At 52.9% G+C, this 57,671-nt stretch carries 42 protein-coding genes (1 of these 42 cut by a window edge); 25 read left to right on the forward strand and 17 right to left on the reverse strand.

What is annotated here, in order from left to right:
- From HFP08_RS01000 to HFP08_RS01010, 3 genes are all read left to right on the forward strand, one after another.
- The coding region (locus tag HFP08_RS01000) for a PKD domain-containing protein (RefSeq protein ID WP_168118647.1) at nucleotides 1–4,773 on the forward strand (4,773 nt) is incomplete at its 5' end.
- Between the two features lie 99 nt (nucleotides 4,774–4,872).
- A complete protein-coding gene (locus HFP08_RS01005; protein ID WP_168118648.1) occupies nucleotides 4,873–5,985 on the forward strand; it encodes an S-layer homology domain-containing protein in 1,113 nt (370 codons plus the stop codon).
- A 47-nt stretch (nucleotides 5,986–6,032) separates the two neighbouring features.
- Nucleotides 6,033–8,750, forward strand: a complete 2,718-nt coding sequence (locus tag HFP08_RS01010; protein ID WP_168118649.1) for a heparin lyase I family protein — start codon at nucleotides 6,033–6,035, stop codon at nucleotides 8,748–8,750.
- A 41-nt stretch (nucleotides 8,751–8,791) separates the two neighbouring features.
- Here HFP08_RS01010 and HFP08_RS01015 read toward each other — a convergent pair whose 3' ends face one another.
- Complete coding sequence (locus tag HFP08_RS01015; protein ID WP_168118650.1) at nucleotides 8,792–9,628, reverse strand: FUSC family protein; 837 nt, start codon at nucleotides 9,626–9,628, stop codon at nucleotides 8,792–8,794.
- A 223-nt stretch (nucleotides 9,629–9,851) separates the two neighbouring features.
- Between HFP08_RS01015 and HFP08_RS01020 the strand changes: the two genes are divergently transcribed.
- Entirely contained in the window at nucleotides 9,852–10,685 is an 834-nt protein-coding gene (locus HFP08_RS01020) for a helix-turn-helix domain-containing protein (RefSeq protein ID WP_168118651.1), read from the forward strand.
- Between the two features lie 34 nt (nucleotides 10,686–10,719).
- On the forward strand, nucleotides 10,720–11,613 hold the full coding sequence (locus tag HFP08_RS01025) for an aldo/keto reductase (protein WP_168118652.1): 894 nt from the start codon (nucleotides 10,720–10,722) through the stop codon (nucleotides 11,611–11,613).
- Between the two features lie 417 nt (nucleotides 11,614–12,030).
- Here the strand turns inward: HFP08_RS01025 and HFP08_RS01030 are convergent, their stop codons facing one another.
- Nucleotides 12,031–12,477, reverse strand: coding sequence for a hypothetical protein (locus HFP08_RS01030; protein WP_168118653.1), 447 nt, complete (start codon nucleotides 12,475–12,477; stop codon nucleotides 12,031–12,033).
- A 95-nt stretch (nucleotides 12,478–12,572) separates the two neighbouring features.
- Complete coding sequence (gene hflX / locus HFP08_RS01035; protein WP_168118654.1) at nucleotides 12,573–13,859, reverse strand: GTPase HflX; 1,287 nt, start codon at nucleotides 13,857–13,859, stop codon at nucleotides 12,573–12,575.
- 251 nt (nucleotides 13,860–14,110) lie between these two features.
- Between hflX and HFP08_RS01040 the strand changes: the two genes are divergently transcribed.
- Nucleotides 14,111–14,506: a hypothetical protein gene (locus tag HFP08_RS01040; protein ID WP_168118655.1), complete on the forward strand. Its 396-nt coding sequence runs from the start codon at nucleotides 14,111–14,113 to the stop codon at nucleotides 14,504–14,506.
- A gap of 97 nt (nucleotides 14,507–14,603) precedes the next feature.
- Here the strand turns inward: HFP08_RS01040 and HFP08_RS01045 are convergent, their stop codons facing one another.
- Nucleotides 14,604–14,915, reverse strand: coding sequence for a hypothetical protein (locus HFP08_RS01045; protein WP_168118656.1), 312 nt, complete (start codon nucleotides 14,913–14,915; stop codon nucleotides 14,604–14,606).
- Nucleotides 14,916–14,933: 18 nt separating this feature from the next.
- Nucleotides 14,934–15,167 carry a hypothetical protein gene (locus HFP08_RS01050; RefSeq protein ID WP_168118657.1) on the reverse strand — a complete coding sequence of 78 codons (234 nt, stop codon included), beginning with the start codon at nucleotides 15,165–15,167 and terminating at the stop codon, nucleotides 14,934–14,936.
- A 201-nt stretch (nucleotides 15,168–15,368) separates the two neighbouring features.
- Between HFP08_RS01050 and HFP08_RS01055 the strand changes: the two genes are divergently transcribed.
- Both HFP08_RS01055 and HFP08_RS01060 read left to right on the forward strand, forming a co-directional pair.
- On the forward strand, nucleotides 15,369–16,172 hold the full coding sequence (locus HFP08_RS01055) for a Cof-type HAD-IIB family hydrolase (RefSeq protein WP_168118658.1): 804 nt from the start codon (nucleotides 15,369–15,371) through the stop codon (nucleotides 16,170–16,172).
- Nucleotides 16,173–16,314: 142 nt separating this feature from the next.
- Nucleotides 16,315–17,076, forward strand: coding sequence for a protein-glutamine gamma-glutamyltransferase (locus HFP08_RS01060; RefSeq protein ID WP_168118659.1), 762 nt, complete (start codon nucleotides 16,315–16,317; stop codon nucleotides 17,074–17,076).
- Between the two features lie 1,652 nt (nucleotides 17,077–18,728).
- On the opposite strand, the gene HFP08_RS01065 is transcribed toward HFP08_RS01060, so the two are convergent.
- The 5 genes from HFP08_RS01065 to HFP08_RS01085 form a co-directional block, all read right to left on the reverse strand.
- Complete coding sequence (locus HFP08_RS01065; protein ID WP_168118660.1) at nucleotides 18,729–19,493, reverse strand: peptidylprolyl isomerase; 765 nt, start codon at nucleotides 19,491–19,493, stop codon at nucleotides 18,729–18,731.
- 87 nt (nucleotides 19,494–19,580) lie between these two features.
- Entirely contained in the window at nucleotides 19,581–20,039 is a 459-nt protein-coding gene (locus HFP08_RS01070; RefSeq protein ID WP_168118661.1) for a MarR family winged helix-turn-helix transcriptional regulator, read from the reverse strand.
- A gap of 132 nt (nucleotides 20,040–20,171) precedes the next feature.
- Nucleotides 20,172–21,134 carry a 2,3-diaminopropionate biosynthesis protein SbnB gene (locus tag HFP08_RS01075; protein ID WP_168118662.1) on the reverse strand — a complete coding sequence of 321 codons (963 nt, stop codon included), beginning with the start codon at nucleotides 21,132–21,134 and terminating at the stop codon, nucleotides 20,172–20,174.
- Nucleotides 21,135–21,150: 16 nt separating this feature from the next.
- A complete protein-coding gene (gene sbnA / locus HFP08_RS01080; RefSeq protein WP_168118663.1) occupies nucleotides 21,151–22,113 on the reverse strand; it encodes a 2,3-diaminopropionate biosynthesis protein SbnA in 963 nt (320 codons plus the stop codon).
- Nucleotides 22,114–22,129: 16 nt separating this feature from the next.
- Entirely contained in the window at nucleotides 22,130–23,362 is a 1,233-nt protein-coding gene (locus HFP08_RS01085; RefSeq protein WP_168118664.1) for a phenylacetate--CoA ligase family protein, read from the reverse strand.
- A gap of 248 nt (nucleotides 23,363–23,610) precedes the next feature.
- Between HFP08_RS01085 and HFP08_RS01090 the strand changes: the two genes are divergently transcribed.
- On the forward strand, nucleotides 23,611–24,447 hold the full coding sequence (locus HFP08_RS01090) for a YheC/YheD family protein (protein ID WP_168118665.1): 837 nt from the start codon (nucleotides 23,611–23,613) through the stop codon (nucleotides 24,445–24,447).
- A 209-nt stretch (nucleotides 24,448–24,656) separates the two neighbouring features.
- On the opposite strand, the gene HFP08_RS01095 is transcribed toward HFP08_RS01090, so the two are convergent.
- Nucleotides 24,657–25,916: an S-layer homology domain-containing protein gene (locus HFP08_RS01095; protein ID WP_168118666.1), complete on the reverse strand. Its 1,260-nt coding sequence runs from the start codon at nucleotides 25,914–25,916 to the stop codon at nucleotides 24,657–24,659.
- 330 nt (nucleotides 25,917–26,246) lie between these two features.
- On the opposite strand from HFP08_RS01095, the gene HFP08_RS01100 reads away from it, so the two are divergent.
- The 8 genes from HFP08_RS01100 (at nucleotide 26,247) to HFP08_RS01135 (ending at nucleotide 38,792) form a co-directional block, all read left to right on the forward strand.
- On the forward strand, nucleotides 26,247–26,825 hold the full coding sequence (locus HFP08_RS01100; RefSeq protein ID WP_168118667.1) for a TetR/AcrR family transcriptional regulator: 579 nt from the start codon (nucleotides 26,247–26,249) through the stop codon (nucleotides 26,823–26,825).
- A gap of 184 nt (nucleotides 26,826–27,009) precedes the next feature.
- Nucleotides 27,010–29,037 carry a YhgE/Pip domain-containing protein gene (locus HFP08_RS01105; RefSeq protein ID WP_168118668.1) on the forward strand — a complete coding sequence of 676 codons (2,028 nt, stop codon included), beginning with the start codon at nucleotides 27,010–27,012 and terminating at the stop codon, nucleotides 29,035–29,037.
- A gap of 1,837 nt (nucleotides 29,038–30,874) precedes the next feature.
- A complete protein-coding gene (locus HFP08_RS01110) occupies nucleotides 30,875–31,537 on the forward strand; it encodes an HAD family hydrolase (protein WP_168118669.1) in 663 nt (220 codons plus the stop codon).
- Between the two features lie 162 nt (nucleotides 31,538–31,699).
- Nucleotides 31,700–32,878, forward strand: a complete 1,179-nt coding sequence (locus HFP08_RS01115) for a mannitol-1-phosphate 5-dehydrogenase (protein WP_168118670.1) — start codon at nucleotides 31,700–31,702, stop codon at nucleotides 32,876–32,878.
- Nucleotides 32,879–33,163: 285 nt separating this feature from the next.
- Nucleotides 33,164–35,728 carry a nitrite reductase large subunit NirB gene (gene nirB / locus HFP08_RS01120; protein WP_168118671.1) on the forward strand — a complete coding sequence of 855 codons (2,565 nt, stop codon included), beginning with the start codon at nucleotides 33,164–33,166 and terminating at the stop codon, nucleotides 35,726–35,728.
- Complete coding sequence (gene nasC, locus HFP08_RS01125; protein ID WP_240940991.1) at nucleotides 35,725–37,845, forward strand: assimilatory nitrate reductase catalytic subunit NasC; 2,121 nt, start codon at nucleotides 35,725–35,727, stop codon at nucleotides 37,843–37,845. The genes nirB and nasC overlap by 4 nt, the downstream gene beginning before the upstream one ends.
- A 22-nt stretch (nucleotides 37,846–37,867) precedes the next feature.
- Entirely contained in the window at nucleotides 37,868–38,422 is a 555-nt protein-coding gene (locus HFP08_RS01130) for a hypothetical protein (RefSeq protein WP_168118672.1), read from the forward strand.
- 19 nt (nucleotides 38,423–38,441) lie between these two features.
- Complete coding sequence (locus HFP08_RS01135; RefSeq protein WP_168118673.1) at nucleotides 38,442–38,792, forward strand: hypothetical protein; 351 nt, start codon at nucleotides 38,442–38,444, stop codon at nucleotides 38,790–38,792.
- Nucleotides 38,793–38,900: 108 nt separating this feature from the next.
- Here the strand turns inward: HFP08_RS01135 and HFP08_RS01140 are convergent, their stop codons facing one another.
- Nucleotides 38,901–39,788, reverse strand: coding sequence for an AraC family transcriptional regulator (locus tag HFP08_RS01140; RefSeq protein WP_168118674.1), 888 nt, complete (start codon nucleotides 39,786–39,788; stop codon nucleotides 38,901–38,903).
- 227 nt (nucleotides 39,789–40,015) lie between these two features.
- Here HFP08_RS01140 and HFP08_RS01145 point away from each other — a divergent pair, with 227 nt between their 5' ends.
- The 3 genes from HFP08_RS01145 (at nucleotide 40,016) to HFP08_RS01155 (ending at nucleotide 43,887) form a co-directional block, all read left to right on the forward strand.
- Nucleotides 40,016–41,491 carry an MATE family efflux transporter gene (locus HFP08_RS01145; RefSeq protein WP_168118896.1) on the forward strand — a complete coding sequence of 492 codons (1,476 nt, stop codon included), beginning with the start codon at nucleotides 40,016–40,018 and terminating at the stop codon, nucleotides 41,489–41,491.
- Nucleotides 41,492–41,536: 45 nt separating this feature from the next.
- The gene (gene infC / locus HFP08_RS01150; RefSeq protein WP_168118675.1) at nucleotides 41,537–42,037 is read left to right on the forward strand and encodes a translation initiation factor IF-3; all 501 of its coding nucleotides are present in this window, start codon (nucleotides 41,537–41,539) and stop codon (nucleotides 42,035–42,037) included.
- Between the two features lie 131 nt (nucleotides 42,038–42,168).
- Nucleotides 42,169–43,887 (forward strand): ABC transporter ATP-binding protein, encoded by a 1,719-nt coding sequence (locus HFP08_RS01155; protein ID WP_168118676.1) that lies wholly within the window; start codon nucleotides 42,169–42,171, stop codon nucleotides 43,885–43,887.
- Between the two features lies 1 nt (nucleotide 43,888).
- Here the strand turns inward: HFP08_RS01155 and HFP08_RS01160 are convergent, their stop codons facing one another.
- Nucleotides 43,889–45,460 (reverse strand): HD domain-containing phosphohydrolase, encoded by a 1,572-nt coding sequence (locus HFP08_RS01160; RefSeq protein WP_168118677.1) that lies wholly within the window; start codon nucleotides 45,458–45,460, stop codon nucleotides 43,889–43,891.
- A gap of 185 nt (nucleotides 45,461–45,645) precedes the next feature.
- On the opposite strand from HFP08_RS01160, the gene deoC reads away from it, so the two are divergent.
- Entirely contained in the window at nucleotides 45,646–46,335 is a 690-nt protein-coding gene (gene deoC, locus HFP08_RS01165) for a deoxyribose-phosphate aldolase (protein ID WP_168118678.1), read from the forward strand.
- A 35-nt stretch (nucleotides 46,336–46,370) separates the two neighbouring features.
- On the opposite strand, the gene HFP08_RS01170 is transcribed toward deoC, so the two are convergent.
- A complete protein-coding gene (locus tag HFP08_RS01170) occupies nucleotides 46,371–47,246 on the reverse strand; it encodes an aldose epimerase family protein (RefSeq protein WP_168118679.1) in 876 nt (291 codons plus the stop codon).
- An 88-nt stretch (nucleotides 47,247–47,334) separates the two neighbouring features.
- Nucleotides 47,335–48,561 (reverse strand): foldase protein PrsA, encoded by a 1,227-nt coding sequence (locus HFP08_RS01175; protein ID WP_168118680.1) that lies wholly within the window; start codon nucleotides 48,559–48,561, stop codon nucleotides 47,335–47,337.
- Between the two features lie 226 nt (nucleotides 48,562–48,787).
- Here HFP08_RS01175 and HFP08_RS01180 point away from each other — a divergent pair, with 226 nt between their 5' ends.
- The 4 genes from HFP08_RS01180 to HFP08_RS01195 all read left to right on the forward strand — a co-directional run bounded on the left by HFP08_RS01180 (nucleotide 48,788) and on the right by HFP08_RS01195 (nucleotide 56,561).
- Nucleotides 48,788–50,218, forward strand: a complete 1,431-nt coding sequence (locus tag HFP08_RS01180) for an HD-GYP domain-containing protein (RefSeq protein ID WP_168118681.1) — start codon at nucleotides 48,788–48,790, stop codon at nucleotides 50,216–50,218.
- Nucleotides 50,219–50,272: 54 nt separating this feature from the next.
- Entirely contained in the window at nucleotides 50,273–54,172 is a 3,900-nt protein-coding gene (locus HFP08_RS01185) for a response regulator (protein WP_240941020.1), read from the forward strand.
- A gap of 98 nt (nucleotides 54,173–54,270) precedes the next feature.
- Nucleotides 54,271–54,975 carry a response regulator transcription factor gene (locus HFP08_RS01190; RefSeq protein ID WP_168118683.1) on the forward strand — a complete coding sequence of 235 codons (705 nt, stop codon included), beginning with the start codon at nucleotides 54,271–54,273 and terminating at the stop codon, nucleotides 54,973–54,975.
- A 266-nt stretch (nucleotides 54,976–55,241) separates the two neighbouring features.
- Nucleotides 55,242–56,561, forward strand: coding sequence for a putative bifunctional diguanylate cyclase/phosphodiesterase (locus HFP08_RS01195; RefSeq protein ID WP_168118684.1), 1,320 nt, complete (start codon nucleotides 55,242–55,244; stop codon nucleotides 56,559–56,561).
- A gap of 94 nt (nucleotides 56,562–56,655) precedes the next feature.
- Here HFP08_RS01195 and HFP08_RS01200 read toward each other — a convergent pair whose 3' ends face one another.
- The gene (locus HFP08_RS01200) at nucleotides 56,656–56,874 is read right to left on the reverse strand and encodes a hypothetical protein (protein WP_168118685.1); all 219 of its coding nucleotides are present in this window, start codon (nucleotides 56,872–56,874) and stop codon (nucleotides 56,656–56,658) included.
- 151 nt (nucleotides 56,875–57,025) lie between these two features.
- Nucleotides 57,026–57,671 carry the 3' portion of a manganese catalase family protein gene (locus tag HFP08_RS01205; protein WP_168118686.1) on the reverse strand. It continues 251 nt past the right edge of the window, so only the last 646 of its 897 coding nucleotides appear in the window; the start codon falls outside the window, past its right edge; its stop codon occupies nucleotides 57,026–57,028.

Consider the following 57,671-nt stretch of genomic DNA (forward strand, 5'->3'; position numbering starts at 1 on the left):
GATTATGCGCTGAAGTTCAGCTTTGCCGGAGACCCGGCCGTCAATCCGGGCGCCGTACAGCGCTTTGCCTTCACGGAGGGGCAAACAGAGCTGTGGGCCGAATATTGGGTATACTTCCCCGACGGCACGGAAGGGCTGGGGGCCGAATATCTGCATCGCTATCCGGGCACAACGCAGCATCAGCAGCAGCTGTTCGAGCTGTACGGTCCCGCGACGAATCAGATGACGCTGGGCATTCGCTCGGAGACGAGCAGCCTGCTTGACGGCGACAACAAGTATTATCCGCTCTGGTCGCGCAGAGACAACGGCGTCACGATGTCGGGGCAGGGCGCGGATCAGCTCAATCCGGCTTTGAATGATGATTGGCGCGGACGCTGGGTGCAGTTCCGCATGCATTACGATCTATCCGAGAATGACAATGATAGCTCGGTCCAAATGTGGATCGACGGCGTGCTCTCGATGGACAACACGACGCTGAACGCGGGCTATCCGAACGCGGCGCAGGAGACGCTGACGAGGGGCATGCTGTTCGGCAACGCCAAGGCGGGCTTCGCCGCGGATACGAATGTGTATGTCGATGATTTCAAAATGTACACGGAGGATCCGCAGTGGAGAGATGACGGGCTTTATGACCCGGAGGCTTCGTTCACGGTTAGTCCAACGACAGATGTAGACACAGCGACGGAAGTAAGCTTCACAGACACTTCTACGGATTTTGACGGCAGCATTGCTTCCTGGAGCTGGAGCTTTGGCGATGGTGAGAGCAGCACATTGCAGCATCCGACGCATACGTACGCGACAGCCGGAACCTACACGGCTTCGCTGACCGTCACGGACAACGACGGCTTGGTCAGCGAGGCCGAGGAGAAGTCGATTGTCGTAAGCGAGGCGGCTTCGGCAATGGAATTTTTCGCTGACGGCTTCGAGAGCGGCGATATGACGCACACCAACGCCAACTTCGCCTGGACAACCTCGGCGAGCGCGGTTGTCAGCACCGAGAAGGTGCATAGCGGCAATTATGCGCTGAAGTTCAGCTTTGCCGGAGACCCGGCCGTCAATCCGGGCGCCGTACAGCGCTTTGCCTTCACGGAGGGGCAAACAGAGCTGTGGACCGAATATTGGGTATACTTCCCCGACGGCACGGAAGGGCTGGGGGCCGAATATCTGCATCGCTATCCGGGCACAACGCAGCATCAGCAGCAGCTGTTCGAGCTGTATGGTCCCGCGACGAATCAGATGACGCTGGGCATTCGATCAGAGACGAGCAGCCTGCTTGACGGCGACAATAAGTATTATCCGCTCTGGTCGCGCAGAGACAACGGCGTTACGATGTCGGGACAAGGCGCGGATCAGCTCAACCCGGCTTTGAACGACGACTGGCGCGGACGCTGGGTGCAGTTCCGCATGCATTACGATCTGTCCGAGAACGACAATGACAGCTCGGTCCAAATGTGGATCGACGGCGTGCTCTCGATGGACAACACGACGCTGAACGCGGGCTATCCGAACGCGGCGCAGGAAACGCTGACGAGGGGCATGCTGTTCGGCAGCGCCAAGGCGGGCTTCGCCGCGGATACGAATGTGTATGTCGATGATTTCAAGATGTATACGGAGGATCCGCAGTGGGAGGAGGACCCTGAGGAGGTTACGACTTCCTCTTATGTCGATCCCGACCTGATCATTAACGAGTGCAATGTGATGCAGGGGGACTGGATCTACTGCGATGACTTTGAGGATCGCAATATGAACGAGTATTATGATTATTTCAACCGGTTCGGGAGATATCAAATCCGCAGCGGCGTGTTCGGACGGGGGATGGAGGATTCCAGAGGTCTTCTCTCGTGGTTCGGCTATTATGACAGCGATACGGAAGGTCCGCACGGCACATGGGCAAAGCTCGCGTTCGGAAACACGCCGGACAATAGCTTCTATAAGCCTGTCGGCGATACGACCAAGACGAATCGCGACCTCTACTGGCGCTTTTATGTGAAGAGCAACACCGGCGTTGATCCCGATACGGGAGAGCCGCTGCTGAATCTGAGCGGAACGGGGCCGCTGGCCCGAATCTACGGCATGGGACCTGACGACACGCCGTTCATGGAGGCGGAGATCGCGTATCCGGATCAGACGGGGAAGCTGACCTCAACGCTGTATGGCGGCATGTTCGACAGCGACGGCAATCCGATCGGTCTGACCAGCGCTCCGCTAGCGGAGCTGCAAGGCGATACGCCGGTCATGCAACCGCTGCCGATGGCGACCGGGCCATGGTATGAGATTCAAGTTCACGTGAAGCTTAATGAACCCGGCGCCTCGAATGGCGTGTATGAGCTGTGGGTAGACGGAGAGCTGGAATCCAGCGCTTCGAACCTGGACTGGATCGGCGATTACACCGCCTACGGCTTGAATGTGGTGGAGCTGTACAACAATAATCAGCAGGCAGGCGTAACCGGCGGCGATACGGAGAACAGAGTGATCGACAATATGGTGCTGAGCATGGCTCCGATCGGCGAAGCGGGCGTACCGCAGCTGAACAATGCGAACCTCACGATGATGCATAATTCCATTGGCAAAATGACGCCAGGCTTCGAAGCAGCCGTGACGGATTACACCGTTCGCCTGGAGAGCGGCGTGAGTGATGCGGTCGTGCTTACGCCGACGCTCTCGGATCCGCTGGCAAGTCTGACGGTAGACGGCGCGCCGCATGCAAGCGGCGAGCCCGCGACCATCAGCGGAGACACAATAGTGATGGAGGTGCTGGCGCAAGACGGCACGACGACGAAAACCTACACGATCCATGTCGCCCATGAACAAGCCTTCCTGACGAATGAATGCGCGCAAGCGAAGACGGCATGGCTGTTCTGCGACGACTTCGAGAGCGATCGGTTCGATCAGTACTTCGAGAGAACTCGCGAGAACCAATTCGCGCAGACAGAGGGAGTCGGCATCGGCGGTTCCACGGGCATGAAGGCCGAATACAGGGTAGAGGACGGCGAGATGCATGATACCGGCGCCCTCAAGCTTGCAGTCGGCCGAACGCCTTCGGACTACCTGAAGCCGGTGGCGGCGGAGGGCGAGGATTTGACCGAGATCTATTCTCGCTTCTACGTGAAGTTCGAGGAGGATTGGATCGGCGGAGGCGCGGCCAAGATGTCCCGCATCTCCTCCTTCCAGAACGAGGAGTGGGCGCAGTCGATGGCGGCGCTGATCTGGAGCGGCGCGAATCCGGAGGATCCGTACCTGTATGCGGCGCCGGAGAGCGGCACCGATGAGGCCGGCGTGCTGATGAAGCGCTTCTGGAATGACTTCGAATACGGGCGCTATATGGCTGGCGGACATACGGAGACGCCCCTCTTCGATGAAGATCATGTCGGCTCCTGGTATGCGGTAGAGGCGCATGTGAAGCTGAACGATCCCGGCTTGAGCAATGGCATATTCGAGCTATGGATCGACGATGTGCTGGAGGTCGGCGTCTATAACGTCAACTGGATTGGCGCCTACGAAATTGGACCGGATGCGGGCTACGCGCTGAATTTTGTCTCGATGGAAAACTACTGGAACGCAGGAACGCCGGTCGATCAGGAGCGTTACTTCGACAACTGGGTCGTCAGCCGCGAGAAGATCGGCTTAGCCACAGCGGCTTCCGAAGAGGAGCCGGCGGCCCCGATTGCGGAGATTCGAGCGAACAAGACTGAGCTTCAGCAGGGAGAAGATACGGAATTGCTGCTTGGCGCGGCGAGCTTGACAGAGCCGGCTTCGATTCTGGATATGACGCTTCATTATGATCCGGCCGTGCTCAGCTTCGATACGGAGACAAGCGGCGGTTCCGTCATGCTGGCCGATTCTGCCATCGAGACGCTGCTGCCCAATCTGACGGTGGCAAGCGCCGTGAAGGAAGCGGAAGGGAACATTCGTCTGATCGTGATGAGCTCAGGGGAACCGATTAGCGGGACTCATAATGTGGTTAAGCTCATCGCTCATGCGAAGTCGGACGCGGCAACAGAGGGGACAATCGTCAGTCTATCCGATGCGAGCGGCTCCTTCGATGGAGGCGAGCTGCAGGTGCTGGACACGGCGAGCGCTTTACTTGAGCTCGAAGTGACAACCGCCGTCGATCTCAGCGCGCTGGAATCGGCGATTTCGGTGGCGCAACAACTGTACAATGCTGCCGAAACGGGAACGGAGCCGGGGCAGTACCCAGCTGCCGATAAAGCGAATCTGTTAAATGCGATTAACGCGGCGATTGCCGTTCGCGATAATGTGAATGTGTCGTTCGAAGAAGCGGAAGCGGCGGCCGCTGCTTTGAATGCGGCGGTCTCACAATTCCAAAGCAGCGTAATTGCGGGAGAACCAGCAGATTTGACCACACTGCAAGCAGCTATAAGCACAGCGCAATCCAAATCTCAAGATGCCGTCATCGGAAGCAAAATAGGTCAATACAGCAGCGAGGCGAAGGCGGCGCTGGATGCGGCAATCTCAGCCGCAATCGCTGTGCGCGATCAAGCCGGTGTAAGCCAAGCGGCGGTCGATGCAGCTGTAGCGGACCTGAACGCAGCGGTGAGCCAATTCGCGTCATCGCTGAACACGCTGGTTGAAGGAGCATCGCAAATCACCATTCGGGATTTGTCCATCATCGCGAAGTACTTGGGAACGACGAGCGGCGACGCAGATTGGGCGGATATTGCAGCGGCTGATCTGTTCGACAACGGCGAGATCACGATTCAAACGCTCGCAGCGGTCGCCCAGATGATTTTGGATGAGTGGCTGAAAGCATAGTGATTGAGAAATAGCTCGGTTCCGCTTGAATCTCATTGTGGAAGGCAACATTTCGGTGCTGCCTTCCCTCCCTATTTTCAAGAGAGAAGGAGAATGTTTATGACCTTAATCGAACGGATTCGAATGAGATATATCGGGATGACAGGACGTATCGTTTTCCTGCTTATCATCCTTCATATCAGTCTGCTCCCTGCATTCGGGGCGGTTCCATCTGCGCTTGCAGCTGCCGACAGCAGCTCCTATCACCCCGAATTCCACATCGCGTTATCAGAGACTTCGAATCGCATTCAAGTGGTCATAAGCGCGGATGACTTGGAAGATATGTATGCCTATGATCTGACCCTGCTCTTCGATCCGCAGCAATTAAAGCTGATAGAAACGAAGAACGGCAACAACGGCTTCGCGGTTGACCCGAGAATAGAGGATCGCGAGATTCACTATGCATTTACGAAACTGGGCAAGCATCCGGGGGTGAACGGCAGCGTCATCCTCGCAACCTTTGTCATGGAGAGAGTGGGGACGGGTGCATCGAAGCTGCAGTTGACCCGTGCGGATCTTGTTAAGTCGGATTTGACCATGGAGAGCTTCGAACCCCAGGTTACAGCCAGCGTGAAGGCTGCGAAGTTTCTGGATATCGCCGGCCACTGGGCGGAGAATTCGATTATGGAAGCCGTGGAGCTTGGCTTTATCAACGGCTATACAGACGGGACTTTCCGGCCGGAGCGTGAAGTGACGCGGGCCGAATTTGTGACCATGGCGGCAAGAGCGCTGCATACAGAGGTAGAAGCGTACGGAGCTGACGAGACCGGCGAAGGGGCGAAAGGGAATGGCGCTTCATCACATCTGGAGCTGAATTTTGTGGATGCTGACAAGATTCCAGCATGGGCTGCGCCATATGTTCGCTATGGTGTAGATAAGGGATGGATTTCCGGGTATGCGGACGGAACCTTCGGAGCCGATCGCAATATTACACGCACGGAGATGACCGTTATTCTGGTACGCGCTCTTGGATTATCAATTCGCGAGGATGAAACCAATTTGGCAAATTTTATCGATCAGAAGGAAATTCCTGCTTTCGGCATTGCTTCTGTGAACATTGCGGTTCAAGCGGGCATTATTCATGGACGAGAAGGCAATCATTTCGCTCCGCTTGCTTTAACGAAACGAGCGGAAGCGGTCACGCTGTTGTTGAATGCATTAGGGAGCGTCTAGATCAGTCGGAATGTTGATTCTCATAAAGATGGAGAGGGTGTGTAAGAATGGGAAGACGTTGGTTGAAGCGATCGGGCATAATAGCGACGATTATCGCAATTACAGTTGTTTGTATGCCTCAAACAGGTTTCTATCCGCATGAAGCTGAAGCGGGAGCCATCTTGCCGCACTTCGAGGACAGCTTTGAGAGCGGGGATTTGTCTCATGCTTCGAACGATTTCGAGTGGACAACTTCATTGAATGCAGCAGTCAGCACAGATATCGCACATACCGGACAATATTCGCTCAAATTTCATTTTGCAGGAGATCCTGTAGTGAAGCCGAGCGCTTCGCAGCAATTTGAATTAGGTGCGGCTCAACGTAATATCTGGATGGAATATTGGATCTATTATCCGGATGGAACGGACAATCTGGGGCCGGAATATATTCATCGCATGCCGGCAAGCGGTTCCGGCGATCAACGGATAATTGAACTTACAGGATCGAATAGTGCTATGAAGATGGGGATTCGTTCGGCTGTAAATAGCAGTCTATTCGCCAATAATGAGAATCGATTCTATCCCATATGGTCGAACAAGTCGACAGGGGTAGTAATGACAGGGCAAGGAGCGAATGGGCTGAACCCTGCCTTGAAGGATGACTGGCGCGGACGCTGGGTGCAATTCAAGCTGCAATTTAATGTTTCTGAAGCGGAGAATGACAGCACGTTGAATCTATGGGTGGACGGCAGTTTAGTGATGGAGAACACGACATTGAATGCCGGACATAACACAGCAGAGGAGCTATTCGTGAAGGGGACATTATTAGGTCAAGCAGCAAGCGGCTTCGCTGCGGATACGAATGTCTATATCGATGATTTCAAGGTGTACACCTACGATCCGAATGTGGACGAGAACTTGCAGCATGCTCCTGCGGCTGCCTTCAACACCTTGCCGAAGGATAATTTCTTGGTAGGGGAAGCTGTTCAATTCCGAGATGATTCATTGGATATCGATGGCCAAATAATCGGGTGGGACTGGGATTTCGGAGACGGTTCGTCCAGCAGCTCAGAGAATCCTGCGCACAGCTACGCATCACCAGGAATCTATACGGTCGCATTAACAGTTACAGACAATGACCAATTGGACAGTCTCCTCTTGGAACGGGAAATCACGATAAGGAACGCAGCGGCGAGCGGCAGCTCGGATGTCTACTTCACCGATGATTTCGAGACTGGCGATGCAACGACGATAATAGACGGCTTCGGATGGCAGACTGCCGAGGATGGACTGGGACATACCGGACCAAATGTTGAAATCTCTGATGATATTGCCCGGTCAGGCGATTATAGCATGCGCTTTACCTTTGTGGGCAAACCATATGGGGAGGATAACATAGCCGAACAACGATTCGATCTCGGAGAGGATTTGAATGAGGTCTGGTTCCAATGGTATCAATATTATCCGGACGGCAATGAGCAGCAGACGATAGGAATCGACCTTGGGCCGCAGTGGTATCACCGCGACGATCCGATCGGCGCTACCAATAATAAGTTGCTTCGCATTGGTACGAATGAAGGCAACAATGCGATTAATTCCATCTATGGATACGAGACTGACATAGATAAGAATGGGAATTCTTTGGCGATTATGAAATACAGATCAGACGGCAATGGGATGGGAACATACTCGAATAGCAGTATCAATGGCGGCATCCTTCAGGATGAGACTATTCGAGGCAGATGGGTGGAGTATATCATTCATGTCAAAACAGCAAGCGGATGGCAGCAGCCGGACGGCGTGAGCGAGATGTGGGTAGATGGAATGCAGGTTCATGATCATCATGATTTGAACTCTTGGCCAACAACGGGCGGAGCGGCGGATGTCGACAAGAATATATTCAATCACGGCTATATTATGGGCTGGGCGAACAGCGGTTTTAATGAAACATCGTATACGTATATCGACGACTTTACGATTTCGGCTGATCCTCCTGCATTCCTGGATCAGGGGACTGGCTCGGATCCAGATCCTGAGCCGGCGAATGCGTTATTCGATGACGATTTCGAAAGCGGTGATCTGACTCATGCGAATGGCGATTTTGCATGGACGGACTCTCAGAATGCAGAAGTAAGCGACGATAAGGTGCATAGCGGAGATTATGCGCTGAAGTTCCATTTCGCAGGTGATCCGATTGTAAATCCGGGTGCTGCTCAACATTTCGATTTGACAGAAGGCCAGAATGAGCTGTGGACAGAATATTATGTGTATTTTCCGGATGGGACAGAAGGAGTCGGACCAAGCTTCCAACATCGGTATCCTGGGAGCAATGCCAATCAACAGGTGATTTTCGAACTTGATGGACCCGCGAATAATCAGATGAAGATGGGCATTCGAGCTTCAACAAACAATATATTGGATGGGAATAACAAGTATTATCCCATATGGTCGAGGCGCGATAATGGAATCGTGATGTCGGGACAAGGCGCGGATCAACTCGATCCCGCATTGACTGATGATTGGCGCGGACGCTGGGTGCAATTGCGCATGCATTACAATCTGTCTCCGAATAACAATGACAGCACCGTCCAATTATGGGTGGACGGCAACCTTGTTATGGATAATACAACGCTGAATGCCGGTTATACGGACTCTGCCCAGGAGATCTTCACCAGTGGCTTCCTATTCGGCAGCGCCAGACAAGGGTTTGCAAATGATACCTATGTGTACGTCGATGATTTCAAGATTTATAACGAAAATCCAGCGTGGTACGATGGCAATCAGTAAGTCGAGATTGTTCGTGAGTTCTTCATCTGGATGAATGACGGTTAATTGTATGATAAGGCCGACTTAGGCTGACTGGTGCTTGCATGTAAATGGTCGAAGCTGTTCATTAACGCCGTTAACGACTCCCGGCAACGCTGCCGTTCCATGGCATCAGCGCTCTCCGACATATATTTCATATAGAACTGCATGCGCTGGAGGCACTGCAAGCATTTCCTGGCTTCCGCAATTTCGCGAAGCTCCGCGAAGGAAGCGCGCCTGTAGCGATAATCCGACAGTTGGAAGGCAAGGAAAACTTGAGCTTGCTTGGTCCATTTCACGGATACATCGGGGTGATGGAGGTCGCGCGCATTGCTCGCCGCCTCCGTCAACTCTCTTGCCCGCCGAACAATGTAAGGCGTTGCCTGCTGCACCAAGCTCTTGATTTCCTTCGCGTAATTCGGACGGAAGACGAAGTAATTCACCAAGGCGGCCACAATAATGCCTGTAGCGGTCGTGCCCAAGCGAATGCAGAATTGAATGAGAAAATGCGCCTCCGTCACATAGATCATGTTGACCGCTGTCAGTGTAGCGACAACAATCGTATCCGTCCAGCCGAGCCGATAACAGACGTAGATGGTCGCCAGAGCCGACAAGGTGAAGGTTAGCGGCTGCACGCCCAGCAAGGCGTCGAACAGCATGGCGAACGCGGCGCCTATGGCTGCGGACGGCAAGCGAACGACGCCTTTTTTTATGGAAGCGCTCACTGTCGGCTCCATGGAAACAATGGCCGCGATGACCGCGAAGATCATCGGCCACCCCAGCCAGTCGCATATTTGAGCGGTTGCGTACACCGCCACTACCGTTTTGATCAATCTCTTGCCAATTCTCAGCTGTTGCATGTCGACAATCCTCCGTTACATTTCCGATCGTTCATTCCTCTCTTCTTATCGTAACATGAGCGTCAACCCAGGCATGTAAGCCGGCATGGATGAGGTTCCTCCGTGCTTTTTCATAATGAATTTAGCCTAATCAATCCTTATAATTATCGGCAATATGATAGAATAGACAAAGCGAATTCAAGCAAGACAGGGTCGAAAATAACTTCCGGGAGCTGTTCGGTTCATGACGAGAACACAGGAGGATCAGGCTGTTCAGGATATGCTGCTGCACATGCAGGTGCAGATCATGGCGGCGCATTTGACGCAGTGCCGGTCGAACTGGCGTGATATCGACTATACGCCGGCGTATAACAAGCTTTATTTTATATTGAATGGAGAAGGCTGGGTGAAAATTGGGGATACGGAGCTCTATCCGAAGCCAGGGCAATTAATTCTACTGCCCGCAGGCGTTAACCAATCCTACTCAACCATCAGCGATGAGCCGTTTCTGAAATATTGGTGCCATTTCACCGCCGAGACGGGACAGACGGATGTGTTCCAGTGGCTCGATGTTCCAAGCTGCTATGAGCTGGATACGGCGCGGATGACGCAGTTGTTCAAGGAGATGGCGGAGGCGCATACGGAAAGCACGATTGCGGCCAGACTCAGGGAGAAATCGGCCTTGCTGCAAATTTTGGCGGAGATGATGACGGATCAGCCTCTGCATATTCAGCAGGAGCAATCGCATGACATGGAGCGGCTCACGAGCATTCAGCAATATGTGGAGCAGCATCTGCATACGGAGGTGACGCTCGAGGACATGGCGGCGACGCTGCATCTTCATCCGAATTATTTCAGCAAATATTTCAAAAGGCATTTCGGCGTTTCACCGCTGAAATATGTCAGCCGCAAGAAGATGGATCACGCGAAGCATCTGCTGCGCACGACCTCGCAGAGCGTGAAGGAGATTGCGCTCGCAACCGGATTCGAGGACGCGAATTATTTCTCGAAGACCTTTCGCAGGGAAGCGGGTCTAAGTCCATCGGAATATCGAATGAACATCATATCTGGGGTATAATGGAAGGGAACCATATTCGAGAGGAGTGCTGAGCATGTTATATAGAAGACTTGGAAGCACAGAGCTGGAAGTATCCGTTGTCGGCATTGGAACATGGCAATTCGGCGGCGAATGGGGCAGGGATTATACGCAGAAGGAAGCGGATGCCATTCTCGACAAGGGCGCAGAGCTCGGAATTAATCTGATTGATACGGCGGAATGCTATGGCGATCATCTGTCGGAGAGGCTGATTGGCGATTACCTCAGCCGCCGCAATCGCGAGGATTGGGTTGTGGCTACGAAATTCGGACATCGCTTTCATGAGCTGTTCACTCGGACGGACGCTTTCGACGCGGCTGGCGTCATCGCCCAGCTCGATGATTCATTGGCGGCGCTGCGCACGGAATATATCGATCTCTATCAGTTCCATTCCGGACCGGATGCAAGCTTCGACAATGATGCGTTATGGACGGTGCTGGACAAGCAGGTGCAGGCCGGCAAGATCAGATTCCTGGGCACCTCTATAGGAAGCAATGATAATGTGCATCAAACCGAGCGCTCCAAGGAGGTAGGCTCTCGCGCCATTCAAGTGGTGTATAATCGCCTGGATCGCAAGCCGGAGGAGCGGGTGTTCCCGATTTGTCAGGAGCAGAATCTAGGCGTGCTCGCCCGCGTTCCTCTGGCTAGCGGCTACTTAAGCGGCAAGTACAAACCCGGAACGGTGTTCGGCGGCAATGATGTGCGTCATCGGCATAACGCGGAGGATACGCTTCAGAAGCTGAAGGAAGTGGAGCGGATCGGGCAGGAGGAGGTTCCGGATGGCGTGGATATGGCATCTTGGGCGCTCGCATGGTGCCTCAAGCATCCGGCGGTCACCACCGTCATTCCGGGCTGCAAGGATCCGGAGCAGGTCGAATCGAACGCGCGGGCGGTGGAGCTCGTGACGTAGTCGCATCCTCAGGATGTGAAGAGGTAGAGGCCGCGTTAGCGCGAAATAAACGAAGCGCGTCGAGGAATACAGCGGGAGTGTATTGGCTCGGCGAATAGGCAAGCTTGAGCAGGCTTATGCAGGCTCCGCCACACAAGGCGGGGCCTGTTTTTTACCACAATAAACCTATATTTGAACGCTGCCGCTCCTCCTCGAAAGGCTTCAATAGAGGGTTTCTCAACAGAAGTTTCCTACTTGAAGCTTTCGTGAAGGAGGCAGGTGTAGAAGGTAACTCTGGAGAATCGAATTGGACTGAAATGGGCGGTGCAGGTGTAGAAAGTAACTTTGGAGGGCCGAGTCGGAGCGAAAAGGAAGCTGCAAGCGTAAAAAGTAACTCTGCAACTCCCCTTGCCACACTTCACGCTCTGTAAGTCGATTTTATCGACTTGCCGGCTCGTCTCCGCGGCTCGTCTCCGCGCACGTCACGCTCTGTAAGTCGATTTTATCGACTTGCCGGCTCGTCTCCGCGCACGTCACGCTCTGCAAGTCGACTTTATCGACTTGCAGTTCCGATTCCGCGTACGTCACGCTCTGCAAGTCGATTTTATCGACTTGCGGTTCCGATTCCGCGTACTTCACGCTCTGCAAGTCGACTTTATCGACTTGCGGCTCCGATTCCGCGTACTTCACGCTCTGCAAGTCGATTTTATCGACTTGCGGTTCCGATTCCGCGCACGTCACGCTCTGTAAGTCGATTTTATCGACTTGCCGGCTCGTCTCCGCGCACGCCACGCTCCGCAAGTCGATTTTATCGACTTGCGGCTCCGATTCCGCGCACGTCACGCTCTGCAAGTCGACTTTATCGACTTGCGGCCCCCTCTCCATTCACTCTGTGCTCTCCAAGGTTCAGGAATGTCTGAAATTGCGCACGAAAAAAGGCCATCTTCGGATGACCTTCAATTTTAGATGCAATTTCTTGATCAGCTCTCCCCAGCCATCTCCACGAAATGCTGCTTATACCGCTCGTAATCGGCGAAGCGGCATTCCAGCCTCAGCCTAGTTCCCTCGGCTTCGTAGCTGGTTTCGAGCACATTCGCGTTTTCGTTGAAATAAGCAACGAGTCGTCCTTCGCTGAACGGGATGAGAATATCCCGGGTTACGTAGTCCGCGAAAATTTCCCCCTTCACCTTCCCAACCAATTCATCTAATCCGGCCTTCTCCTTCACGGAGAGATAGACGCTGTCTCCCGCGACCCGAGGATAGGGATGTTCGGTGAGGTCGCATTTGTTATAGGCGTAGACGGTCGGAATATTCTCCGCGCCGAGCTCCTGCAGCGTATGATTGGTAACCTCGATCAGCTTCTCGTAATCCTCATGAGCGAAATCGACAACATGAATCAGCAGATCCGCTTCCGTGACTTCTTCCAGCGTGGATCGGAACGCCTTCACAAGATGATGGGGCAACTGGCTGACGAATCCGACCGTATCGGTTAACAGAAACGACTTGTTATCTGGGAGCTCGATGCTTCTTACCGAGGTTTCCAGAGTGGCGAACAGCATGTTGTGGGCATAGACCTGTTTTGTTGTCTCGGGATCGTAAGTCTCGAGCAGCGCGTTCATCAGACTGGACTTGCCTGTATTCGTATAACCGACGAGACAGACAACGGGCACATCGTTCTTCTTGCGCTTCTTGCGCTGATTCTGTCTCGTCGCGACCAGCTTCTCAAGCTCGGCTTGCAGAATCGTAATTCGCTCTTCGATGCGTCTGCGGTCGAGCTCCAGCTTCGTCTCGCCCGAGCCTCTGTTCCGGAAGCCTGCGCCGCCCGCGCCGCCTTGTCTGCTTAGCGAAGCGCGAAGACCGACCAGGCGCGGCAGGGAATATTGCAGTCTAGCGACATCAACCTGCAACTGCGCTTCCCTCGTCTTCGCCCTCTCCGCGAAGATATCGAGAATAAGCATCGTGCGGTCCATGACCGCGCATTCCAAATCCGCTTCCAAATTTCGAATTTGGGAAGGAGAGAGCTCATCGTTGAAGATCACCGCCTCGGCTTCATGCGCCTCCAGCAGTATCTTCAATTCGTCCAACTTCCCTGTTCCTATATAATGAGAGGGGTTAATGCGCTCGAGCTTCTGGCTAAGCTGATCGACAACCTCGATATAGCAAGCATCGGCCAGATTGCGAAGCTCTTGCATGGCATAGTCGAAATCGCCGCCGCCTTTCAGCTCGACGCCGGCAATGACGGCCTTCTGTCTTGGTTCCTCTTGCATCCATTCAACCCCTTTGCGTCTTCCCTATAATTGACATCAGTTTAGCACAGTGCGCATGGCGGGAGCAAACGAGGGAATGGTTTTAATTATTCTCTTGGAACGCTGTTGATGAGCGGGGTTGGCGTATTCATCGCTTTCCTTCGCTGCAGGATAAGCTCGAGCGAAACAAAAAGGGTTGATCTGACGTTTAATGGGTGAAGAGAGAATTGGTTTATTCTGAGCCTGATCATCTATAGAAGGAGTGTGCAAGCATGCGCTGGATTCCAAAAGCCAAGAGCTCGAAGTGGTGGCTAATCGCTGTCTTATCCGCCTTGTTGACGGCCGTATCTTTATGCGGCATTCGCTTTGGCCTTCTGCAACATGAATTCGATGGGGGAATCGCGTTCCGGTTTCTCATCCTGTCGCTTGTCCTGTCTTTCCTGTTCAGCATGGGAGGATGGCTGGGCGGCAAGTTGTTCTGGATCTGCTCCAGCGCGGGCTTGCTCCTTGCCTTAATCATGATGGGGGTCTATGCGGATGACTCAAGCGGTTGGGAGGATCTCATCTCTATTCTGGTATTCATGGAGCTCACCGCAGCCGGCATTGCGGCGGGCATCGTGGCCGAATTAATCCGGCTGCTCGCCAGGAAGCTCGGAAGACATCAATAGATAAGAACAGGTTAGAAACCGACCGCAGACGATATCTCTTCCATTGAGCATGGGGAGGTATCGTCATTCCGTTCAACGCCAAGAGTCCTGTGCTTCTTTACTCAATCTTCAAGTTCATCGTTGCGATATGCTCCCGAGTCTCGGCCGTGCCGAGCTCCCCGATGAGTCGGTAGGCCTCGTTAAGATAATAATCATAGCCGTCGTTCTCCAGATCATGATGATACGGGATGCCGGGTAGATGACCGCGCAGCGCGCTTTGATTATCGAATTTGTCCATCTCCAGAAATAGTTCCTGCAGCTTGTCGATATCCTCCTGCGTGGCGTCGATTTCGAACTCATAGGCGGCATCGCCCTGCTGATACATAATATCCTTCGCTTGAACGGAAACATAATATCTGCGCTTGTCCATTCTCTCCATCCCTTCCCCTTAAGATTTCGTCAAATACACGGCCAACATGCCAAGCAGAAGCGCGATGATCGGCACCGCGACGTACAGGATTAGAATCGGATTCGCAAGGACCGGGTGCCTGACCGTTGTCATGCTGGCTCCTTTGTCTAATGCGGAGCTGCTCTTCTCATTATGTCTGCGACCAATAAAATAGGTTGCAATAATACCATATAACACCGCGGCTGCTCCTAAAATGCCAATCCATGTATACATGCGCAACTGACCCCCTTTCCGTTTGGGTTGACTTTTTCTTATTGTGTTTTGTTTGTTTGTTTTTATTCGTTAGCCGAGAAGACTTTCATTCGATTTACATCTTTTTTTCACCGGCGCAGCACGAACAATGATAAGATAGAAGCATACGAATGCGTCAGATGACGCGCATAATCCATATAGAGACAGGAGCTGGAGAGCAGCATGAGCTACAAAATCGTGTTTTTTGACATCGACGGCACGTTACTGGACGAGCGGAAGGAAATTCCGGAGGATACGGTGAGAGCGGTCCGCGAGCTGAAGGAACGGGGAATCGAGCCGGTCATCGCGACGGGAAGAGCGCCTTATTTCATCGGCGGGATCGCAGACAAGCTTGGCATTGATTCCTTCGTTACGATGAATGGCGGGTATGTCGTATATCAAGGCGAGCCAATCTATCGCAGAGGAATCTCGAAGGACAGCCTGGAGAAGCTTGTGAACCTGGCAGAGGCGAATGAGCACGGCCTGGTGTTCGAAGGCGAGCATAACTTCTGGAGTACGAAGGAGGAGCATCCCTTCATTATGAATTCGGTTCAATCGCTCAAGGTCCATAATCCGGGATTCAACCCCGAGTTCTGGCGGACGGATGATGTGTTCCAGGTGTTCCTGCATTGCGAGAGTCGGGACGAGCGTCTGTATGAAGGACTGAAGACGGAGTATACATTGATCCGCTGGCATGATCAAGCGATGGATGTGCTTCCGCTTGGCGGCTCCAAGGCGGAGGGCATTGCGGTTATGCTAGAGAAGCTGGGCCTTGAGGCCTCGGATGCAGTTGCTTTCGGGGACGGGCTGAATGACAAAGAAATGCTGGATTACGTCGGTTTTGGCGTGGCCATGGGCAATTCGAATCCGGAGCTGCTTCCTTATGCGAATTTCGTAACAGCGCATGTGGATGATAAGGGCATTCGCAAAGGCTTAATTGAAGCGGGGCTTCTGCCTGCGGAAACAGCCGGGGCGACTGTGGCATAGAAGTTAAAAAGGGCGGTCTGTTCAGAGCGAGTGTTTGAATGATCGTGATACTCTGCTCAAAGAGTATGTTGACGGCTATACACCCTTTCGGCATTTTGCACGTACTATAACCCAACGATGATTGAGAGTTGGGGGAGAAGACGTGATTGAAATAGCCCAAGGCAATTTGAATCAGATACCGCCTCGCATGCTGACGGATTTGGAGAAGAAGATGCTGCTTAGGAAGCAGAGCAGTCCGGTTACCTACTGGTATCCTTCGCTTGACGCGCTTGTGTTCGAGCTTAAGATGAGATCGCATACGGTGCAGGCGGCGAAGGACTTGTACGCAAGCGGCGTAAGCTTTGGCACATTCAGCAATTCGCGCTGCAATGAAGCCTACTGGTACCGCACGCCGAATGGAGGCTTTCGCTTGAGGCAGGGCGTTTTGCCGTCTGTGGCAATCAGAGATATTTTTACGAATGGGTCGAAATACGCCTTTGAATGCGCAGGAGCGATTATCATTGTATTCTACAAAGCGGTTCTTGAGACGATCGGGGACGCCGCATTCAATCGATACTTTCAAAATCTGTACTTGTACAGTTGGGAGACGGATCAGGATTTGCAGTTGATCCCTTCCTATAATTTGAACGAAACGTATTATGGGGATGCGCTGTATTTCAAAAATCCGGATTATGACCGAGAGACGCCGGAGTGGCAAGGCGAGAATGTCATTATGCTGGACGATAATCTGTATTACGGTCACGGCATCGGCATGGGCTCGAGTCAGGATATGATTATGCAGCTCAATAAGGCTAGAATGCCGGGAGCTATGCAATCCGCGTATCTGGATGATTTCGTGCTGACCCCGGATTTCGAGCGGCTTAGAAGCATGACGATCCGCGAGGGCGAAGCTGTGGGGCGTTAAATGAGGCGGGAAAGATTAAAAAAGCGAGTGCTTCTGGCGCGCTTTGCATGATGATTTTCATGCAGCGCGCCGGAGCGCTCGCTTTTTTGCCATTATAGCGTATAAAATTTCGATGGGAAAATGAAGGCCTGCAACTGTAACGGATTTTTTCGAGGCCTTCTAGCTGGTTTTAAAGGACATCCGCGATCGTTGCGCGACGATATCGGCGATTTTCAGAATGTAAGGGTCGCAATTGACCGTTAGCGTCAGAAATTAGGGCTGAACCCCTCATTAACTTCCTCTTACGGTCATCCGCGACCGTTAAAATACCCGTTAGGCGTGATTACGGCTTCTTACGGTCATTTGTGACCGTTACGCTACATACACGCTTTGGTCAAATGGCCATGGACACGCGCTCACGGATACGCAAAGAATTGGCAGCTTCCAGAAAGTCCGATAGAACGAGTAGCTGCTTTCAAAGAATTCCGTCAGGCGTTTTTCATATTCTGTGGACCGTAGATCCGCTATTTTGACAAATCGAGCTGTTTTTAAGATTTCGCGGACAGAGATGACCTTATATGCGAGAAAACAGAGATTTTTTGGATGATTTGAGGAAATAGCGTCCCCTGTGTCCGCCAAAGTGAACAATCTCTGAATTTTGCACAAATAAAGTCTTCTGTGTCCGCTTGTTTATGACTCGACGTATGGGATTGGCATATTCTTGGCTCCTGCTATCCCGATCGTTTTAAGAAACGTTCCCGTTCTTTGGCAAGGGCGCCGTCAGGCGTTTGTTTTGTAATTATAGAATTTATAAGATTTCGCGTCATAGGAAATGACAAATAAAATCTTAATGTGCGTACGAGGCTGCTTTGAACTGCAAAGCTTTTGGTCGTCGACTCTGAAAGGCCGAAAGTATGGGGTTTGGGAGTAATTCCTGCAACTGTAACGGACTTTTTCGACCCTTAGAAGCTCTATTTAGCCAGCGCAGATTTTTAACGGACCTTTTCGCCTCTTAGCGGGTTAATCCCGTTGTTTTTTCGCTCGTTTGGTTGGCTAAGAGGATAAAAAGTCCGTTAGAGCAAGCGAGTGTTGAAAAACGGCGTCTAAGAGGACAAAAAGTCCGTTAGAACAGGTCGCTGCTTTCAAAGGACGCCGACAGGCGTTTTTCTTATAGATATAGAATTTATAAAATGCCCGTGTGGAGTTTTTTACTTTCCTGGTCGACTCGACCAGGATCGGACGACGGAGATTCCCCGCTCCGCGCAATTCAAGCTCTGTAAGTCGATTTAATCGACTTGCAGCACCGTTTGCGCGCACTTCAAGCTTTGCAAGTCGATTTAATCGATTTGCAGCACCGTTTGCGCGCACTTCAAGCTTTGCAAGTCGATTTAATCGATTTGCAGCACCATTTGCGCGCAATTTCAAGCTCTGTAAGTCGATTTAATCGATTTGCAGCACCGTTTGCGCGCACTTCAAGCTCTGCAAGTCGATTTAATCGACTTGTAGTACCGTTTCCGTGGACTTCAAGCTCTGCAAGTCGATTTAATCGACTTGTAGCTCCCTCTCTAGTCACTTTAAGCTCTGCAAGGTTCAGAAGTGTATCTGATATTGTGCACGAAAAAAGGCCATCTTCGGATGGCCTTCCATTTTAGTTACACTTCATGCTGAACTGTTTATTGCACTTTCACCGGTTCGTCGAAGGTCATGTCCTTCGTATCCACGGTAACCTTCTTCATGGAGATGGGTTCAACCGGCTTGTCCTGCGCGTCGCGATCTTGCGCGACGATCTCGTCCACGGCATCCATGCCTTCCGTAACGACTCCGAAGGAAGCGTATTTGTTGTCAAGAGACGGAGCATCCGCCACCATGATAAAAAATTGCGAACCGGCCGAATCCGGGTCGTTGGCACGGGCCATCGAGATGACGCCGCGGGTATGCTTCAATTTGTTCTCGAAGTTGTTCATACTGAACTCTCCTGCGATGGAGTAGCCGGGACCGCCTGTTCCGTTGCCGTCGGGATCGCCGCCTTGGATCATGAAGCCGGGAATGACGCGATGGAAGATAAGGCCGTCATAGAAGCCTTGCGATACTAGCGAAACGAAGTTGTTCACAGTATTCGGCGCGATTTCGGGATACAGCTCGACCTTGATAATCTTGTCATTGCTCAGCTCGATTGTAACAACGGGATGCTTCTCGGGACCGAGCAAGCCGATATCCTCCGGAGTCGGGGAAGGAGCTTCAGTCGCTTCGGGAGTGGCGGTCGGCGATTTGGTCGCCGCAGGCGTCGCGTTGCTCCCATTGCCTCCGGAGCCTTGCGAATTGTTGGAATTGTTGTTCGTCTTGCCTTGATTGACGCCGCAGCCCGCCATGACCAGAACAAGAGCGATCATTAACAGCAGAAAGCTGCTGCGCAGCCGGACAGAATTAGCTTGTCTCATTTTCCAATATACCTCCTACAAGATGTTCGTCGCATTTATCATAGCACAGCTCCAGGGCAGAAATCTAACGCATAACCTTGGCGTCGCCTATTCGTCGCTGTTCATGGATCTGGCTTGCATGCGGTTCATCAGCGCTTGCATCTGGCGAAGCAACTCTGCGCTCTCCTCCGGAGTCGCGTCCAGCATGCACATCAATGCTTCCGGAATGGGAAGCGCCTTCTCGCGCAAGGCACGTCCTTCGTCCGTCAATGCGATGCGAACGCTGCGTTCGTCCTTCTTGTCTCGCGTTCTCGAGACAAAACCCGCAGCCTCAAGCTTCTTAAGCAGAGGCGTGAGCGTGCCGGAATCGAGGTAAAGTCTCGCGCCGAGCTCGTTCACCATCACTTCGTCCTTCTCCCAAAGCGCGAGCATGGTGACATATTGGGTGTATGTAAGTCCCAGCTCCTGCAGGAGCGGGCGGTACAGCTTCGTAATTTCACGGGAGCAGGCATAGATGGAGAAGCATATTTGATTATCGAGCAGCAGGGTTGGATCTGGATTGTTCATCAATAAGCGCCTCCGCAGGGATGATTTCAAGCTGTGCAACACAATTTAATTGTAACAAATTAAATATAAAGAACGAGACTTGCTGTTGTCAAGGCAGGGAAAGACACGCCTGCTCTTGTTCAAAGTTTCCGTTCAAGCAAGAATCGCGCCGATTCCGAGCGACTTTGCTTTGCTTGCGTACCAAGAGGCTATGGCGACATCGAAAACCGCCATTCCCATAGGACAGAAGAGAAGCGGTTCGTCTTCGGGGAACTCCGCGAGAGCGTTTCGCAGCGCCGCTTCGGACAGGCTGAGCGTTCCTTCCCTGGTCAGCCCGTTCTGCCGATGAAGCAGCTCAATGTCCGTATTCTCGCGGCATACTTCAACCCAGTCGTCGACGATGACGGCTTTTATGTCCTTGATGGCGTCAAGCTTGTAGTCGCGCAGGGAGACATCCAGCAGAATCTGACCTCTGGCGGGAGGGAGGTCGATGTAGCGATTCTCACTCACCGTGCACGTGATAACGATATCGCAGGTCTCATAGAGCTCCTGCCAGCTGACCGCCGCTTGCTCTGCAGCGGCGAGATCCGTCTGCCGCAAGCCTCGAATGTCATAGACGGCTATCCCGGACAGCCGCTCGCCAAGCAACTCGCGGCACATGAAGCCGTGCATGCGGCCGATCGGCCCCCAGCCGATGATGCCGACTCGCAGATCGGCAGTCGCGAGAACGGGTCTGCTCGCAAGAGCAGTCCGCAGCAGCAGCCCGCTGACGGCGGCCGTTCTCGCGGCGCTGACCAGCTGTGTATTCACGATTGCAAGCGGCTCGCCCGTGTCCGCATCATTCAGGATCGTGACGCTGTGCGCCCTCGGCAAGCCCCGTGCAAGATTGCCCGGGAAGGAGGCGATCCACTTCAGGCCGGCTGCATGGACATCGCCGCCGACATAAGCCGGCATCGCTATAATGCGATTGGTCTCATCGCCGTAACGCAGATAAGGCTTAAGCGGCTGGGAGAATTGCCCTTGCTCCATGCTTCTTAGCGTTGCAGCCAATTGCTCGATAAGCGCTTCCCAAGGATATCCGATGCTGCGAATATGTTCTTCTCCGAGATAGAGCACGGGCGTTGTCTCCTTTCTATACTTTCAATTCTGAATCGAATTGCCGCTTCACCCAATCGTCGTCATAGACGGTGTCCATGTATCGCTCGCCGCGGTCATGAATGATGACAACGCATACGGATTGCTCGGGAATCGTATCCAGCAGCGATTTCATGGCGGATATAACGGCGCCGGAGGAAGGTCCCGCCAATATCGCTTCGCGCGCGACCAGCTCCTTGCAGCCCAGCACCATATTCCGATCGGAGACATAGGTCGATTCGTCCATGAACGGTTTCTGTCCAAAAGGAGGCACGATGCCCGCGCCGAGTCCGGGGAACATCCGCGGGCCTTTGGAGCCGCCGAGAATGACACTGCCCTTGGCATCGACGGCGACAACCTTCGTCTCCATGCCCTGCTCTGCAATGTAATTGGCGCAGCCGTACATCGTGCCGCAGGTGCTGACTCCGCCAATCACATAGTCAACGCGGGGCAGCGCTGCGGCAATCTCTCCCATCGTGCCTTCGCAATGGGCAAGATAGTTATGCTCATTGCCGTATTGATTCGGCCAGTAGCTGTTCGGAATGCTCCCGAGCAGCTCCCGCACTCTGGCCAGCCGCGCGGGAAGAAATTCGCCGGAGGCCGGATCCGGCTCATCGACGTAAGAAATTTGAGCTCCGAAGGTTTTCATAATGCGTATGTTATGCGCGGCGGTTCGCGGATCGATCACACTGATGAACTTGAGCTCCATCATTGAACAGATTGCAGCGAGGCTAATCGCCATGTTGCCCGAGCTCGATTCGATAACAACGGAACCGGGGCCGATTTTTCCGTCCTTCCAGGCATGCTGCAAGATGCGAAGAGCGGGGCGGTCCTTCGCGCTGCCTCCGGGATTCATGAGCTCCAGCTTGGCGTAGACCTCGATGCCGCGAGAATTGCGGAATAGTCTGGAGAGCTTCACCAGCGGCGTATTGCCGATGCTGCGCGTCCAATCGTCCATCATTGCAAACCACCGCCTCTCATAGGTAGAGCTTCTTTCCCTTCACCGAGCCGCTCGGCAGCTCGCTTCGTTCCTTCAACGGGATGACTTCAATGGCTTCGAGCAGCCGATTCCGGATCATCATGCCAATATCCGGAATCTCGCCGGCCACATCGTTCGCAATGGCTAATCGTTTGTCCTCCGTCAATTGCTTGCTATGAAGATGAAGCTGCAGACGATTGTCACGCATCGCAACTCGAAAGCTTGCATCGGACAGATGACGCTGAACGACCGCTTCTATATCATACAGGCTGATCTTCTCCCCATGCTTCAGCTCCGCGCCGATCCGCTTGGCGATACAGGTGAAGATCTGGCGCTTCTTGCCGTTAACCATGATGCTTCGAAAATCCCGGACCACATCATAAGTGACGAATCGCAGCGCGGGAAAATAGCGCCGGCTCGACGAGGTTAGCGTCAATACGCCTTCATTCGGCCGCAGCGGTTCAAAGGAGGGATGTATCTCCTCCGCAGGAAGCGCTTCTCCGTACAGATCCTCCGCGATAAGATATGCGCCAAGCTCATGCGAATAAGCGGCAATCGCTCCAATCTCGATGGAGCCGTACGTATCCAGGATGTCGCGGGTTGTGATACCAAAGCGGCTTGCCATATTGGCCTGCCACTCCGACGCGGCAATTTCGCCGACGACAACGATCTTGCGAATGCCGAGCGAGCTCGGGTTAGAGGCGGGAGAGGCATCGGCAATCGCTTCAAGAATGGAAGGCATCGTGTATAGCAAGTGAGGCCGCCATTCACGCAGCTTCGCGATATGCTCCTCAATCGGCAGCGTGAACGGTATCGCTTCGCCCTGCAAGCCGAGCCGCTCGAAGATGGCGAGCGCGGAGGCGGCGGCATGGCCGGTGCCGAGATCGGCGAGCGCGCGAACTCCGGAAGGCAGATCCCCGCCGAGCCAATCCCGGAACGATTCGATTTTGTTCGCGAGATAGCGCTCGTCTTCTCCCTGCGAATAATAGATGGCCTTGCGAACGCCGGTCGAGGTGCCGGATGTCCGGAAGACCGAGAGCCTTTCCTTCGCAGAAAGGGAGGCTTCTGCATGATAATACGAAGCCGCCAGCCGCTCGTCGGTGAGCAGCGGCAGCTCTCGCAGGTCGGCGACCGCAGCGATAGCCAGGTTCTGCTGCTTCAGCAGGAGAGTGTACCAAGGGTGATATTTTACAATAATGGGCAGCTGCTTTAGCGCCTCTATTCGGTTCACGAAGCCGTCATCCTTCCGCAGGGAATTGGGGGCGCCATGCGCTGGCCCCTGTTGCTCCATTACTAAATCATATGTGGGGCGGGTAAGTTGGTTCACCTATGGCGACAGCCGCCTAAAGCGATTTCGGCGTTATCACCGTATAGTAATAGTAGGAGAGATAGATAGAGATACAAGTCTATGCTAGCTGCGCTAAGAGAAGAGCATACGGGCTCTTGGCAGACGCGGCGTGAAGGGAGAAAGAAGAAAGTATGCCCAGGAAAAGTGTGAATTCTAGCAAAAAAAAGTCGCGTACGACGGATAAATGGGAGAAGACAAACTTGTTGTTAAAGGATGCCAGGCTGCGCAATCATATTCCATTGACGAAGAGATTGAGCCTGACTTCACTGTCACAGATGCTGCATGCTTACCAAATGGTCTATGTGAAGCCGGTGTTTGGCTCGATGGGCAGGGGAGTGATGCGGGTGTGGAGCCATTCGCCTTCGTATGACGGCGCGAACGACGGAGCTTCGGGCTACGCGTATCAGTTGGCGGGCAGAAAACGCAGCTTTCGAACGCTGAGCGGTCTGTATCGCGCCATACGGAAGGATGCGAAGGGCAAAAGCTATTTGGTCCAGCAAGGCGTGCATCTCTTGAGCTACGAGGGCAGGCCTTACGATTTCCGCGTCGTTGTACAGCGTTCTCCGGCGGGAGAGTGGGAGGCGACGGGCACGGTTGCGCGAATTGCTCATCCAGGCAAAATTGTCACGAACGGCAGTCAAGGCGGCACCATTCTGCCTGCGGAGCAGGTGCTTCAGCCCTATTCGCCTCCGTACCGCATTAAGGAACAGATCAGGGAGCTCGAGGCGATGGGTCTGGCGACGGCCAGGAAGCTGCGCAGCACATTTCCGCAGCAGAATGAGTACGGCCTGGACATCGCGGTCGATCGCAACATGAAGCCGTGGATTCTCGAGGTGAACACGAGGCCGGATCATTGCCCGTTCGCGATTCTTCAGGATCAGACGATGATCCGCAGAATTGTAAGCTATGGCAGCCACTATGGCAGAACCTACAAGCTGAACTGCAATAAGGCGAAGACGACGTTGTAGCGCAGATAACCAGCACTGCAAGCCGGAAAGCGACTCGCTTGGCGAGCAGCAGCGGAGATAACCAACGTTGCAAGTCTGAATGGAGCTTGCTCGCGAGCTGCAGTGATGGTAAGCGGCGTTGCAAGTCCGAATGGAGCTTGCTCGCGAGCTGCAGTGTTGGTAAGCAGCGTTGCAAGTCTCTCCTGACGTGCTCTGCCGCTTTGTACATGTCAGGATTGCTTGGCTACGATAGAGAAAATAACGGTTTTGTTTGCATAATCGACAAGAATGGATACGGCATCCGATCCAATTTCAAGGCTGAGCGTGTCGACAGTTTTGCCATTCTCGATCTTCGAGCAGACATCGTTGAACATATTTTTGAACGCGATCGCGTTATAACCGAACAATCCGTTGGCGAATTGCTCCACAACCTCGCGATTGCGCGCAAGGGAGCCTTCCCTGAGCCGCATCGTCACGCCGTATGTATTGTAGGTCGGGTCCAGCCAGATCGCGGCTTCCTCATTTACTTCCGTCGCGCTGGCCAGTTTATTGATCACGCTGCTCATTTCGTCTTGATCCTTGAATAATCGAAGCGTAGTGCCGAGCAGATCATGATTTGCACCGCGCAAGGAACCGATGGATGCGAGCAGATCGTAGGCGTCCCACATTTTTTTGTTGGGGAAAACGACGATTTTGCTGCCATTGCCGCTTGTGGGCACGATTCTCTCCAAATTTTCCGGGGACACCTCGATCGCAAGGCGCTTCGATTTATCACGAAGCCGCTCAAGGATAACGAGCGCTTGCGCTCTCGTTACATAATCCCCCACGCCGAAGAAGCCGTTGGTATAGCCGTTCATTATGCCCTTCACCAAGGATTCGGCGATAAAGCGCTGCTCGCGTTCCGTTGCGCCCATGATGTCGCCGTATTCGCTCGCCATGCGAAGTCCGAAGGCGCTGTCCTCTAGAAATTCGGTTTCTTGCAGCGTGTAGTAGATGATTTCGGCGGCGTTCTCGCGCGTTAATCGGGCTTGGAAATCGGTATAGCCCGCTTTGTTCAGAAAATGCAGATCGCTTGCGATATCGATGAAATCCTTGGCCCAGTAGCCAGTCGTGTTCGGTTTGAAGGAGAAGTAGCGGTAGTCTTGCTTCAGCACGGCCAGGTTTTCCTGGCTCAGCGTGGATAAGAACGCGTTGTTCCAGCTGCGCGAGCCGTTCTCGTACAAATCGGAGAAGGAGAGGATGAGCATCTTCACGAACTGATCTATCTGCACGGGATCATCCGGGCGGAAGGTTCCGTCCGGGAAGCCGTCGAGAATGCCCTTCTTCAACATATCGTTAATATTGGGTTCAGCCCAATGACCGTGAATATCGGCGAAGGCAGTCGCGCTTCCGGCGACAGCGGATGCGAAAGCGCGTTCAAACGTTTTTGGCATAAAGAACAAAGTAAAGCATAAGACAAAGCATAAGATTGGCGCAGCAAATCGTTTCATGAATAAAAATCCCCCTGTTTCGATATATTCCGACAACCTATAGATAACCATATCTGTTCCTTATTTAGAATGGGTATATTGAAGCAACCTGAAAGTCAGGAGAGACCTAACGAGACTAGAACCAAAGGCATGATGTTTGGGCGCCAGAGAGTCAAGGGAAGCGTCTAAAGTAACAGGATTCAGGTTATGATGGTTGAATTTGGTTGCTATGTACCGCAGAGTGCGGTTGCCGGGCATGAGAAAGCATGTTATGATGTGTGTTATGAACGAAATGACCGAATTTGTTATTTGGTCATTTTGTTGCTCGATGATCGTAAAGGAGGGGTCAGCGTGGCGGTTGATCGGCGCAAACAGGTAATCGAAGCGGCGGAGAAATCCTTCGCTATGTTCGGATACAAGGCGACTACGATGGACGGCGTGGCCAAGATTGCGTCTGTAGGCAAGGGCACGATTTATACGTTCTTCGCTAACAAGGAAGAGCTGTTCCAGGAAATTATGAATCGTCTTATTCATGAGCTGAGGCGGGCGACGGAGGAAACGGTGAAAGAGGAGCTTGCGTTCTTCGACTACCTGAACGAGGTGCTGGAGCATGTTCTGGATTTCCGCGAGGAGCATGAGCTCGCGTTGAAGCTGTCGCAGGAAGTGCGTGAGATTGGAACGCCAATGGCTCTTGACGGCTTGCGCCAGTTGGAGCATGCGATTGTCCATTACATCGCTCAGAAGGTGCAGGAGGCTGTCGACAAGGAGCAAATCAGAGCTTGCGAGCCTGAGTTGACGGCATTTGTTATGCTGAAGCTTTACATGTCGCTTACAGTGGAGTGGCAGAAGTCGCATAATCCTCTGTCGAAGAATGAGGTGGCAAAGCGGATCCGCTTCTATTTGGAGGAGGGGCTTCTCCTTCGTAGTTGAGCGTGTGGAGGAGAGGAGTGAACGCTGTGGAGAGCGGCTGAATAAGACATAAGCTCTCCGTGCTGAAAACCAGACTTTTTGAACATGCACTTGTAGAGAGAAATTTTTTTGTCTTAAAATGACTAAATGACTGATTTAGTCATCTTGTTAAAACGAACAGTATCGACTTTGAGGAGTGGTGAACATGAAGCTGAACGGTGTGAGGCAATTCGGCGGCGAGCTGGCGGCTATTGGCAGAAACAAAACCTTGCTGGTTTCGCTTATTGCGATTCTGATGGTCCCGGTGATGTATGCGGGGATGTTCCTCGCGGCGTTCTGGGATCCGTATGGACAGCTGAATAACCTGCCGGTTGCGGTTGTAAATGGGGACAAGGGCACGCCGTTTCAAGGGGAAGAGCTGCATATAGGCGCGGATTTCGTCGAGCAGTTGGAGAAAAATGAGAAATTCGAGTGGGCATTCGTCAGCAAGGAGGAAGCAGAGCGGGGCTTGAAGGATGACGATTATTATATCGCAATTGAAATTCCAAGCGACTTCTCCGAGCGGGCGGCGACTCTGACCTCCGAGCATCCCGAGCAGGCGCAGCTCGTCTATATGCCAAATGAGAGCAGAAATTTCCTGGCGTCGCAAATTGGGCATACGGCAATTGAACAGATTCGGACGGATCTGAACAAGGAGGTGACAGAAGCGTATGCGAGGGCGGTATTCGACAAGCTCTCTGTAGCTTCGGCGGGCATAGGCGAGGCAAGCGACGGCGCGGGCAGCGTCGCCGACGGAGCGGCGGAAGCGGCTGACGGCGCACAGTCGCTGTCGGAGCATGCGGCGCAGCTCGCCGACGGAGCAGCCTCGCTGAAGGCAGGCGCGGCGCAGCTGGACGGCGCCGGCGCCCGGCTGGCTGACGGCGCCGCAGGGCTGAGCGCCGCGGCCGGCCGCCTCGCCGGCGGCGCAGAACAGCTCGCTGCCGCCGGCGGCGAGCTGAACCAGGGCGCAGCCGCTGCCGCATCGGCGGCTGCGCGGCTCGAGAGCGGCCTGGCCGCTTCGCAGGCCGGGGCCGACGAACTGGCCGGCAGCGCGGACGCGCTCGCTGCCGGTCTGCAAGCGCTGGCGCGGAGCAGCGCCGAACTTGCGGATGATCCGCAAGTTCAGGCTCTGCTCGCGGCGAGCAAGGCCGTCGCGGCCGGCGCTGCGCAGGCCGCGGAGGGAGAAGCCTCGCTCCATGAAGGCATGAGCGGGCTGCGCCAGGGCTTGGACAGCGTGACGGCCGGAGCCGTCCAGCTGAACGACAAGCTCGTCGCCGCGGAGAGCGGCGCGGCGGAGCTGTCTTCGAGCCTTGAGCAGCTGCTGCAAGGCTCGTCAGAACTCTCGCAAGGCATGAGCGGGCTGCGTGCCTCGTCAGGCGAGCTGGCCTCCGGCGCCGAAGCGCTGAGCGGCGGCGCCGACTCGCTTGCGTCGAGCATGCTGCAGCTGCAGGATGGCTCGGCCGAGTTATCCTCGAAGCTGCAAGGCGCGACGGAGGAAGCGGGGCAGCTCTCGGCGAATGACGAGACGCTGGATATGTTCGCAGACCCGATCCGTCTCGACGAGCAGGCGATTACGACGGTGACGAACTACGGCACAGGCTTTGCTCCGTATTTTTTGTCGCTGGGGCTGTATGTAGGCGCGCTTCTGCTTACGATCGTCTATGCGGTGAAAGAGCCTGCTATCCGTCCCGCGAATGGCTGGAGCTGGTTCTGGAGCAAGGCTCTGACGCTCCTGCTTATCGGCGTGCTGCAGGCTTTGATAGCGGACACGGTGCTGCTCACGGTCATCCATCTTGAGGTTCAGAATTTGTCCGTCTTCTTCCTCTATTCCATTGTAACCAGCATGACGTATATGATGATCATTCAATTTCTGGTGGCGTCGATGGGCAATCCAGGCCGGTTCATCGCGACCATGCTGCTTATTCTTCAACTGACTAGCGCGGCCGGCACCTTCCCTGCGGAGCTCATTCCGGGATGGCTGCAGCAGGTGAGCCGATTTGTTCCGATGACCTATTCGGTCGCTGGGTTCCGCGATATCATCTCGAGCGGCGACATTAGCCGGGCATGGAGCGACGCCGGCATGCTGGCGATCTACGCTGCAGTGTTCGCGCTGCTTTCTCTGACTTACTTCATTCGGATTCACAACCGCGAGAGTCGGTCAAGCGGCGGCGGTCAAGCAACCATTGGGGTATAAAAAAGCATAATCGACATAGCATTAAGGCAGCTTGCTCTGCGAAGCTGCAGGTTGAACATCGCGGAAAGGCCTTGATAAGAGGCTTGGATGGAGCCAGGCGGAACGCTAACGAAGAAGGATAACGTTATTGTTCTAAAAAGGCATCCTATTGAAAGCTAACGAAGATCTGTCGTCTTATTTCATGGTTTCGGGCAGCAATCCTACTCGTTTTGATGAAATAACGATACCAATATTCGTTAGATTTATGCTGGCCTGAGATTCAGGCATTTAACGTTATGAGTCTTCGTTAGAATCTGATGGCTTTGAGAGAATTAAATGCCATCCATGAAGCTAAAAGAACAGCAGGCTTTTCAGCTTGCGACTCCGCTTCTTCTGATTTCCATCAGAAGAATGGCAAGTACAGGCAGCGCAGCTTTGCTGCGAGCCAAGGACGTCGTTAGGCGTTTTTCTTACCACAATTTATAAGTTTTCGAGCATTCGAAAACGGAAATTCTATTTGGCGATAAATCCTACATCATGCTTATGAAGCTGCTTTGCTCCGCAAAGCTTTAGGTCGTTCATCTCTGAAAGGCCTTGATTGAGGATTTCTCACATTGCGACTGTAACGGACTTTTTCGAGGCTGTCTATTAATTGTGGCAGCTTTGCAAATTGCTCCTCAGATGACATCAGATCGATTTTTATTAATCGAGCAAATACCCATATGTCATTAAAAATTGATCTCAGAGGTTCATTCGGAAACAAAATATTGTTGTCCACATTAAATCGACAGCCTCTTTTTCGACCCTTAGAAGCTTGTTTTAGCCAGCTCAGATTTTTAACGGACCTTTTCGCTTCTTAGCGGATTAATCTGGTCGATTTTTGCTCGTTTGGTTGGCTAAGAGCATGAAAAGAGGATGTCGATTAACTGTGGACTAGGCTGCAATGCTGATTTCCAGCGCTGCAGCTTCGGAGGGCGCTCCGAATGGATCTCTAGCGCTGATTTCCAGCGCTGCAGCTTCGGAGGGTGCTCCGAATGGATCTCTAGCGCTGATTTTCAACGCTGCAGCTTCGAAGGGCGCTCCGAATGGATTTCTATCGCTGATTTTCAGCGTTGCAGCTTCAAATGCGGAACTGGCTGAGGGGTTCCATAAGCTGGTGATCCACAGTTAATCGACAGCCTCTGAAAAGTCCGTTAGAGCAGGAGGAGTGTTGAAAACGGCGTCTAAGAGGACAAAAAGTCAGTTAGAAAAGGTCGCTGCTTTCAAAGGACGCCGTGAGGCGTTTTTCGCATGATGAGGAGCCGACTCGACTTCGAACATTTAGGTTCCCTCATTCAGGACACAATAAGCTCGGCTTTGCGTACGGACCTCCTCATCCACCTAATCTCTTTCAATCACCTCATCCACCCAATCTCCCTAATTTACCCGATCCATCTAATCACCTCATTGTCTGCTGCTTAGCTTGTCCCAGCCTTAGCATCGAGAGAGCCCTTAAGCGTCTCCTGAGTAAAGGGGATAGTGTCTAAATAGCTCTGGAAGAAAGAAAGTCCGAAATGTTGTGGATAATTATGGAAGTAAGCCGTAAATAAAATTTTCCCCAATCGCAGAAAAAGATCAAATTCAAAATGGAAGCGTTTCATCAAAATTGTCTGAAAATTTTTTTTGAAAGATTTTGAAAGCGTTTATCAAAAGTAGTGCAATTGTAGGGGTACCAACGGCTCACGGGTTTTCTGAAAAAGCTGTGGACAAGTCCCGAAACCCGCTCTGGGCGGGCTTTTCGGCTTGACGAATACGATTTAATCATGGTACGGTTTTGTTAACATAAATAACACGAGACGCCGCTGAAAGGGGAATGTTTATGATTAAAGCAATTGTTTTCGACTTTGATGGAACGATAATTGACACAGAGACGGCTTGGTATAACGCGTTCAAGAATGCGTATAAAGAATATAATGTGGATTTGACGCTGGAGCAATACTCGCAGTGTATTGGAACGAGTCTGCATTCATTCAATCCTTACGAATACCTGATGACTGAATTGAATCTGCCAATCGACAAGGATGAATTCAGGATCCGAATTCAAGGCGATCATTCCGAGCTCATGAATATCGAGCAGGTTCGGCCCGGAGTCATGGATTATTTGAAGCTGGCGAAGGAAGCGGGGCTTAAGATCGGCCTCGCGACGAGCTCGCACCGCGCATGGGCGGACAAATATTTGGATCAACTGGGTATTCGCGATTATTTCGAAGTGATTCAGACCTCCGATGATGTGGAGAAGGTCAAGCCGGACCCGGCGTTGTATGTGCAGGCAATGGATGCACTGGGCGTGAAGCCGGAGGAGACGCTGGCGATCGAGGATTCGCCGAATGGGGCGAAGGCCGCAGCCGCAGCCGGCATGAATGTCATTGTTGTGCCGAACGCATTGACGAAGTTTCTGGAATTCGAACGTTATGACAAGGCGCATCATGCGGAATCGTTAATGGATGTGGATTTCCAGCGCGCAATCGCTTGGACGTTGTAAGGTCGGGCTGAGCCAATTGATAAACAGGGCGGTCGCGGTTGATTTCGTCGGATTCATCAGAACGAAATCAACTGCCCTCACCTTTAACAACAATTATAATCAGAATATTCTAACTATTCTGATCATAGATGGAATGACTTTTAAAACGAGGAGGCGAAGGCCATGAAGGCAGTTCATTTCGGAGCAGGAAACATAGGCAGGGGTTTTATCGGCATTTTGTTGTCTCAGTCTGGGTTTGAGGTTACTTTTGTGGCACGGAACGAGAAGAAGGTTCATGCTTTGCAGCAGCAGAAGAAATATTATGTGACGCTTGCGAACGAGAACAAGGATATTAAGCTGGTGAACAATATTTCGGCAATCAACAGCAAGAATGAAGAGGCGGTAACAAATTCCATTGTCGAAGCGGATTTGGTGACGACCGCGGTCGGTCTCGCCTCACTGAAGCATATCGCGGAATCGATCGCGAAAGGAATTGTTCGCAGACTCGAGCTTGGCGTCAAGGCTCCGCTCCATATTATCGCCTGCGAGAACGCGCTGGATGGCAGCTCACAGCTGAAGCAACGCATTTTCGAATACTTGCCGGAAAGTATGCAAGCTGAGTCCGAGGAGTATGTTGCTTTCCCGAATACAGCCGTCGATCGAATTGTGCCTGTTCAAGAAACAGAAGACCCGCTGAAGGTTACGGTTGAGCCTTATTTCGAATGGGTGATTGACCGATCCGCCATGCTGGAGGGCTTCCCGGAGATTAAAGGCGTGAAGTACGTCGATGCCCTTGAGCCCTATATCGAGCGCAAGCTGTTCACCGTGAACACGGGTCATGCGGTTGCCGCTTATCATGGCTATCTCGCGGGCTATGACACCATCCAGGAGGCTATGCTCGACGAGAAGCTGAAGCTGAAGGTGAAGAATGTAATGCGCGAGACCGGCAGATTGCTGACAACGAAGTATCATTGGAATGAAGAGAAGCATATGCGATATATTGAGAAAATGCTCAATCGGTTTTCGAATCCCAGGTTGACCGACGAGATTATCAGAGTGGGACGTTCGCCGCTGCGCAAGCTGTCGCTGAACGACCGCCTTGTCCGTCCCGCGCTGCAGGCGCATCGGCTTGGTCTGGATATCACGCATCTCGTAGACGTAATTGCGGCAGCTCTTCTCTATGATTACGAGAACGATCCGGAAGCGGTATCGATGCAGACGGCCATTGCGAAGCGCGGAATTGACGAAGTGCTTACCGCCTTCATGGGCATTCCGCAAAAGCACGCGATTCATCAACAAATTGCCTACAGATACCACGAGTTGAAGAGCAGGCTTGGTTTGAAGGAGGTTGTGAATGGCTGATCGTATTGCGATGTTGATTAAGCAAATGGCTGAACTAACGAGAACCGAAGGCGCATTGTAGATGCCTTCGGTTTTTGTTCCTTTCCACAGGCAGACTCAGAATGACAGTGAAGGAATTGTACTCTTTTCGAATTGCCTGTTGTTAACAAAATGACATTCCTGTATAGTATAAATAAAACAGATGTTAGATTATATAACGTTAATCAACGGCGATTAATCATTATATAACACGTAATGTCACCTATTTACAGCGATTCGCGCTGTTAGAGAGGAGAGTGTTATTTGGTGAAGAAAAAGCTGGTTGTTATTGGAAACGGAATGGCGGGCGTTCGCTGCGTAGAAGAAATTATTGCAATATCCCCCGATCGATACGAGATTACGATTATAGGTGCCGAGCCCCATACGAATTATAATCGGATTATGCTCTCCAAGGTTCTTCAAGGCAATACCTCGATAGACGATATCACGATCAATCCTCAAAGCTGGTACGACGACAACGGAATAACGCTGTTCAAAGGAGAAGCAGCGATTGGAATCGACGCATCGAAGCGTTCAGTGACGACAGAAGCAGGTCGGAAGATTTCATATGACAAGCTGATATTGGCAACGGGATCTAATCCGTTCATGCTTCCGCTGCCCGGCGCAGACAAGCAAGGGGTGACAGCCTTCCGGGACATCAAGGATTGCGAGACGATGATGGAGACGGCGAAAACGCATAATAAAGCCGTTGTCATCGGAGGAGGGCTGCTGGGCTTGGAAGCGGCGCGCGGATTGCTTAATCTGGGGATGCAAGTGTCGGTTGTGCATCTTAACGCTTACTTGATGGAGCGCCAGCTGGATCAGACGGCAGCGGAGCTTATGCGGGAAGAACTGGAGAAGCAAGGCATGCAATTTCTGCTAGGCAAGTCGACGGAACGCATTCTTGGCAGAAAGCGCGTTGAAGGGCTGCAATTCACGGACGGATCGAGGGAACCCGCCGATCTGGTCGTATTCGCGGTAGGCATCCGGCCGAATATGCGATTGGCGGCAGACAGCGGCATTGAGGTCAATCGCGCTATTGTGGTCAACGATCGAATGGAGACAAGCGTCCCGGATGTCTACGCGGTTGGCGAATGCGCCGAGCATCGGGGCATGGCATACGGTCTTGTCGCGCCGCTCTATGAGCAAGGCAAAGTGCTCGCGAAGGTTGTCTGCGACGTGGAGACCGAGGGATATCAGGGCTCAACTCTCTATTCGCAGCTCAAGGTTTCGGGTCTTGAAGTGTTCTCTGCGGGAGAGATCAAAGATACGAGCAATACGGTATCTCTGAAAGTCTATGATGGAATAAAGCGAACATACAAGAAGATAAACGTGCAGGGCAATCGCATAGTGGGCGCGGTGCTGTTCGGAGACAGCGGCGAGGGCAGCAAGCTTCTCGGCTATATTAAGCAGGGAGCGAATGTATCCGTGCTGGAGCAGGATGCTGCTGGAGCCGGCGGCAGCGGCATGGAAGCCGAGGCCATTGCCGCCATGCCGGAGCATGAGACGGTGTGCTCCTGCAACGGGGTATCGAAAGGCGCAATCGTAGCTGCTGTTTGCGAGCAAGGGTTGAAAACCTCTCAGGAGGTTCGGGATTGCACGCGAGCTTCCAGCTCCTGCGGAGGCTGTAAACCGCTGATGGAAGCTATTCTGACATATGCATTGGAGAACGGATCCGGCGCCAAGGCGAAGGAAGAACCGATTTGCGGCTGCACGGAGATGGGGCATGAGGAAGCGAAGGAAGCTCTTCACGAGCTTGGCTTGCGGGCGAACGATACGGCATGGCGACGCCTTCCGATAGAGCGTATCCTACTCGAGCTGGGCTGGTCGAATGAAGAAGGCTGCGGCATATGCCGTCCGGCAATGCGTTATTATGCGGACAGATATTCGCGGCAGGGAAGCGGCGCCAGGTCGGAAGTGAGCGGCGACAACGCGAAGCGCAGCTCCGTGAGAATGCTCCGCCAAGACAGGTATGCGGTCATGCCGGCGACGCATGCAGGCGTCATCACGGCAGAACAGCTTAGAATGGCTGCCGATGCGATGGAGCGATTCGAGATACCGATGGCGAAGCTTTCCGCGGATGCTCGTCTGGAGCTCCTTGGCATTGAAGAGCATCGTGTAGGTGCGGTAGCGAATGCTCTGGAGGGCGGTGGCGGCCTTGACAGCCATAGCTTCGGCAGCGGCTTCAATCGCAGCGCCGAACCGATTTCGTTCGATTCGTTTGGGCAGACGGCCGCCTATTATAGAGCAGCAGTCGTGACCTGCGGCGGGAAAAATTTCGAGCCCCATGCGATCCGAGATTCGGTGGAAATGGGGATTGGATTGGAGAGGGAGCTCGAAGGCCTGGCCTTCCCTTCGCCGCTATCTCTAGGCGTATCGTCGAGTCCGCTGCATCAGGCAGGGACGTTGACAAAGGCGCTTGGCCTCGTTGGAGCGCCAAGCGGCTGGGAGCTCTATCTTGGCGGCTCCGACGGTCGCCGAATGGCGGGGAACAGCGTGTTCGGCGAAGTGAAGCAAGCGATGCTGCTGGCGACTGAGCTGAATGACGCTTTGGCGATGGAAATGTCGCTCGCGCTGCTTGAGTGGTACCGGATGACAGCGGATTACGGTCAAAGCGCGGCGGAATGGCTTGATAAGCTGGGCATGGTCGCTGTACGAGAGCGCATCTTCGATGTGACGAGCCGCCAGCTTCTGCTTGCCGAGCTGAGGAGCCGTTCAGCCGCATTCGACGGGCCGGGCAACAATTGCGCTCAAGCCAAGGAAACGGATGTTTTTGACGCGCATAACGAGCAGTTGATCGGAGAAACGGCAGCAGGAGGCGATTACGCATGAATCATGTAATTGAGAAGCGGTCGGAGGGTTCGCGCTCTCCCTTTGTCATGAACACGCAATGTCCGTTCTGCAGCGTGCAGTGCAAAATGCAGGTCATACAGGAATGGAAGGATGGCGCGAAGCCGAGCTATACGATTGTGGGGGTGCCGAACGCGGCTTCGGAAGGACGTCTCTGCGTGAAGGGCATGAACGCCTATCAGCATGCGTTGACGGAGGAGCGTTTGCAATATCCGATGGCGAAGAGAGATGGCGAATTTGTCCGAATTTCGTGGGAGGAAGCCTGCAGCATGATCGGCATGAAGCTCAGAGAGCTGCAGGAGAGCTATGGACGCGACAGCGTCGGCGTGTACGGCGGCGGATCTCTGACGAATGAATCGGCTTATCTGTTAGGGAAGTTCGCGAGAGTAGGTCTTCAGTCGAAATATATCGATTACAACGGTCGCTTCTGCATGTCGGCAGCGGCATCTGCGGGGAACAAAGCGTTCGGGATTGACCGAGGCCTCACGAATCCGTTGTCCGACATTTCGCTTGCGAAATGCATCATTCTCTCCGGAACGAATATTGCGGAATGCCAGCCGACGCTCATGCCTTACTTCACTAGAGCGAAAGAGAACGGGGCCTTTCTTATTGTTATTGATCCGCGCGTGACGGCTACAGCCGAGCTTGCCGATCTTCATCTGAAGGTGAGGCCGGGCATGGACGCAGCGCTAGCGAACGGATTGCTCAAAGCCGTGCTGGAGAAGGGTTATGTCGATGAGGGCTTCCTTGCTTCGCGCACGAAGGGCGTTGGGGATGTGCGGAAGCATGTGGAATCGCTCGACATGGCCGAGCTGGCCGAGATGACGGGCATCGAGGAAGAGCTCATTCGCAAAGCGGGAGAAGCGTTCGGCGCGGCGCCGACGGGGATGATTTTCACGGCTCGGGGCGTAGAGCAGCATACGGACGGTTATATGTCGGTGCGCAATCTGCTGAACCTGCTGCTTGTGACCGGCAAGCTCGGCAAGCCGGGCTGCGGCTATGGCGCTGTAACCGGACAGGCGAATGGACAGGGCGGCAGAGAGCATGGGCAGAAGGCAGATCAGCTTCCCGGCTATCGCATGATCGATAACCCGGAGCATCGAAGCTATGTGGCAAGCGTGTGGGGCATCGATCCGGAGGAGCTTCCGGGCAAGGGGGTGTCCGCCTATGAGATGATGGAGAAGGTTCATGAGCGGGAGATTAGAGCCTTGATCCTGATGGGCTCGAATCCGGTCGTGTCCAACCCGAACGCGAATTTTGTGCAGGAAGGGCTGGAGAAGCTCGACTTTCTCGTTGTCGCGGATATGTTCATCTCGGAGACGGGACGCATGGCGGATTTGCTGCTCCCCGTTACCGCTTATCTGGAGAATGAAGGGACCACGACAAACCTGGAAGGCCGCGTTCTGCTGCGCGAGGCGAATAAGGCGCCGCTTGGAGAATGCAAACATGACTGGCAGGTGCTTTGCGACATCGCGGAGGAGCTTGGACGAGGGCGATGGTTTTCCTTCGAGTCGTCCGAGGCGATCTTCGAAGAGCTTCGCCTGGCTAGCAAAGGCGGCCTTGCCGATTATTACGGCATCACGTATGATCGGCTTCGGCGCGAGGAAGGCGTCTACTGGCCTTGTCCGTCCGTTGACCAGCCGGGCGAGCAGCGGCTGTTTGCGGCGAGCTTTGCGCATGACGACGGCAGGGCGGAGCTGGTCCCAGTGGACAATCATTATCCGAAGGAGCGCGTCGATGGGGAATATCCGCTGTATCTGACGACGGGAAGGGTGCTGTCGCATTATTTGACCGGGGTACAGACGAGGAAGAGTCCGTCGCTGGCGGCTCGGGAGATCGAGTCGTTCATCGAGGTTCATCCGTCTGTCGCGAGGAAGTACGGGATAGCGGAAGGCTCCCTGGTCTCGGTGACCTCCCGCCGGGGAACGGTCGTGCTGCGCTGCCATTATTCCGTGAAGATTCGGCAGGACACGGTGTTCGTTCCCATGCATTGGGGAGATGTGCAGAACGTGAACAAGCTCACAAGCGAACAGCTCGATCCCACCTGCCGCATGCCGGGCTTCAAGGTGTGCGCCGTGAAGCTGGAGCGTCTGTACTAACACCGCCAGGATGATGCTGTAGATGGCTGCAGCGCTGGAGCGTTGCACCGGATCTGCGATGTGGGGTGCAGCGCGGAAAATAATTCTTGCAGAATGCGTGATATTTAAGTATAGTATTTGTGCACGAGCTCGAATGCTGGCATTCTTATGCTGCAGCATGTTATACTTTTTCGATACTAACTCGCGTGAAGCACACGTCGTTATCTCTTCTAAGAGAGATACGGCGTTTTTTTGTATTTTCATTTTGTTGATGGAGTACATTCTATCTTTGATGGAGGGGTACAAGATGTCATTTGAAGAAGAGTTTGAGAAGTTTCTAAACGCCCAGAATCAACAAGCAAGCGGACAAAGAGCAGAGCTGCTGAATAGAGAAATGACTGGAGAAAGAAAAATGTTTGAAAAGGTGCTTTGGCCGGTGTTCCAAACATTTCAGGGATTTGTTTTGGAGTATGAGATAGTATTTGGATCGGGTATTAAAGGGTATGTGGATGCATTTTATGAGCCGTTAGGACTAGTTTTTGAAAGTGAAGGTTATCTTGTGCATGCAGGTGAAATCACGAGACAGATTCAGCTTTGAACGTAAGAGAATACGGGCTTTGGCAGCTCAGGATTTGCGCTACATTCCGTTTAGCTGGGATGAGCTTGACAAGAAACCAGAGCTGTGCCGTTCATCCGTTTACGAGATTTTGGGCAGGTATAATCAGTTAGGTGAGGAATTGAAATTATCAGCATATGAAAGAGTGTTGTTAAACCAAGCTTGGTTACTTGGAGAACCTTTCAAATTAAGCAATGTAATGGGATGGTTGGGTAAAGGGAGATATGTATGCGGTCGTGCAATTAAGTCCTTGAAAGAAAAGGAATGGGTTTTGCCTGTGCAGAGGGATAGAAGGCGCGTGCACTATTACATCGTTCACAAGGAAAAAGTAAAGCAACTAAAGCAAAATTAAAATGCACATTAAGAAAGTGCTGGAGCGCTGTCCCGAGCGGCGAAGCGAGCAGCAGCGCAGGAAATCAGCGCTCCGCATCCTCGCATCGCGTACCGCAGCGCTCTCTTCCTACACTACCAAGAACCGCTGACGGTAAGCGCGGGGAGAAAGGCCCTCGTGCTTTGCGAAGCATGAGGCGAAATACGAGGCGCGGTTGAAGCCGACCTCTTCGGCGATGCGCATAATCGTCAGATCCGTCTGCAGGAGCAGCAGCTTCGCCTGTTCAATGCGAATCCGCATCAAATAATCGACGGGCGAGCAACCGAATTCACGCTTCATGCAGCGGGCAATATAGACCGGATGAAAGTTAATCGTTTCCCCAAGCTTCTGAGCGGTTATATCCTCCTTGTAGTGCTTGCGCAAGTAAGATGCCGCCTTCTCCGCGCATACTCCCGCAGGAGTTGGAGGTCGCGCCTCCACTGAGGCGGACAGATGCTGCACAACTTCTTGAAACAGAAGCTGCTGCTTCCAACGAACGCCCGGAATGTGGTCGTTATTACTCATTTCGGTAAGTGTCTCGAGCATATCCTCCAGTTGACCAAGCTTTGACAGCTTCGCGAACTGCGGCAGCCGTTTCACGAAGCTGCGTACGGCGAACTGCTCGGAGATCGGTATCGGCTCCACCATATCCTGCATTCCTGCCACGTCCGGCAATCCGAATTCAGGCATACTCCAACTCCCCATTGACTGAAAATGAATCCAGTAATAGAACGTTTCCTCTTCACATGCGCGAGTGGCATAATGCTCGAGGTCAGGCCTTAGAATGAGCATGCAGCCGGGCATGACCTCATAATGCCGATCCTCCTCCCCGATGTACAAGCAGCCCTTCGTCACGATGATCAAATCGAAAGCTCCAATATCCCGGCGAGCCGGGTGCTTGCGCCCAGGGGGCATAATGTTGGTTCCGCCAATGATAAAATGCGGCAGCGGCGGAACGGTAAGATTCAAAATATTCATCTTATCACTCCTGCGGCAGAGGTTGGAATTTTGAAAGTTTGAGTTGAAAAAATGAACCCTTTCTTTCAGTATACCATCTATAATGCAGGAAGGAACAAGGAACTTGCTTTGTGCTCGCCAGACTGATTAATCGCCGTAGAGCGTCGTAACAATTAGCCTTGGCAGAGGCGTTCGAATCGCATGAGAATGGAAGCAAGCACTTTGGCTAATAGGGGGAGGAATGGATGATGTCATCCTCGGCTTCACGAAAATTCACATTATGGGCGCTTGCGTGGCCAATCTTCATAGAGGTTTTTTTGCAGTTCCTTCTTGGAGCCGCGGATACGCTGATGGTCAGCCGTATTTCGGATGACGCAGTGGCGGTTGTCGGATTTTCGAATCAATTATTCAATGCGTTAACGACATTGTTCGTGACTGTGTCGAGCGGAGCGGGCATTCTGATCGCCCAGCGCATTGGCGCCCGCAAGCAGGAGGATGCTCGGACGCTCGGCATCATGGCCGTCTCCGTCAGCTTCATTGTCGGTCTATTGATCAGCATCGGGTTGATTATTTTCCCGAACGAAATCGCGTCCTCGTTGCAGCTTCCCGAGAAGCTGCTGCCGCTTGCCCATACCTATATTTCCTTTGTCGGCGGAGGAATGGTCCTAATTGCATTAATGGCCGCGCTCAGCACCTCCATTCGGAATACCGGCAATACGAAGGGACCCATGTATATTGCCATCGGTATGAATATCGTTCATATTGCATTGAACTATGCTTTTATTTTCGGCGCGTTCGGGTTTCCGAAGTGGGGTTTGCTCGGCGTATCCGTATCGACGGTTATGGTGAGGCTGCTTGCCGTTATCGTTCTCTTCTACATGTTTCTGCATGCCTTCGAACGCAAGATACGCATACGCGATTTGAAAATATTCGAGAGAAAGCTGTTCGGTGAAATCATACGGATCGGCTGGCCGCTCGGTGTGAATATGTCCTGTTGGGTATTCTCCCAGCTTGCGATCTTCTCCTTCATTGCAATTATCGGAGCGGAGGAACTGGCGGCCAGAACGTATATGAACACGTTGGAATCGTTTTGCTTTCTGCTTGGCTATTCCTTTGCGCTTGCGCTGCAAATCCAGGTTGCGCATCTATTCGGGGCAGGGCTTACGAGAGAAGCGTACAGAACGGCCTTTCGAGCGATATGGATCGGGCTGGCCGTCGTTATTGTCAATGCGTTCCTGATCTATCTCTTCGGCAGCCAATTGCTAGGCCTGTTCACGAAGGATAAGGACATTATCGCGCTTGGCGTATCGCTGCTTGGTCTGAATTTGCTGCTGCAGCCTGCCAAAATGATCAACATGGGCCTCTCCAACGCGCTTAACGCAGTTGGCGACACCAGGTATACGATGTGGATTGCGATGGCCTCTATGTCCATCATTGCAACGGGACTATCCTATCTGCTCGGAGTAAGCGCCGGATGGGGATTAATCGGCATCTACGCCTGCATGATTGTGGACGAATACGTTAGAGGAGCTCTCTCGTTCTTCCGTTGGCGCGGGCAGAAATTTTTGCGATTGCGTGAAGACAGTCTGCGAGGGAGAGCGCCATCGGAGTCGTACAGGCATGAAGCGGCAGATCCGGATTCGTGCAGGCGCCCGACAGATCAACAATCCGGCGAAGCAAGCATAAGCGTTGAAGCTCGCAATCCAAGCCCGGTCAACCTATAATGAAGGAGTAGCAGAGCGACGACTGAAAAGGGGAATGACAAGCGAATGGCATCCAACAAACAAATCATGAACGAGCAAATAAAATCCTCCGAGGTTGAGCTGACGGGACTGAACGGCGAGATGCTCGGCGTCGTATCGCGAGCCGATGCGCTCGCGATGGCGAAGGCGCAGAAGGCGGATTTAGTCTGCGACTCGCTGATGAGCAGTCCGCCGCCATGTAGATTGGTTCCTCGAGGAGGTGCCGCAAGGGAGAAGGAACTCGCGAAGAAAGAAGTGAAGCGGCGGGACGCCTCTGGCAAAGTGAAAGAGATCAGATTGACCGCAGCGATTGAAGATCATGATTATGATACGAAGCTGAGACAAGCCTCGAAGCTGCTGGAAGCAGGCAATGTCGTGCTGCTTGTCGTGAAGCTGCAAGGCAAGGAAGGTCCGAAGGCTAAGAGTCTGCTGGAGCGCATGCTGAAGGACCTTGCGAGCGCAGGCAAGAAGCGGACCGGCATTCAGCTTAGCGGCAAACAAGCCGCTGTCGAATTGGAGTCCATCTAAGACAAATACCCGCACTGTCAAGCCTCGATAATCCGCCGCGCACCGCCTTTGATGGCAAAACCCGTTGACAGCATAGAAGGGAATGGGTATGCTTTTAAATGAAAACTATTCTCAACTAGAAGGAGATTATCATGCTGCGTCGATTTTTTGCCTATTATAAGCCTTACAAGAAGCTGTTTTTCCTGGATTTCGGATGCGCAGTGCTGCTGGCGATACTGGAGCTCGGCTTCCCGCTTGCGGTTGGTTATGTCGTGAATACGCTGCTGCCGGACAAGAACTGGGGGCTGATTGTATCCGCATGCGCCGTTCTGCTGCTCATCTATGCCGTTAACACCCTCTTATCCTATATTGTCACCTACTGGGGACATCGCCTTGGCATCAATATCGAGACGGATATGCGCCGCGCTTTGTTCGCTCATGTGCAGAAGCTGAGCTTCCGCTTCTTCGACAACAACAAGACCGGCCATCTCTTATCGCGCTTGACGAATGATCTGTTCGAGATCGGCGAGGTGGCGCATCACGGACCGGAGGATATGTTCGTTGCGGCCATGACCCTGGCTGGGGCGTTCGGCATCATGCTCTACATTAACCCCGAGCTAGCGATTATGACCTTCATTATCGTGCCGATCATTATTTATCTCGTGTTGCTGTTCAACAAGAAGATGACCAAGGCGACGCATCGGCTGTTCACCGACATGGCGGATTTCAACGCGCGCGTGGAGGATACCGTTGGCGGCATTCGCGTCGTCCAGGCGTTCGCGAACGAGCGTCACGAAGGCAAGCTGTTCAACATCAACAATTTGCGGTTTCGCGAGGCGAAGCTGATTTCCTACAAAATCATCGGAATGAACGCCTCCATCTCCTACATGCTGATGCGGATCGTATCCCTGTTCGTGCTCATCGCCGGTGCGTATTACGTTCTGCAGAAGGGGATGCCTTACGGTGATTTCATCACGTTCGTGCTGCTGACGAACATCTTCTTCAAGCCGATCGAGAAGATCAATGCCGTTATCGAAAGCTACCCGAAGGGCATCGCTGGCTTCAAGCGCTATGTTCAGCTGATGGATACGGCGCCGGATATTGCGGATAGACCCGGCGCCATCGCTGTCGAAACGCTCCGGGGCGACATCGAATACCGTAATGTTACGTTCGGCTATGAGGGGAACGCGAAGGTGCTTAGCAACATTAATCTAAGCATTCGTGCGGGCGAGACCGTCGCATTCGTGGGGCCTTCGGGCGCAGGCAAGACCACGATCTGCTCCTTGCTGCCGCGCTTCTACGAGCTGGAAGGCGGAAGCATTTCGGTGGACGGGCATGACACCAGAGAGCTTCAGCTCGAATCGCTGCGCCGCAATATCGGGATCGTGCAGCAGGATGTGTTCCTGTTCGCGGGAACAATTAGAGAGAATATTCAATACGGAAAGCTGGGCTCGGGCGATGCAGAGATTATGGAAGCGGCGAGAAGAGCGAGGCTCGACACCTTCATCGCGTCTTTGCCCGATGGACTCGATACGATTGTCGGGGAGCGAGGCGTGAAGCTGTCCGGAGGTCAGAAGCAGAGATTGGCGATTGCTAGAATGTTCCTCAAGAATCCTCCGATTCTTATTCTGGATGAAGCGACCTCGGCGCTCGATACGGAGACGGAAGCTGCGATTCAACAATCGCTTGCGGAGCTTTCGGTTGGACGCACAACATTAGTTATCGCGCATCGCCTCGCCACGATCAAGAATGCGGACCGCATTATTGTCGTGACGGAGAATGGCATCAGCGAGCAGGGCAGACATGAGGAGCTTGTCGGATCGGGAGGCATCTACAGCCGGCTCCATGAGGCGCAGTTCGGACGCGCATAACTTATGTTCCCGATTGCAGCTCGTTCCAGTTGGTCAAACCTTGCTTGTCCCGCATCTTGGTCAGGAACAAGTCGGTCAATTCCGGATCCCACTGCGTACCTCTGCCCTCTTCGAGGATGGACAAGGCGCGCTCGACCGTCATTCCTTTGCGGTATGGACGGTCGGATGTCATCGCATCGAAGGCATCAGCTATCGCGATGACACGGCCAAGCAGCGGAATACTCCCGCCGGCTATGCCGTCCGGGTAGCCCTTGCCGTCATAACGCTCATGATGCGAGCGAACCCCGGGAAGCAGATCGGCCATTGCGTCGCTTGGTTCGATCTGCTTCAATATATTTTCCCCCAGAACCGGATGCTGCCTGATTTGATCGAATTCCTCTTCCGTCAGCCTGCCGTCCTTCAGCAGCACCGCATCCCTCACGCCAATCTTACCGATATCATGGAGCAGCGCCGATTTGCGAATCAGCTCAATACGCTCCTTCGGCCATGCCGCAGCTGCGGCAATTTGAACCGAATATTCCGCCACGCGCTCGGAATGACCGGCCGTATAGGCATCGCGCGCGTCGAGCGCCGCTGCCAGCGTGATGAAATAACTCTGAAGCAGTTGATTGTTGCGGCTTTCCCTTTCTTTGAGTCCGCCTACCATATGATTGAAGCCAGCCACCAGCTTCGAGAATTCGTCCGAATATACATCGTCGGCGCGCGTATCCAGCTTGCCCTCCTGCACACTGCTCATCGCGTGCTGAATCGTCTGAATCGGATCCTGAATATTGCGCGCGAGCAAAGTAGCGCCCAGCAAGGAGAAGGCCATTCCGATCACGAGAATAATGCCGGCCCATTGCCAGTAATCTCCCGTGCTGTCGCTTGGCAGGCCGTCATAACGGAGCTGCGAGGCGAGCGTGAACAGCATCAGCGGTAATGTTCCGATCAGGAAGGCGCCAAGCAGGAATTTGGTTCGGATCGATACGAGCACCTTGCCTCCGAGCGACAGATCTCTGCCGTATAACGATGCATGCTTCTTCTGAATATAGGTGGCGATTGGCCGGATTGCCGTAGTCGTGAGGAAGAATTCAATCATGGCATGCATGCTTGCCACCATGAGAGCTCCCGCTCCCGCGACAAGCAGATAGTGATAAGGAATGGAGATAAGTCCATTATAGATCAGAAGCACGCAGAACAAGACGCCAGGAATGGACATGCCGAGAAAATGCGGTCCGAAGGTACGCTGAACGGCAAGCAATGGAAAGCGATGGGTGCGAATATAAGCTTCCTCGAGCTGCTCTTGCGAGGGCTCCTCCTCCAGAAGGATATTCGCAATGGGTCTCAAATGGCGAAAGAATACAAAGAGCTCAGACGCCAACATGAAGAGCAGCGCAGTGAACAGAACAAGAATAAGCAGCAGGAGCTCGTCCATAGGAATGTTTAAAGTGTTGAATATAATAATGCCGCCAAAGCCAAGCACGGCAACCATCGAGCCGAACAAATAGTTGCGAAGCAGCGTTCTTAGAAAAGCGGCATATAATTTGCGCGGGTTATATTGGCTGGCAGCTGCGCTATTGGTCTTTTTTATCATGTGGAGCCTCGCTTCCGCATCATGCTTGCTTGAATTGATGTCAGGCTTATTTTACCACATAACAAGGCCGGGCTTGAATCGGCAAAAGGATAGGCACGCGACCAGGCTCTTTCCCGGGCAATCGTTGTTGTTTCGCAGAAATGTCCGTATAATTAGCTCCATAGAATAAGGAGGAGGAAGGCGAATTGGACAACGAGACAAGCTTGCCGCATTCGGACATCGCGGGGTTTATCGATCATACTATGCTGAAGGCGGACGCGACAAGAGATGATATTATCAGGATATGCGAGGAAGCGAGAGAGCACGGTTTCGCAACCGTATGCGTCAATGGCGGATGGGTGGCGCTCGCGTCGGAGCAATTGAGGGGCTCGGGCGTTGGCGTGACAACGGTAGTCGGCTTCCCGCTAGGAGCCGCGACCACGGCTTCGAAAGCCTTCGAGGCGAGCGAAGCGATAGAGAATGGCGCGACGGAGGTCGATATGGTGCTCAATGTCGGTCTGTTGAAATCAGGAGATGCGCAAGGCGCGTTACAGGATATAGCAGGCGTTGCCGAGGCATGTAAGGGCAAAGCAATCCTGAAGGTCATACTGGAGACGGGTCTTCTAGACGAGGGAGAGAAGCTTGAAGCTTGCAAGCTTGCCGTTGAGGCGGGAGCGGATTTCGTGAAGACATCAACCGGCTTCGGCAATGGCGGAGCCACCGAAGCGGATATCGCATTGATGCGCCGGGCAGTAGGGCCGGAGCTTGGGGTGAAAGCTTCGGGAGGCGTGCGCGATCTGGAGACGGCAAGGCGTATGTTGGAAGCGGGAGCAACGCGCATCGGCGCCAGCGCGAGCGTCGCCATAGCGACAGGAGGACGGGGAGAGGGCTACTGAGCCCTCTCTTCTCTATCCCTGGTCTTGTTCGCGCTCTACACCTCGCAGCTGATAACGAAGTTCGCAAGCAGCTCTTCGCCCGGCTCCAGCAATACAAGCTCCTCTTGACGATTAAGCTCGCCGTTCTTAGCCATCCAAGGTTCTACGCAGATGAACGGCTTGTTCTTCACCGACCAGATCACGACATATTTGAAGATAGCGGCATCATAGGATAGTCGAACATTCACGCCCTCTCGAATCTTGAAAGAAATTCCGGGCCGGCTTGCATCGAGCAAGCATACGGATTCCACGAGATTTTCCATATCCAGGCTGCCTTCGTAGGGCTTCTCTTCATTATCGTTATAATCGACATAACGCGTTGCATCTGTCTCGTAAGCGATATTCTTGCTTCCTTCGATTGCAAAATAGGGATGGAAGCCCGCATAGAACGGCATGGATCTGGTCTCGCCGTTATTCCGGTATATTTGCTTGGTGTGCAGCTCGCCGTTTACGAGAAGATAGGTGAATTCCAGCTCGAATACGAAGGGATAAGCCGCGAGCGTCGCCGCACTGCTCTTCACTCGCAGCGTTAGCGATGCGCCGTCTGTATCATCAGTTCCGATTACCGCCCATTCCGCGTTTCTCGCTACGCCATGATTGGCCAGCTCGTAAGTGTGCCCCTTCCATTCGTAGGTTTTGTTCTCCAATTGACCGCAGATCGGGAAGAGAATTGGATTGCCTCCTCGAATGTTCGCGGACTTGTCTTCGAAGGTCGCCTTGTCCAGATAGAATAGCTCCTCTCCCTTGAGCTGACAGCCGGTTACAATGCCGCCTCGCTCCGGACAGACGAGGACGCGGGAGTCGGTTTCCTTCTCCGTCAATTCATATATGGTGTATGTATCATGATAGCTTCTGACTTCATATTGACTCATTCTCTATTCCTCCTGATCGCTCGAAAGGACCGGCTGCCGAATCCGCTGCATCAGCGGTCGGCAACCAGCCCCTTTTGTGAAAAAGTGTTTATTCGGCCGAAGCATCGCTTGCCCCGGCATCGGTATTCGTGCTGTTGCTAGCGCCGTCATTCGCGTCCGCGTTGTTGTCGGCATCATCCTCTTCATCCGTCAGCTTGTTCGTAATCTTCGCTTTATCCTTCAGACCTTGCAGCCAGTCGGTTGACAAGTCGCGAGCAGCATTGCCCACAAGCAATACCTTGATCGCATCCTTCTTTTCTTCGAAGGTAGGCTCGACGGCGGCTTTCTCGTCGGTCTTCATAATAATATGGTAGCCATAGTCTGATTTCACCGGTTCGCTTGTTTCGCCGACCTTCAGAGCGAAAGCAGCGTCAGCGAATTCGGGAACCATGTCGTCATGCCCGAAGAAGCCGAGATCTCCGCCGTTTGCTGCGGAACCTGTGTCTGTCGATTTTTCTTTGGCAATTTCTCCAAACTCCGTGCCTGCCTTCAGATCCGCTTCAATCGCATCCGCTTCTTCCTTCGTCGCCACAAGAATATGGGAAGCGCGAACCTGCGCAGGCGTGCTGAAGTTTGCTTTGTTATCGTCGTAATATTGCTGAACGTCTTCGTCCGTCACATTCGTTTGCGGCTCAAGAACCTTGCGAATCATCGCACTCAGGCGCAGGTTTTCGCGAAGGGAATCGATCGTGTAGCCGTTCTGCGTCAGCGCCGTTTCGAAATCATCTTCCGTAGGGAAGTTCAGTTTGATGGCGTCAACCTCGTCCGTCACATCGTCATCCGTAATCTTGATGCTGGCGGCATCCGCTTCTTGCTGAACCAATTCTTCGGTAATCAGATTGTCAAGAGCGGCCTTGCCATTGGCGTCAACCAGTATATTGTACAGCTTGTCCTTCGTAATTGTCGTTCCGTTGACCGTGGCAACAGATTCATTACTTTCATTCCTATCCCCGAAAGGCGGTTTGATGAGCACAATCACGAGCGCAATCGCCAGAATGGCCGATAGAATGATCCAGCCAGCCGAGTTTTTCTTACTTACAGGGCCAACAGGGCCAACGGGGCCAACGGGACCTGAGGGAGTCGAGGATTCGGTTGCGAGAATAGCCGGCACCTCTGGAGCATCCTCTACCGCTGGATCGTCGTCATTGGCTCCCGATGCGACGCGCGCATCCTCCTCCGAAAGCATGTTGTCAGACTCTGTATCTTCATAGGTGTAATGATCTTCTTTCGCAGCATCTCTGTCCTTCGGATCCCACTGCGATTCTTTGTTATTCATGCGGTAAACTCCCTTCAATTTGCAATTCTTCAACTACTATATCAAATGATCCGACAAAAAACATTAATCTAAAATTAAAAAGGATCATATTCGTTGTCGAATCCGATTCGGCGTATTGGTATAATTAAGAAAAAAAAAGAGCGTAATAATCAGTTTGTCGCTAAAAATCGATAATTATGCAGGAACGGATGCATTCATTCAATCGGCGGTGGGAGGATTATTCTTGATGGGACGAAACAAGACGCTTGCGTGCTTTTTCATCAGCATGGCTATCCCGGTTATTGGCTACATCGGCATTCAATTGACTCCTTACGACGTTATGTATCAAGCTCCTCATGGCCATTTCTTCATTGTGAGCCTTGTCTCGGCGCTCGCGCTCGCCCTTTCCTTGCTCATTGGCGTCGTCGCGGTGCGCGTGCGCAATATCAAGGTGACGTTTCTGTCACTCGCGTATGTGTCGCTGGCCGCTATATTCATGCTGCATGGCTTGTCTACGCCCGGATTTCTGCTGCATCATTCCGACATGTCCGCTTATGCAGCCCAACTAAGCGTTCTGCTGGCAGCGTTCTGGCTATGGCTATGCTCGATGTCCGGAGATCGCGCTGTCGTGAGACGGCTTACCTCAAGCCAGAGGTGGCTGCTTCCCCTATGGTGCCTCCTTCTTCTTGCGCTCGGCATAGCGATGTGGAATAATCAGGACTTTGTCCATATGCTGCCGATCAAGGGCGAAACGAGCAAGCGGGTGACAACCTGCTGCATTCTGTTGCTTAATTCATGGACGATCATGAGAAATATGCAGATCTATCTTCGTTCCCGGTTTCCGCTGCAGCTTGCCATCGTCTACAGTACGGGCTGGATGTTCGTCGCCCAAATCATCATGGTGACTGGACAGCATTGGAGGCTAAGCTGGTGGCTTTATCATATTCTGCTGCTCGCTTCCGTCATCAGTATCATCGGAGGCATCGCGCATGAGCATCTCAACAAAGGCTCGTTGTCTCTATCGATCAAGCTCCTGTTCAAATCCACTCCGCAGGATCTCATACATACCTACATATCGCCCAGCGTCAGAGAGCTCGTAGTAGCCACGGAGGAGAAGGACGCCTACACGGCCGGACATAATTACCGCGTGGCGCTCTATGCTCTTAAGCTGGCGGAGGAGCTGGGGCTTCCCGATTCTCAGCTCAAAGCGATCGCCCATGGGGGACTCTTGCATGATATCGGCAAGCTCAATATTCCCGACGGAATTCTGAACAAGCCGGGAAAGCTGAGTGCCGAGGAGCGATTGATTATCGAACAGCATCCCCTTACGGGCTATGAGCTTTGCAAGAGACTCGGCTTCATGCTGGAGGAGCTCTCAGTCATTCGGTCCCATCACGAGAAGTGGAACGGCAGCGGGTATCCGGACAGGCTTGCGGGAGAGAATATTCCGTTGGTGGCTCGAATAACGGCAATTGCCGATGTGTACGATGCGTTGACATCCTCGCGCTCCTACCGGAAGGCGATGAGTCACGAAGAAGCAATGAATATTCTGCTTAAGGAAAGCGGAAGCCACTTCGATCCCCGGTGCATGAGCGCATGGGGAAGGCTCGTTCAAGAGCAGGAGACATTCTTTCTGGACACGGTGAAGTCGAATCAGCAGTCAAGACTGGAGCTATAGGTTGCAGGGATAAGGAATACTTAACAGGCAGAGGAGGAATAGCGGTTGAAGAGAATGTCGCTTCGGACGAAAGGATTAATTCTCATAGTGTTAATTTCGCTGTTTCCCTTGCTTCTTGCCGGAGTAGGCAACTACTCGGCTGTGAAGAAGGCGATGCTGCAGTCGGAGACGGAGAGGATCGGCAGCAGACAGGATAATATGGCTCGCAGCTTGTCTTCCTGGATGGATATTCGCAAGGCCGAGGTGCTCGTGATGAGCCGGACCAGCATCATACGTTCCGGCTCATCCAAGGAGCGCCTCGCTTATTTTCAGAGCGAGCTGGTTCGCAGCGACTTCACCTATCAAGCAATCGGATTCATTAACGACGACGGGCTCGCGATTCGGAGCGACGGGTCGTCCGTGGATATGGGGATGGAGCCGTTCTACTTGTCCGCTTTCGGAGGGAAGGTAACGGTATCCAATCCATATTCTCCCGCCTTTAGCTCCGAATATCAGATATTCGTGGCCGCCCCCGTATACAACGAAGATTCAAGCATCGAGGGGGTTATCTACGTATCCTTCCCGTTCGAAGCCTTCCAGAAGCTGTATCAAATGGATGAGGAGGCTTCGATGCAGCGGCTATATACCGACGATGGAATGATTCTGAACGACGCGGTCATCGACAGCGCTTCAAGCGGCAAGGCCGTGAACGCTTTGTACGCTGACTCCGTTCTCCAATACGCAGCGGATGATTTGCTGGACGGAGGCAGAGGGAATGTCGAGATCCGGACAGGAGGAGATTCTGTCATGGTTTTCTTCTCCAAGATTGAAGGAACGCCATGGCGGCTCGCCTTGCAGGAGCCGATGTCGGAGATGAAGAGCCTGCTGAAGCCGATGCTTTGGCGTATTGTAACTCCGATCGCGGCGGCGGAATGCATTATCGCGATCTTCTTCTATTTGTATTTCGAGAGAATCGTGAAGCGGCTGGAAGCCATCCTGAAGGTGACCGAACAAGCGGCGGCGGGAGACTTCGAGTCCAATCATCTGGATATATCCCAGAATGACGAGATTGGCCAGCTTGCCGATTCGGTGAATGGCATGATGGAGCATCTGCAGGAGATGTTTGACCGTCTGGATGCGATTATTAATCAAAATCAATACGGCTTCATTGTACTGGACGAGAATTATCAAGTAACCTACCTGAACAAAGCAGCGGAGGAAATGCTTGGCTACAAGACGGAGGAACTCTCCGGCCATGCCACGCCTCTGACGTTCATGGACAAGGAGGATATCGCCCAGGAAGCGCAGAGGCTGACGGCATTGCTCGGCAGGGAGGTGCTGCCTGGACTTGACGTGTTCAGAGCGCTCAGAGAACAGAATTTCTCTTATGAGCGCGAATGGACCTTCGTACACAAGACCGGCGCCCGGATTCCAATGCTGCACAGCTCCAACGGTCTTCGCGATCGAAGAGGCAGATTCTCGGGCGTGGTTGGCATGGTGCATGACATCTCCGATCGCAAGCAAGTCGAGAAGGCGCGCAACCGCTTGCTTAATATTGTGGAATCGGCGAAGGATCTCATTGCCTCGGTCGACCGTCACGGCAATATTATCTATATGAATCGCGCCGGCAGAGAGATGATGGGGCTGCCCGACACGCAAGCGGCGGACACCATTGATCATTATGTAGAGCCGCAATTATACGAGCAATTAATCAATGGCGCGAGGCAAGCCAGCGAGTTGGGCTTCTGGGAAGGCGGAGCGCAGCTTCTATCGATGAACGGGGATAAAGTGCATGTCTCGATTGTCGTCGTCGCCCATCGCGACCCTGACGACAGCGAAATATTCTATTCCTGCATTGCCCGCGATATTACGCAGCAGAAGCTGGTGCAGGAGGAATTAATTCGGACTACGCTGGAGGCGGAGGAAGCAAACAAGGCGAAGAGCAGGTTTCTTGCGCTTATGAGCCATGAAGTCCGGACGCCCCTTAACGGCATAATCGGACTTACGCAATTGATGCAGAAGACGGAGATGTCCGCCATTCAGAAGGACTATCTGGACAAAATGCATATGTCTTCCGAGACGCTGCTTCACATTATTAACGACATTCTCGATTTCTCCAAAATCGAGGCGGGCAAGATCGAGGTGGAGCGGCAGCCGTTTCTTCTCCATGAACTGCTTCATCGGCTAGCCAATCAACTCAGCGTGTTTCTCGGGGGGAAGAAGCAGCTCGAATTCATGATTAATGTTCCGAAGGAATTGCCTCATCTGTTGCTTGGCGATGCCATGAGGCTCGAGCAGGTGCTGCTGAATTTATGCATGAACGCGATTAAGTTCACGGATCAGGGCATTGTTATTCTAAGATTGAATTTGTTGGAGACGACCGCCCTGCGGCAGGTAATCGGGTTCGAGATCGAAGACACTGGAATCGGAATGACCCAATCGCAGGTCGAAAGCTTATTCAAGCCGTTCACGCAAGCGGACAGCTCGACGACCCGCAAATTCGGGGGAACGGGACTTGGTCTTGTCATTTCGAAAAATTTGGTGGAGCTGATGGGCGGCCAGCTTGCCGTGTTCAGCGATCATGGAGAGGGAAGCACGTTCAGCTTCTCCCTCCCGTTTCCGGCAGCCATCTGCGAGCTTGAATCGGGTAGAGAGGAACCCCTTTTCAAGAATCGTCATGTCTGGGTGGTGGAGGATAATGAACAGATGCGTGAGCACTGGTTAAGCATGCTGGAATCAATCGGCGTTGACACGATCGAATTCCCGAGCTGGCATTCCGCTGAGGAGAGATTGCAGCGCATCGGAAGAGGAGCAAGACCGACGCTGGTGCTTATGGACATGGAGATGCCCGATATGTACGGTATTGATACTTGGGCAGAGTTCCGCCGCATTGCGGAGGAACAGGAGGTTCCTATTATTGCCATGACCACGACCTACGGGAGAGACGAGCTTCTTAAGCTGCCGTCCCTGCTGCATCCATTCTCGATTCTGACGAAGCCGACGACAAGACAGAGCTTCCTCGGCATCGTTTCGGATGCGATCAGACGCGTCTGTGACGAAGAGGGACAAGTTCGCGTATCCCAAGCGCAATTGGAGACTGCTGGCAGCGACGAGGAGCTGCCCCTTGTTGCAGAAGGCGATCGGTCAAGCCAGGAGCAGGAGACCGTACCTAGAATCCTGCTTGCTGAGGACAATAAGATCAATCAGCTTGTTGCGCTCGAAATGCTGAAGGCGTACGGCTGCGAGACCGGGTTGGCGGAGAACGGCCAGGAGGCGCTTAAGATGCTGGAGCAGCAGAGCTGGGATCTGATTCTAATGGATATTCACATGCCGGTCATGGATGGCACGGAAGCGGCAAGGATCATTCGCAATGACAGGAGATACGATCATATTCCGATTTTGGCGGTCACAGCTAACATTCTGAAGAAGGATCATGACCGTTATTTGAAGCTTGGCATGAATGCCGTCATGACGAAGCCGTTGAACGAGGAGGAGCTGGGCCGGGAAATTTCCTATTGGCTCGAACAAGGGAAGAAGCTGGCTATCCATGACGAGAGGAAGCTGCGGCTTCCTGCGGCGCAGCCAACCGACTACTCGCGCGTCGCCAAGATAGACATTGACGGCATGGATGTGGAGAGCGCGCTCGAGAGGGTGAACGGCAAGCGCCCCATTCTGAGGCATATGATGGAGCAATTCGCGCTTGATTACGATCTGTTCATGAACCAACTTCGATTAATGATCAGGCACAAGGACCAGAAGAGCGCGCTAAGAATGCTTCATACCTTGAAAGGAGCCGCGGGCTATCTGTCGGCGGACAGGCTTGCGGCTGCTGCTGCCAAGGCTGATCTCATTCTAAGAGAGGACGAGTCCGACGAGGAGAAGCTTCATTCGGCATTATTCCAACTGGAGAGGGAATTGCTCACATTGTTAGCGGGATTACAGGAGGCAAAAGCCAAATTCGACACTATTCTCTAACATTTTTCTAACAATTGGTTGTGACATGGTAGTCTGTCATGTATATTAAAGAGAGAATAACAGGATGTGAATCTTCAATCTTATAAAGGGTGACGCCGATGTATAAAGTATTAGTTATTGAAGATGACGTCATGATGAATAATATGCTGTCTATGTACTTGACGGAAGAAGGCTACAGCGTGAAGCAGGCTTTCCAGGGCGATGTCGGGCTGCAGCTTGCCCGCGACTTTCAGCCTGATCTGATTCTGCTCGACCTCATATTGCCTGAGATGGACGGAATCGAGGTTTGCACGGAAATTCGCTTGACGTCGAATGTGCCGATTATGGTGTTGTCGATGAAGACCGAGGTGTCGGAACGCGTTCATGCGCTCAAAGCAGGGGCAGATGATTATATGTGCAAGCCCTTCAGCATGCATGAGATGACCGCGCGGGTGGAGGCGCTGCTCAGGCGTTCCCATTCCGTTCATGGGGAAACTGCGTTACAGACGGCGGCAACTGCGGAGACTTCCCTCCCGGAAAGCTTGATTTCTCTCGATAAGGAGAGGCGCCAGCTGCTTGTCAGGGGCAGGATGATCGAGACGACCTTCTCGGAATATGAGTTGATGAAGCTATTCCTGTCAAATCCGGGCAAGGTGTTCAGCCGCGAAGAGCTTATTAATGCGATAAGAGGCTTTGACTCCATTGTTACGGATCGCGCCATTGACGTACATATCGTGAATTTGCGAAGGAAGATTGAACAGAATCCGAAGGAGCCCAAGCTGATACGCACCGTATGGGGGTTTGGATACAAATACTCCGTATAATAGCCGAGTTCGGGAATTACGGCGCGAAGAAGCACCCCGTCTGCAGGGTGCTTCTTCGCGTTTTCCTCTCCTTCGAATGATTGCCGAATACCTGAAGGTATCGGTTAAATTAACTAACAGACTCCTAAAAGCAATTTCGGTATTTTCCTAATAGAACAATGAGACGATAGATATACCAAATTGCGGGCGTGATAAGAATTGACAACCCATGAACGGCACCGAACACCGCGGAAATTGCGAAGAGGATTCGGGGAGGAGAGTTGAATATGACGGCACCAATCGATTTGCCCGGGCGGAGGGAGGCTTACAGCCAATTGGAATTGGCTATTGCGGAGGCGCGTCTTGCGGGCAAACGGTTGTTAATCGCGTTGGCGGATATCGATCAATTCTGTTATGTGAATGAAACATGGGGATGGGAAGTTGGGAATCAAGCGTTGTTGGAGGTGGAGCGTCGTCTTCATCTGCTCGGACAGCAATTGGGAGCGGAAGGCGGCTACAGGTGTTTCCGGTATGGAGGCAATTCCTTTATCGTGCTTATGATGGACCGACATGACGGGGCGCTTAATTGGCATGCCGTCGAAGCGATAAAGTTCGCCTTGGAGAAGCCGATAGCAGCCGGGGAAGCGGAATTGTTCCTTAGCTCCAGCGTTGGAGTTTGTCTGTATCCCAAGGACGGTTATACCAGCGAGCAGTTGATGTGCCGGGCGGAGTTCGCTCTCTTCCAATCGAAGTCGGAAGGCGGAGCCAAGGCCAGGTTCTATAGCGGCGAGGATACGAAAAGCATGAATCGGCGCCTCTTCCTGACAGCCGAGCTGAGAACGGCGTTCCTGCATCGTCAGTTGGAGCTGAGTTATCAACCGATATACGAGATGGCAAGCGGGAAGCTGAAAGGCTTCGAGGCGTTGGTGCGTTGGCAGCACAGTGAATTTGGGCCAGTATCGCCGCATGAATTCATACCCATTGCCGAGCATTGCGGACTTATTATTCCCTTGGGAGAATGGGTGCTGCGGGAGGCTTGCCATACGCTTTCAAGCATGAACAAGTACGGACTCCTTGATCTGACAATGTCGGTCAATATCTCTCATCTTCAGCTTGCGGATCTATCCTTCCCGAAGACGCTGCTAACGATTATTCGGGAAGCCGGACTGCGGCCCCAGGCGATTGAGCTGGAATTCTCGGAGAGTAATTTGCTTGGCGATAGAGCCTCCTTTCAGGCTGCAATCAGCCGACTTCGCGCGGAAGGTGTTAGAATTGTGTTAGATGATTTTGGCGGGGAGGGTTCTTCCTTTCAACATTTGCTGCATCTTCCCGTTCACGGACTGAAGCTATGCGGCTCCTATACCCAGCATATTGCGAAGCAAACCGCGGAGCATCATGTTGCAGAGGGAATCATATCGATGGCCCGGAAGCTCGGCCTGGAGGTTATTGCCAAGGGCGTGGAGCAAGATGAGCAATATTTACAGCTGAAGGAATGGGGCTGCAACTATGTGCAAGGTTATTTGTTAGGCAAGCCGACGGCTTCCATGGAGGAGATCGAGGCATCTTCGGCGATGAAGGCGGATTTGGTCGAGGAACTGCAAACTTAGATGTCAGCTTCAAAGTATAAAGGAACAAGGCTGCGGGCGTAATTCCCGCAGCCTTGTTCCTTTACAGCCTTCTCATCATCGCTTCGCCTTGAGCCTAGCTGACCTCCAGGTATAGTTTGGTGCCGTCGTTATATTGGAAGATGGCGACATCCCGCACCATTTCAACCGATTTAATTCGCTTCCATTTCTTTCTGAAATCGAAGTCCAGCTCCATCTCGTACAATTTATGATTAAGTTGCTCTATGGTTGCCAATTGTTCGTTAGGGTAATAAACAGGGACTGAACGATTTTTGAAGGTTATGATTTTCATCATGATTAATTCCACCCCCGATTGCGTTTTTCCCATTATAGCTTTAACCTTTTAGTCGCTTATGAATTTGTCATGAGGCGAATGTTTATTTTGTTCATGCATTCCTAACATTTGAAAATAACATGGCATGTAAGATCAGTATAGCATATCCGAGTCATAATCCGACATTTTTCTTCAATCGCCCGGCAATCTCCAGAAAATCATCATGCGAGACGCCGGGAGCGAATGCCTCCTGGGATTCCGTAAGATCCGGCATGGACGCTCCCTCCGGCGCGCCTTGAATCATCTCGAGCTTTGCTCCAGTCTGCGGGTTCTGTCCGCACCAGATAAGAGCGGCATCCTCATAATCGCTTGGACTGAAGGTATAGAGCTTGTTGCCGAGCCCCATCGCCTCGTACTTGCGGGCCGTCTCGAAATGCTCGTTGCTCAGATTCGGAATCGGGATGAGCTTCTTCATATCGACGCCGGTCGCAATCTCAAGAGCCTTCGCGTTAGCAAGCACATGTGCGCCGCCGCGAACAAGAAGATAGCCGATCATAGCTCTCGCGGTCGGATGATCGGTCATCTCGTAAACCCGCATCTTTTGCGTTCTTGCTCCGCTTTCCAGGAAGAAATTCTGGAGCAGATCGAGCACGAGGTTTCCGCTGCTGCACACATTGTCCCCGCTCCAGGCTTTCCCCATTGAATCGGAAACCAACGAGGTCTGACCGGTGCCTATGAAGAAATAACTGTCAGGCTTGATCAGTCCTTCTCGAAGCGGGGCAGAGCCCGGATCGACTGGAGCGCTCGAGCCGGCAAGC

The sequence above is a fragment of the Paenibacillus sp. HB172176 genome (genome assembly GCF_011947265.1).
GTDB lineage: Bacteria > Bacillota > Bacilli > Paenibacillales > Paenibacillaceae > Pristimantibacillus.

What these genes read in the sequence shown, in the direction of transcription:
- HFP08_RS01005 (WP_168118648.1), top strand. Translation starts at nt 4,873, where the DNA reads ATGACCTTAATCGAACGGATTCGAATGAGATATATCGGGATGACAGGA.
- HFP08_RS01010 (WP_168118649.1), top strand. Translation starts at nt 6,033, where the DNA reads ATGGGAAGACGTTGGTTGAAGCGATCGGGCATAATAGCGACGATTATC.
- HFP08_RS01015 (WP_168118650.1), bottom strand. Translation starts at nt 9,628, where the DNA reads ATGCAACAGCTGAGAATTGGCAAGAGATTGATCAAAACGGTAGTGGCG.
- HFP08_RS01020 (WP_168118651.1), top strand. Translation starts at nt 9,852, where the DNA reads ATGACGAGAACACAGGAGGATCAGGCTGTTCAGGATATGCTGCTGCAC.
- HFP08_RS01025 (WP_168118652.1), top strand. Translation starts at nt 10,720, where the DNA reads ATGTTATATAGAAGACTTGGAAGCACAGAGCTGGAAGTATCCGTTGTC.
- HFP08_RS01030 (WP_168118653.1), bottom strand. Translation starts at nt 12,477, where the DNA reads ATGGAGAGGGGGCCGCAAGTCGATAAAGTCGACTTGCAGAGCGTGACG.
- hflX (WP_168118654.1), bottom strand. Translation starts at nt 13,859, where the DNA reads ATGCAAGAGGAACCAAGACAGAAGGCCGTCATTGCCGGCGTCGAGCTG.
- HFP08_RS01040 (WP_168118655.1), top strand. Translation starts at nt 14,111, where the DNA reads ATGCGCTGGATTCCAAAAGCCAAGAGCTCGAAGTGGTGGCTAATCGCT.
- HFP08_RS01045 (WP_168118656.1), bottom strand. Translation starts at nt 14,915, where the DNA reads ATGGACAAGCGCAGATATTATGTTTCCGTTCAAGCGAAGGATATTATG.
- HFP08_RS01050 (WP_168118657.1), bottom strand. Translation starts at nt 15,167, where the DNA reads ATGTATACATGGATTGGCATTTTAGGAGCAGCCGCGGTGTTATATGGT.
- HFP08_RS01055 (WP_168118658.1), top strand. Translation starts at nt 15,369, where the DNA reads ATGAGCTACAAAATCGTGTTTTTTGACATCGACGGCACGTTACTGGAC.
- HFP08_RS01065 (WP_168118660.1), bottom strand. Translation starts at nt 19,493, where the DNA reads ATGAGACAAGCTAATTCTGTCCGGCTGCGCAGCAGCTTTCTGCTGTTA.
- HFP08_RS01070 (WP_168118661.1), bottom strand. Translation starts at nt 20,039, where the DNA reads ATGAACAATCCAGATCCAACCCTGCTGCTCGATAATCAAATATGCTTC.
- sbnA (WP_168118663.1), bottom strand. Translation starts at nt 22,113, where the DNA reads ATGATGGACGATTGGACGCGCAGCATCGGCAATACGCCGCTGGTGAAG.
- HFP08_RS01090 (WP_168118665.1), top strand. Translation starts at nt 23,611, where the DNA reads ATGCCCAGGAAAAGTGTGAATTCTAGCAAAAAAAAGTCGCGTACGACG.
- HFP08_RS01095 (WP_168118666.1), bottom strand. Translation starts at nt 25,916, where the DNA reads ATGAAACGATTTGCTGCGCCAATCTTATGCTTTGTCTTATGCTTTACT.
- HFP08_RS01105 (WP_168118668.1), top strand. Translation starts at nt 27,010, where the DNA reads ATGAAGCTGAACGGTGTGAGGCAATTCGGCGGCGAGCTGGCGGCTATT.
- HFP08_RS01110 (WP_168118669.1), top strand. Translation starts at nt 30,875, where the DNA reads ATGATTAAAGCAATTGTTTTCGACTTTGATGGAACGATAATTGACACA.
- HFP08_RS01115 (WP_168118670.1), top strand. Translation starts at nt 31,700, where the DNA reads ATGAAGGCAGTTCATTTCGGAGCAGGAAACATAGGCAGGGGTTTTATC.
- nasC (WP_240940991.1), top strand. Translation starts at nt 35,725, where the DNA reads ATGAATCATGTAATTGAGAAGCGGTCGGAGGGTTCGCGCTCTCCCTTT.
- HFP08_RS01130 (WP_168118672.1), top strand. Translation starts at nt 37,868, where the DNA reads ATGGCTGCAGCGCTGGAGCGTTGCACCGGATCTGCGATGTGGGGTGCA.
- HFP08_RS01140 (WP_168118674.1), bottom strand. Translation starts at nt 39,788, where the DNA reads ATGAATATTTTGAATCTTACCGTTCCGCCGCTGCCGCATTTTATCATT.
- HFP08_RS01145 (WP_168118896.1), top strand. Translation starts at nt 40,016, where the DNA reads ATGTCATCCTCGGCTTCACGAAAATTCACATTATGGGCGCTTGCGTGG.
- infC (WP_168118675.1), top strand. Translation starts at nt 41,537, where the DNA reads ATGGCATCCAACAAACAAATCATGAACGAGCAAATAAAATCCTCCGAG.
- HFP08_RS01155 (WP_168118676.1), top strand. Translation starts at nt 42,169, where the DNA reads ATGCTGCGTCGATTTTTTGCCTATTATAAGCCTTACAAGAAGCTGTTT.
- HFP08_RS01160 (WP_168118677.1), bottom strand. Translation starts at nt 45,460, where the DNA reads ATGATAAAAAAGACCAATAGCGCAGCTGCCAGCCAATATAACCCGCGC.
- HFP08_RS01170 (WP_168118679.1), bottom strand. Translation starts at nt 47,246, where the DNA reads ATGAGTCAATATGAAGTCAGAAGCTATCATGATACATACACCATATAT.
- HFP08_RS01175 (WP_168118680.1), bottom strand. Translation starts at nt 48,561, where the DNA reads ATGAATAACAAAGAATCGCAGTGGGATCCGAAGGACAGAGATGCTGCG.
- HFP08_RS01180 (WP_168118681.1), top strand. Translation starts at nt 48,788, where the DNA reads ATGGGACGAAACAAGACGCTTGCGTGCTTTTTCATCAGCATGGCTATC.
- HFP08_RS01185 (WP_240941020.1), top strand. Translation starts at nt 50,273, where the DNA reads ATGTCGCTTCGGACGAAAGGATTAATTCTCATAGTGTTAATTTCGCTG.
- HFP08_RS01190 (WP_168118683.1), top strand. Translation starts at nt 54,271, where the DNA reads ATGTATAAAGTATTAGTTATTGAAGATGACGTCATGATGAATAATATG.
- HFP08_RS01195 (WP_168118684.1), top strand. Translation starts at nt 55,242, where the DNA reads ATGACGGCACCAATCGATTTGCCCGGGCGGAGGGAGGCTTACAGCCAA.
- HFP08_RS01200 (WP_168118685.1), bottom strand. Translation starts at nt 56,874, where the DNA reads ATGATGAAAATCATAACCTTCAAAAATCGTTCAGTCCCTGTTTATTAC.